We start from the raw sequence: 57,671 nt of genomic DNA, 5'->3' as shown, positions 1-57,671 counted from the left end.
AGGATATTGGAACCCAGATCGCCCATCCCATAGGCGAGTTTTTCTTTAAACGGCAGTCGTAGGGTTGCCGGATCGGATGATTGCTGACTCATTATTATTCTCCGTCTGCCCGCGAGTGACCTCGCGGGCGAGCCTAATCAGATATGACGCAAGCTGCCGAACAGCGCAGCCCATTCGCTTTGCTGGCGATAAAATACCGGCGGTTTACCGAGAGGAGCCGCGACCGTTATCTCACCGCCGCTGTGCTGCTCGCCGGTCCACGCGTTGACCCAGTTGTCCTGCGGCAAATAGAGCGTCCAGTCGCTGCGTCCCTCTTCATGCACGGGCGCGACCAGCAGATCGCGGCCAAACAGGTACTGGTATTTCAGCGAATAGGTCTGCGCATCGTCCTCGTAATGCAGGAACAGCGGGCGCATCACCGGCAAACCTCTTTTGGCATTCTGCGCCACGGCGTCTTTGATGTACGGCTTTAGGGTGGTGAAGACGGTGGTCATACGGGCAAAGTGGGCGATAGTTTCCGCGTCTGCGTCAAACTGCCAGTTATCGCCGGGGCGATTGCCTTCATGGGTGCGCATCATCGGGGTGAAGGCGCTGAAATCGCACCAGCGCAACAGCAACTCTTTACTGCGTTTCATATCGAACAGCGTGGTATATCCGCCGATATCGCTGTGATGCAGGCCGTGTCCGGTCATGGCCAGTGATAGCGCAGCCGGAACCACCGACGCCAGGCCATCATCCAGACTCCAGTCAACGTTCTGATCGCCTGCCCACATCATTACCGAGTGCTTCTGACTGCCGGTGTAACCTGCGCGCATGAAAAACAGGATCTCGCCCAGTTTGCCGGTCTCTTCCAGTGCTTCGTAATTACATTTTGCCCACAGCGCAGGCCAGGCGTTATGCATGATCTCCGCGCTTACGCCGTTATGCAGGAAGGTATCGGTAGGAAGATACTCACCAAAGTCGGCCATCCAGCCGCCACAGCCCAGCTCAATCAGGTTTTGCTTGATGACCTCTTTGTACCAGTCGTAGGCTTCCGGATTGGTCAGGTCGATAACGCCCGCATAAAATTCGCCAAACTCAACGTGATAATCTTTGCCCTCGGCATCCCTGGTCAGATAGCCGCGTTTTGAGGCCTCTTCGCACAAATCTTTATCGCTGGCGACGTACGGGTTGATATAGGAGAGGAATTGCACGCCTTCGCTTTTCCATTTCTGGATGCGCTCATCAAGCTGCGGATAAAGCTCACTGTTCCATTTCCAGTTCCACATGACGCGCTTGCCGAATGAGGTCATACGGATACCGGACCAGTCCTGCGCCCAGATCCCATTCACCTTCACGCCGCCCTCGCGCAGGGTATCCAGCTTTTGCTGGCACACGTCGGTTCCGCCCTGAATGCCGAGCGTAACGCCGTCGTAAACCCAGTCCGGGAGTTCCGGCTGGCGGCCAAGTAACGCGCTGAGTTTTTCCAGCAGATCGACATACGTTTCTGCATATTCGAAGCGCAGTGTCGCGTTATCCTCCCAAAATGCCAGCTCGTGAAAATCGGGATCGCTGAAGTCGAAATTCATGTAACAGCTGTTATCAACGTGGCAGTAATATTTTTGTGTGCTGACGAACGTCGGCTGCGGGAAGAAGGTCCAGTAATAATCGCCTCCGGCATTCTCTTTGCAGTCGGCAAGCCAGGTGACATAGGTTTGTTTATTGCGTCCCACGCCCTGCTCGCTGGTCCACAGGGGGAAGGGTTTACCGCGCAGATCGAAATACGAAAACTGCTCGCCGCAACCGTAGATATGATCGTCGGGCTGCGCCGCCAGTCTCAACCAGATGCGGTTATAGCGGGTGGCATCGTTTTTAAGCTTTAGCTCCAGGCGGCCCTGCTGATCCACGCCGACCCATAGCGTGGCGCTCACCGCATCACCACGGGTAAACCGAATCGCCCAGCCAGTGCCTTGCTGCGTCACCGTCGCGTCCGTCAGGGCAATCTTCTCGTCGAGTTTGTCTTTAATGCTGAAGTTGCCGCGAAACATTTCGATATCGGCAATACCCGCGCCAATCCACAGGCAGGGCGTTTCAGCGGTATGCGATACAATCAGGCGGTTTTGCCAGCGCAGGGTGAAGCCTTTATCGTTATTTTTCAGGTCAATATTGTGTAGGGTACTCATAAGATCTCCATCTGTCGGGGAGTAGTATTATTTGGCCTGGCTATCCAGTAATCCGGCGGCGACAGCAGGGGCTAACCCTGGCGCGAGCGGTAAACGGGGGATAACCAGGCAGTGCAGCAGGTGATAGATATCCTGCTTGCCGTCCCAGACTTTGGTGGTCACTTTGTTATCCGTATCCAGTTCTTGCCACCATGAGCCGTTTTCGTAATCCATCAGGTATTTGATGCAGTAATCCCACCATTTCTGATACCAGGCTTCGTATTGGGTATCGCCTGTGACGGTATAAAGCGCATACGCGGTTCCCATGGCTTCGACGATAGGCCAGCGCACGCGCTCGCGGACGATAGGTTTTCCGTCCCAGTCCACCGAATAGACGAAACCGTCGGCGCCGTCCGGTGCCCAGGCATCACGAAGGGTGGCGTGGAACAATCCTTTCGCATCTTCCAGCAGCCACTCGGGCGGTGTTTCAAAGCGAGCCTCAAGCGCCGCACGCAGATGCAGCATCAGGCGGCCCCACTCAATCCAGTGGCCTGGCGTGCCGCCGTAGGCGCGGAAACGGTGGGCGGGATTGTCTTTGTTGTAATCGCGCAGGGGGTTCCAGTTCGCATCAAAATGTTCGTTAACGCGGTAATCACCTTTGCGGGCAACGTCATGAATAATCACCGAGGCGATACGCAGCGCGCGGTCGAGCCACTTACGGTCGTGGGTGACGTCGTACACAATCAGGAACGCTTCCACGGCATGCATATTGGCGTTACCGCCACGGTAATCTTCGGTGGCACTGAAGGCTTCATCCCAGGATTCCAGACACATCTGTTCCTGCTCGCTCCAGAAATACTTCTCGATCACGTCGATTGCATCATCCAGCAGTTTGCGTGCGTCGGGATGGCCCGTGGTGACCGCGCTGGCTGCGCCGAGCAACACGAAGAAGTGCTGATAACCCTGCTTGGACGCATCCACAACGCCCTCGTCATTCACGCAGGCGTACCAGCCGCCGTATTGCGTGTCGCGCAGCGCCGTATTCAGAGTGGCGATCCCGTGCTCCACCAGCGCATAGGCTCCCGGACGGCCCATTGCGGCGGCAACAGAGTAGACGTGCAGCATGCGGGCCGTGATCCACAGATGGGTGCCCATATCACTGCGCACCTGACCGTTATTGCCCAGCCAGCCGAAGCCGGTCGGCACGGCCGCATTTTTACCAAAATCCAGAATGCGGTCGGTTTCTTGTTCGAGCCAACGGTTATGGCTCAGCGTATTAAACCATTTCATTTTTTTGTCCTTTCTTAACGGCGAGCCATCATTTCGTCGACGATCTCACCCAAACGCTGCAATTTCGGCACGGATACATCGCGCAGCATCAGTTCAGTATCTGGCAGGCCCACCACGGATGACCAGACGGCGCGGCCCGCTAAAAATCCGGAGGCTCCCGCCTGCATGGCAACTCGCACGGCGCGTGGGAACAGTTTGTCATCGACGCCCGAGGAGAGGATCACCCACGGCATAGCAATCTGATCGTTCAGTTTCTGCGAAGCGGTGAGTAACTCTTGCTGGGTGCCTTTCCCGAACAGCGGCATTTCAACTTTATAGAGGTCGGCTCCGCTATCACCCAGCTCTTTTGCTGCGTCAATAATCGCCTGTTCCCGATCAAATACGGCACTGTGGCGCGGCGGGCGCACAACCGGCTCAATAATGCTGAGCAGTCCGTGGCTGTGACACAGATGATTAAAATCGTTCACCATCTGCAGGCGCTGCTGCGGATCTTCATCGCTGCGCCACAGCACCAGCAGTTTGAGCGCTTTGCCGCCATCGCGTTTTACCGCCTGCGGATCGATACTTTTATCAATGATGACGCTGTCTACCGGAAGACCATTGCCCGGGATAAATTCATCGGCGGCGACAATCATGGCGCAGCTTTTGGCGACGGCGTTTTGCTCGACGACCTGACGGTAGCAAAATTGCTGGTCGACCAGGATTGCCGAGGCGTACGGCGAGAGGATTTTTGCGGCGTTGACTTTGAAATCGGTTAAATGCCGATCGGTGACCGGCAAGGGTTTGCCCGCAGCGGCAAACATTAAGCGCATGGCTTCACGCTGATCGACAGCCAGCATGGCAAAACCGCCGGAAGGTCGGGTGATCTCTTTCAGGGTATAGGTGCTCATTGTTCAGTCCTTTTGTATTAATGTGTGTGATTCAGCCCGGCAGCCGCCCGAACTTGCTCAAGAATGGCGGTCCAGTCCTGGCGACCGCGGCCTGCCGCGCGCGCCTGGTTATACACTTCGCGCGAGGCCGCCCCGAGCGGCATAGGGACGTGCAACTGGTTAGCCACGTCCAGGGCGATCCCGAGATCTTTATGGGCAAGGTCAATCATGAACGCCGGGGTCAGATCGCCTTTCAGCACTTTGTTCGGCCAGGAGGTGGTGAAATGACCTTTCCCGGCAGGCGTGCCGCTCATCACTTTCAGTGCCACGTCGAAAGAGAGTCCCAGCGCTTCGCACAGCACTGCGGCTTCCGCCGAAAGGGCATTGAGAGCAATGCTCATGTAGTTGTTGATGAGCTTGACGCGAATCCCCATGCCGGGGCCGCCCGCGTTGATGATTTCATTTCCCATGGCCATCAGAACCGGCGTGGCGCGCTCCACCTGCAAGGGCGTCCCGCCGGCCAGCAATAGCAACGTTCCGGCTATCGCATGATCGGAGGTGCGGCCCACGGGAACATCCATCATGCTGAATCCGCGGTCGGTCATTTCGGCAATGAGTTTGTCCGTTTGCAGCGGATGGATGGTCGACATATCAATCACCAGCGCTTCGCGAGACAGCCTTTCGCAGACACCGTGCTCGCCAAACAGGACGGCACGAACCAAATCACCGTTCGGCAGCATGGTGATGACAAACTCGGCGTCACTCGCCGCCTCTGCGGGAGTCGCCGCCGCTCGCGCCCCTTTTTCAACCAGTGCCTGAACGGCCTGCGGATTGACATCAAAGACGTGAAGCTGGTGGCCCTGCTTCAGCAGATTGTTCGCCATCGGTGCGCCCATCTGCCCTAAACCTATAAATGCGATTGCTGACATACTTCTCTCCTGCCCAGTCGTTGTTGTCACAAATTGTCAGTTATTGCGCGTTTGTGTTGTCTGTTTTTGATCGTATTTGTAATCTATAGTCAAAAAATTGACGCGGGTCACTTTTTAAACATTTGATGAAATTAAAATGGACTCATCAAAAACGCATAAGGAATGACCATGACTCGAATCGCTTGTGTCGGAATTACCGTGCTGGATCGCATCTGGTATCTCAGTGATTTACCCAGGGAGGGCGGGAAGTATGTTGCGAATAACTATACGGAAGTGGGCGGTGGCCCGGCGGCGACTGCGGCAGTGGCAGCGGCGAAACTGGGCGCAAAAGTGGATTTTATTGGCCGCGTTGGTGACGACGATACGGGCAACAGATTGCTGGCGGAGCTGGAGTCCCTGGGAGTAAACACGCGCTACACGCGCGTTGTTAAAGGGGCGCGTTCGTCGCAATCCGCGGTACTGGTTGATGCCAGCGGTGAACGCATTATTGCCAACTATCCCAGCCCCGATCTCCCGATGGCCGCCGACTGGCTTCACGATATCGACTTTTCTCAGTGGGATGTTGTGCTGGCGGATGTGCGCTGGCATGACGGGGCAAAGCAGGCATTTACGCTGGCGCGTCAGCAGGGAGTGACGACGGTTCTGGATGCGGATATCACGCCGCAGGATATCCGCGAGCTGGTGGCGTTAAGCGATCACGCGGCGTTTTCGGCGCCTGGCCTGCAGCGTTTGACGGATCTCACGTCACCGGAGCAGGCGCTGAAAAACGCACAAACGCTCACAAATGGACATGTCTATGTCACGCAGGGCAAAGAGGGCTGCTATTGGCTCGAAAACGGACAGCTTTGCCATCAACCGGGCTTTAGCGTTGAGGTGGTTGATACGACCGGAGCTGGCGACGTTTTTCATGGTGCTCTGGCGCTAAGTCTGGCGCAACATGCGAGGGTGGCAGACGCTGTTCTGTTTGCCAGCGCGGTCGCTGCACTCAAATGTACTCGCCCTGGTGGACGGGCTGGTATCCCTGACTGTGATCAAACCCGCTCTTTCTTGTCACTTTTTGTATAAAATGCGGGGCGTGATGGTATTTCGAGGACAGCCCATGAGCCTGACCGAACTAACAGGGAATCCGCGACACGATCAATTGCTCACGTTGATCGCCGATCGCGGCTACATGAACATTGATGAACTGGCGCAGCTGCTGGATGTGTCTACCCAGACCGTACGTCGGGATATCCGCAAACTGAGCGAGCAGGGATTAATTACGCGTCATCACGGCGGCGCAGGCCGGGCATCAAGCGTGGTCAACACCGCCTTTGAGCAGCGCGAAGTCTCAATGACGGAAGAGAAGCGGGCGATTGCCGAAGCCATTGCAGACTATATTCCGGACGGCTCGACGATTTTTATCACCATTGGCACCACTGTGGAACACGTTGCGCGGGCGTTGCTCAATCATAACCATTTGCGCATCATCACCAACAGTCTGCGCGTGGCGCATATCCTGTATAAAAATCCCCGCTTTGAAGTGATGGTCCCTGGCGGAACCTTGCGCGCCCACAATGGCGGCATTATTGGTCCGGCCGCCACCGCGTTTGTCTCCGGGTTTCGGGCTGATTATCTGGTCACCAGCATGGGGGCTATTGAGAGCGACGGCGCGATGATGGAGTTTGATGTCAACGAAGCGAGCGTGGTTAAAACGATGATTGCGCATTCGCGCCATGTTTTACTGGCGGCCGATCATACGAAATATCACGCCTCTGCTGCCGTTGAAATTGGCAATGTCGCTCAGGCGACCGCCTTGTTCACTGATGAGCTTCCCGGGCCTGGCCTGCAAACCCTGCTCAAATCCAGTCAGGTTGAGGTCGTTATCAACGTCCGCGAAGAACCGCAGGCTGGCTAAACCTTTCTCTTCCATCCCCGACGGTGATTGCCTCGGGGATTATCCTCTCTTTCTCTAAGCTGAATCTGGCGCATAGCCAAAGCGTATCTTTCCCGCTACAGTTATTTTTTCACGGCGCGAAGGAGATAAACATGCTTTATATCTTTGACTTAGGAAATGTCATCGTCGATATCGATTTTAATCGAGTGCTGGGCGCATGGAGCGATTTTAGCCGTGTGCCGCTGGCGACGCTGAAGCAAAACTTCTCAATGGGGGAAGCGTTTCAACAGCATGAGCGTGGAGAGATCAGTGATGAAGCATTCGCCGAAGCGATGTGTCACGAGATGGATCTGCCCCTGAGTTACGAACAATTTGCTCATGGCTGGCAGGCGGTTTTTGTGGCGATTCGCCCGGACGTTATCGACATCATGAGCAAACTGCGCGAGCAAGGGCATCGCGTGGTGGTGCTGTCCAATACTAACCGCCTCCACACCACATTCTGGCCTGGCGAATATCCGCAAATTCGCGCCGCAGCGGATAATATTTATCTTTCTCAGGATATGGGAATGCGTAAACCCGAGGCGAGAATTTACCAGGCGGTACTGCAGGCGGAAGGTTTCTCCGCCGCCGATACGGTCTTTTTTGACGATAATGCCGATAATATAGAGGGAGCTAACCAGTTGGGTATCACGTCAATTCTGGTGACCGGAAAAGAGACGATACCGGACTATTTCGCGAAGCAGTTATGTTAAAAATCGTTCATCAAAAAGCAACACACCACACCCGCCCACTGCGTGCGTGGTTAAAACTCCTCTGGCATCGCATTGATGAGGACAACATGACTACGCTTGCGGGTAACCTCGCTTACGTGTCGCTGCTCTCGTTAGTGCCGCTGGTGGCGGTTATCTTTGCGCTGTTTGCCGCATTTCCGATGTTTTCCGAAGTGAGCATCCAGCTGCGTCATTTTGTTTTTGCTAATTTCATGCCCGCAACGGGAGATGTGATCCAGCGTTACATCGAGCAGTTTGTGGCGAACTCCAACAAAATGACCGCGGTAGGGGCGTGCGGGTTGATCGTGACCGCTCTGCTGCTGATGTATGCCATTGATAGCGCGCTCAATACCATCTGGCGCAGTAAAAAAGTCCGTCCGAAAGTTTACTCGTTCGCTGTGTACTGGATGATCTTAACCCTTGGTCCGTTGCTGGCCGGGGCAAGCCTGGCCATCAGCTCTTATCTGCTTTCACTGCGCTGGGCCAGCGAGCTGAACACGGTCATTGATAACGTATTACGCATTTTTCCGCTCATCCTTTCATGGCTCTCCTTCTGGCTGCTTTACAGCATCGTGCCAACCATTCGCGTCCCGAACCGGGATGCTATGGTCGGTGCGCTGGTGGCGGCAGTTCTCTTTGAACTGGGCAAGAAAGGGTTTGCCCTCTATATCACGACATTCCCCTCCTATCAGCTGATCTACGGCGTGCTGGCCGTGGTCCCCATTCTGTTTGTCTGGGTTTACTGGACCTGGTGTATCGTCTTGCTTGGGGCGGAAATTACTGTCACTCTCGGGGAATACCGCAAACTCAAACAAGCCGCAGAACAAGAAGAAGCAGACCAACCATGATTGCATTGATTCAGCGCGTAACCCGTGCCAGCGTCACCGTGGAGGATGAGGTGACGGGTGAAATTGGCCCAGGACTTTTGGTGTTGTTAGGTGTCGAAAAGGATGACGACGAACAAAAAGCGAACCGCTTATGCGAGCGAGTGCTCGGCTATCGCATCTTCAGCGATGCGGAAGGAAAGATGAATCTTAACGTCCAGCAGGCCGGTGGCAGCGTGCTGGTGGTGTCGCAATTTACGCTGGCCGCCGATACCGAACGCGGTATGCGCCCGGGATTCTCAAAAGGTGCCGATCCCGATCGCGCAGAAGCGCTATACGACTATTTTGTTGAACGTTGTCGTCAGCAAGAGATGAATACACAAACCGGACGGTTCGCTGCAGATATGCAGGTTTCGCTGGTAAACGATGGCCCTGTCACCTTCTGGCTCCAGGTATGAGCACGCTTACGGCATGGCCGCGGGTCACAAGAGAGAGTACAGCTATGTATCACCTTCGAGTACCGCAAACAGAAGAAGAGTTAGAGGTTTACTACCATTTCCGCTGGGAAATGCTGCGCAAGCCCTTACATCAGCCGAAGGGATCGGAACGGGACGCCTGGGATGCCATGGCGCATCACCAGATGGTGGTTGACGAAGAGGGCAACCTGGTGGCCGTCGGGCGATTGTATATCAATGCCGATTATGAAGCCTCGATTCGCTTTATGGCGGTTCATCCCTCCGTGCAGGACAAAGGGCTGGGCACGCTGATGGCGATGACCCTGGAATCCGTTGCCCGCCAGGAAGGGGTTAAGCGCGTCACCTGTAGCGCCCGCGAAGATGCAGTGGAGTTCTTCTCCAAACTCGGTTTCGTCAATGAGGGCGAAATTACCGCGCCACAAACCACCCCGATTCGTCATTTTTTGATGATCAAACCCATCGCCACGCTCGACGACATTCTCCATCGTGCTGACTGGTGCGGACAGCTGCAGCAAGCCTGGTATCAGCACATTCCGCTGAGCGAAAAAATGGGTGTGCGTATCCAGCAATATACCGGGCAGAAATTTATTACCACCATGCCGGAAACGGGCAATCAAAATCCGCATCACACGCTGTTTGCCGGAAGCCTGTTCTCCCTGGCCACGCTCACCGGCTGGGGGCTTATCTGGCTGATGCTACGCGAACGCCACCTTGGCGGCACCATTATTCTGGCCGATGCGCATATTCGTTATAGCGCGCCGATCAGCGGCAAACCGAGCGCGGTGGCCGATTTGGGGTCGCTTAGCGGCGATCTGGATCGTCTGGCGCGTGGGCGAAAAGCGCGAGTGCAGATGCAGGTCGAGCTCTTCGGTGACGACACGTCGGGCGCTGTGTTTGAAGGCACTTATATCGTACTGCCTGCGAAACCGTATGGCGCCTATGAAGAGGGGGGGAACGAAGAGGAGTAAATCTCTTCTGTCATCTTCCCCGGCCTGGTGAGCTGACTCGCCAGGCCACATCTCGCATCACGTCTCGCGCAGACTGGCTGACTCCGCCTAACTGAAAGAAACCATGTATGACACCCGACCAGCGCTGACACGTACAGGTGACGCCCTGTTCCGTCATTCGCTGAAAGAGTGCTTCGCCTTCATCACAAAGCGGATCAAACTCGGCGGTGATGATATGCGTCTGGGGCAGCCCGTTAAGGTCGTCACGCCATAGCGGACTGGCTTCAGGATGAAGACGGTCGGTTCCCGCAAGATATAGCTCGTAGCCGCTGAGAAGCGTATCGCGGGTAATGACATAGTCCGCACCGTTGCGGATATAGCTTTCAAAATATGCCGTCGAGTCGAGCATGGGATAGATCAGAATTAATTGTGCAGGCTGCCATTCCCTTGCCGCCTTGAGCCGCAGCGCAGTCACCAGCGCCAGATGCCCCCCCGCGCTGTCACCGGCGAGGGTAATTTGATTTTTATCGATGCCAAACCGATCGGCATAGTGCCAGACCAGACGCGCGGCTTTTTCAGCATCGTCATGGGCGGCAGGGAAGGTGTATTCCGGTGCCAGACGATACTGCACGGCAACGATCCGACAGCGGCTGTAGTAAGCCAGCTGACGTAACTGGCCATCATGAGTTTTAAAGCCGCCGCTGATAAAGCATCCGCCGTGATAATAGACAACCGTCGGTAAAATCTCAGGGGCATTGAGCGGCGAATAAACCCTAAACTGCATCCCTTCAAGTTCGACAGACTCGACATGAACGCGCGTTTCCGTTTCGCCTGCCAGCACCGTGCTCGCGACATAACCCGCGCGCCGGTCATCAATATTCTGCTCTCGTGCTGAGGGGCGCCCGGCTGCGATAAATCTCTGAACCAGTTCAGCAATCCCGTTTTCCAGTGTCATAATTTTTCCTGGTTATCTGTATGGATATACAGCGTTATAGCCTGGTTTGTTGCAAAAGAAAACGGGGGATTTTAGTGGGGGTTTGAATCTCGAACGCGGCTCGCAAAATGGAGCATGAAGGCAGTTGCAGGCCGGGCAACCTTGCGTCGCCCGGCACTGTTACAGAAAACTACTCACCTTCACCCGGGAACAGGAACGGGTTGATGGAGCTACGGGCAAAGCCTTCTTGCTCCATGCGCGCGTCGAGTACCAGCGTGGCGAGGTCGTCAGCAACGGCTTCGACTTTCGGGTCTTTTTCCTGATACAGAATCTTCAGGTAAGTGCCGCAGTCGCCGCAGCTTTCGGCCTTAACGGCGGCATTCTCGTTTTCCAGCGACCAGTAATTCAGATCGCGCGTTTGCTCGCAGTTGCTGCACTTGATACGCACCACGTGCCACTCGGTCTCGCACAGGTTGCAGTGGAGATAACGCAGGCCCTGAGTCGTGCCAATTTGCACCATGCTGGTGACAGGCATTGAACCGCACACCGGGCAAAACTGGCGGGCTTCGCCGTATTCTGCCCGTGCTTTTCCTGGAATCAGGCTGGCCATTTGCGCCCAGTAGAGCGACAAGGCGGCCCAGATGAACGGTGCTTTATCACTGCTGACCAACGCAAAATCGGTGGCAAACAGCGCGCTCGCCATCTCTTCCAGCTCTTGCTCGGAGGCTTTTTCCAGATTCTCGATAACGGCCAGCGCCGGACCGCTCATCTCTGGTTTCAGCTCTGCTATCAGTGAATGCAGGAGCTTATGCCAGTGTTTATCGCGCGGCAGGACGTGGATATCCAGCGGCGGCTTACCCTGATCGTTCGCCTCTTTAATGCGTGCGGACAGATCCATTTGCAGCGGATGGTCGTACAGCACCACTTCCTGCGCATGAGCGATCAGCGCCGCAAAACGCAGAAATTCGCCAAGGGGATTGTTCTCTGCAAGCTCACGCAGACGTTCTGCACGGCGGTTGTAGAGGTTCTTGAGTCTGGGGAATAACAACGGCGGAATGTATTCCGCCGTGCGTTTCTCGCTCGAACCCAGCTCATCTTGCGGGATTATGCGAATACTCATTCAGATGACTTTTCCTGTTTCTGGCGGACTTCACGGTACCAGCGCGGGTGATGTTTCTTCGCCCACGTTTTAGTGACCCATCCTTCCACCATCGCGGTAATGGTGCCTTTCACCCAAAGGGCGGCGTAGATATGCACCATGATAACCACAATTAACGCGACTGCGGCAAATGAATGCAGCATCAGCGCAAATCGGATCACCGGGATTGAGAAAGCAGGCGCGAAATACGGACGCCAGATGATCACGCCGCTCACCAGCAACAGGACCAGGAAAATAATCGCCGCCCAGAATACGCACTTCTGACCGAAGTTATAGCGCCCGGTATCACCTACTTCCTCGTTGACGACGATCTTACGAATATTCTTCGCCCAAAAGATATCATCCCGATTGATTAGGTTATGGTGCCAGTAACGGAAAAACATGATGATAAACGAGGCAAACATGATCACGCCGACAAACGGGTGCAGAATTCGCGCCAGCTGTGGGGTGCCCATGATTTGCATCAGCCAGTTAAAGGACGGGAAGAAGAATCCCAGCCCGCTTATCGCCGCCAGCATGAAGCAGAAGGCGGTGACCCAATGGTTGATACGCTCCGGCGCCGTGTAGCGCACGATGGTGTCACGTCTTTTCATTTGCGCACCTCGTCTTTCTCTTCATGCAGATTATCTTCTTCCTCTTCCGCGCGGTTCGGACCGACACCGACGTAGTGGAAGATGCTCGCTGCAAAGGTTGCGGCAAAACCAACGGCTGCCAGTGGTTTCCAGATACCTTTCCAGAACTTCACCGTGGCGCTGATTTCCGGGTTCTCCGGCAGGCCGTGATACAGATTCGGCTTGTCGGCATGGTGCAGCACGTACATCACGTGCGTACCACCAACGCCGGCCGGATCGTACAGGCCCGCATTGTCATAACCACGGGTTTTCAGCTCGGACACGCGCTCGCCCGCCAGCGTTTTCATATCCTCTTTGGAGCCAAAGTGGATAGCGCCGGTTGGACAGGTCTTCACGCAGGCCGGTTCCTGACCCACCGTCACACGGTCCACGCACAGCGTACATTTGTAGACGCGGTTGTCTTCCGGGTTCAGGCGCGGTACGTCGAACGGACAACCGGCGATGCAATAGCCGCAGCCAATGCACTGCTCAGACTGGAAGTCGACGATACCGTTGGCATACTGAATGATAGCCCCTTCTGACGGACATGCCTTCAGGCAGCCCGGATCCGCACAGTGCATACAGCCGTCTTTGCGGATCAGCCATTCAAGTTTGTCGTTCTGCTCCACTTCCGAGAAACGCATCACCGTCCAGGACTTGGCGGTCAGATCGGCCGGGTTGTCATACACCCCGACGTTGTGACCGACCTCGTCACGCAGGTCGTTCCACTCGGAACAGGCCACCTGACAGGCTTTACAGCCGATACAGGTGGTCACGTCGATAAGCTTCGCCACTTCCTGCTGGTGGTCCCGCGCCTGAGGCGCGGGCGTGAAACTGTTAGTCGCGGAACGACGGATGATATCTTGCGATTGATAAGCCATAGGTCGTCTCCGTTACACCTTTTCCACGTTAACCAGGAAGGCTTTGAACTCCGGCGTTTGCGTATTCGCATCACCGACGAACGGCGTCAGGGTGTTGGCAATAAAGCCTTTCTTCGTCACGCCTTCGTAACCCCAGTGAATCGGGATGCCGATGGTATCCACCTCTTGCCCATGTACATTCAGCGTGCGAATACGTTTGGTTACGACTGCCTTGGCCTTAATGTAGCCGCGGTTAGAAGAGACTTTGACGGTATCGCCATGGGCGATGCCGAGTTTATTCGCCAGCTTTTCACCGATCTCCACAAACTGTTCCGGCTGCGCGATCGCGTTAAGGAGCGCGTGTTTGGTCCAGTAGTGGAAGTGCTCGGTCAGACGGTAGGTCGTGCCGACATACGGGAACTTATCTTTTTTACCCAGCGCTTCAAAATCACCCTTGAAGATACGGGCGGCCGGATTCGAGATCACGTTCGGGTGCAGCGGGTTCGTCCCCAGCGGCGTTTCAAACGGCTCGTAGTGTTCCGGGAACGGACCTTCTGCCATTTTATCAATGGCGAACAGGCGACCCATCCCTTCCGGCTGCATGATAAATGGCCCGACATCGCTGCCCGGTGCGGCAGTGCTGTAGTCCGGAATATCCACGCCACCCCACTTCGCGCCGTCCCATTTCAGGAGCTGACGCTTCGGATCCCACGGCTTGCCCTGCGGGTCAGCGGAAGCACGGTTATACAGAATGCGGCGGTTTAACGGCCACGCCCATGCCCAGCCGAGCGTATTGCCCAGGCCCGACGGATCGGCGTTATCGCGGTTCGCCATCTGGTTGCCTTTCGGCGTCCAGCTACCGGCGAAAATCCAGCAGCCGCTGGCAGTTGAGCCATCATCACGCAGGTGCGCAAAGGTACTCAGCTGATCGCCTTTCTTCGCCAGCACGGTGCCGGTGGCCGGATCGATAACATCCGCCAGCGCTTTGCCGTTGCTCTCCATGGCCACTTCTTCCGGAGCCGGATTTTCAGGCGTCGAATAGTTCCAGGTCATGTTCAGCACCTGCTCCGGATTCGCCCCGCCTTCTGCCGCGTACATCTTACGCAGACGCAAGAAGATACCCGCCAGGATTTCGCCGTCGTTCATGGCGATACCCGGGGCGTCCGCGCCTTTCCAGTGCCACTGCAACCAGCGGCCGGAGTTAACGATAGAACCGTTCTCTTCAGCGAAGCAGGTGGAGGGCAAACGGAACACTTCCGTCTGGATTTTCGCTGGATCGACGTCGTTCGATTCTCCGTGGTTCTGCCAGAAGGTCGAGGTTTCGGTATTCAGCGGGTCAATCGTCACCAGGAACTTCAGTTTGGACAGCGAGGCCACAACCTTGTTTTTGTTCGGGAACGACGCAACAGGGTTAAAGCCCTGGCACAGATAGCCGTTCACCTTGCCCTGATGCATCATGTCGAAATACTGCAGAACGTCGTAACCCTTATCCCACTTCGGCAGCCAGTCAAAGCCCCAGCTGTTATCCGCTGTCGCTTTATCGCCGTAGAAGGCTTTCATCATCGAGACGAAGAATTTCGGGTAGTTACTCCAGTAGTTAACCTGGCCTGCCAGCAGCGGTTTTGGCGTGTTGGCGGTCAGATAGGTCTGGAGGTCGGCCTGTTTTTCGCTTGGCAGCGTCATGTAGCCCGGCAGGCTCTGTGACAGCAGGCCCAGGTCGGTCAGACCCTGAATATTGGAGTGGCCGCGCAGGGCATTCACGCCGCCGCCTGCCATCCCCATATTGCCGAGCAGCAGCTGAACCATCGCCATGGTACGGATGTTCTGTGCGCCGACGGAGTGTTGCGTCCAGCCGAGTGCGTACAGGAACGATGCCGTTTTATCGTGGGCGCTGGTTTCGGCGATGTACTCACAGACTTTCAGGAAGTCGGCTTTCGGCGTACCGCAGATGTTCTCGACCATCTCTGGCGTATAGCGGGAAACGTGCGTTTTCAGCAGGTTCCACACACAACGCGGATGGGTCAGCGTGGTATCGCGTTTCGCGAAGCCGTTTTCATCCAGCTCGTAGTTCCAGCTGGTTTTATCGTATTTACGCTTATCGGCGTCGTAACCGCTGAACAGACCGTCTTCAAAGCCATAATCTTCACGCACGATCAGGCTGGCGTTGGTATAGGCCTCGGTGTATTCACGGTTATATTTTTCGTTGGTCATCAGGTACAGCAATACGCCTGACAGGAAAGTAATGTCAGTACCTGAGCGAATAGGGGTGTAGAAATCCGCCACTGACGCGGTACGCGTAAAGCGGGGATCGATCACAATCAGTTTCGCGCCATTGTGAATTTTGGCTTCCATCGCCCAGCGGAATCCCACCGGATGCGCTTCTGCCGCGTTTCCACCCATCACAATGATGAGGTTAGCGTTTTTGATGTCGACCCAGTGGTTGGTCATCGCACCGCGACCAAATGTTGGAGCAAGACTTGCTACCGTTGGTCCGTGTCAGACACGCGCCTGGTTGTCGACCGCGAGCATACCGAGTGCGCGCGTAAATTTCTGGGTGAGATAACCGGTCTCATTACTGGACGCCGATGCACACAGCATACCGGTAGAGAGCCAGCGGTTAACGGTCACGCCATCCGCATTTTGAGGAATATAGTTCGCATCGCGGTCTTCTTTAATCAGTTTAGCGATGCGGTCAAAAGCATCATCCCAGCTGATTTGCTGCCATTTATCGGAGCCTGGAGCGCGATATTCAGGGAATTTCAGACGGCTTTCTGAGTGGATGAAGTCCACCAGACCTGCGCCTTTCGGGCACAGCGCGCCACGGTTGACCGGATGATCCGGGTCGCCTTCAATATGGAAAATAGATGCTTTGGCGTTTTTCGCACCGTCGCCGAGGCTATACATCAACAGCCCACAACCGACAGAGCAGTAGGTGCAGGTATTACGGGTTTCGCGGGTGCGCAGCAGTTTATATTGCCGTGTTTCCGCCAGTGCTACACCGGGTGCAAAACCCAGCGCCGCTGCCGTAGTGCCTGCCATACCGCCAGCGCAGATCTTAAAGAACTGCCTTCTGCTGACCTGCATGGGTCACTCCTTGTTTCTTGCCGACATTGCTACCCTTCATAATTTTGCGCTGCAGTTTCGTTGGCTGCTTTCTCTTACCCCAGCCACTGATTTGAATCAGCTCCTGAAGATTCGCTCAATTGCCGCCGCCCTGCAACACGAATTATTTTGGGTAATTATTGTTTTCGCGCATGATTGAAAAACAACCACAGCGCTCAAAATTTGATTTATGCCCTCATTTCCACGAGGGGTATGTTTTGAGAATACCACAATGTCGGTAAGCCTGTTCCGACGTGGTTAATACAAAGTGAACGTATTATCACCCTGATGATTATAAAGTGTGATATCGCTCACATTTTTGTTCTGGCTTGTTACGGGGGTGTATCAGCGGTTTGGTTGTGCCACTCCTAAATGAGTAGGTAAGCGGACGTTTGCATTATCGCTCATGCATCGATAAATGAAATATGGCTTACGGATTACATAAAAAGAGCCCGGTGTAATCGAACAATATAATCTGCCGTCGGATTGGATCGCTTATCGCCCATTCGCTCCTGAATAGCCTGAACAGCAATATCCCGACGCGCAGGCAGCCGTGTTTTTTCCGTTGCGGCGATCGCTGACTTCATTTCATCATATGTGAGGTCAGTACAGTAGCAAGGTGCACCCGGCTGTTGACGCCATGACTCCTCAATTGTACCTGCATCGAAAGCGTCGAACCCCGTATCACTGACAAGACGCATAACCATTTTCTTGTGCTCTTCGATATTCCCTGCCACCGGAATTGAAATACGTCCCACCGTGCCCTCTGCTGTACCTTTTGTCGCAAGGGAATCTGAACCTATTGCATTCCACGCCTTCACCAGCGGACGGTTCAGGAGATGCGCCACCCACGCGCTTTCGACCTGACCATCTGAGAACGCATCAATGTTGCCGTCGCGATGTGGATAATAGTTAGAGGTATCAGCAACGATAACATGCTGGGGTAATTTCCGGATCAGAGGAGCGATATCCGCAAGCTTTGCCATAGGTATGGAAAGGATGACAACCTGTGCATCCTGCATGGCACTGACTGCATCAGTTGCTTCAGCGCCCGTTTCAAGCACGTCGGGGGCTATCGTTTCAGGTCCGCGAGAATTGGCGACCTTAACGGAGTAACCGGCAGATGCGAGACTGCGAGCAAGCGTTTTACCGATGTGGCCGGTTCCCAGAACAGCAATCCGGTACTTTTCATTACTAATCATAATTTTCCCTTTTTGGCTCAGGCCGTTACTGCACGGTTACGTTTGACGATAGCATCATGAGTGAGTTGTTCGCCTGCAGACATAAACTCCCTGATCAACGAATCTCTGTTCAGTGGCGCGCGAGTTTTATCCGCTGCCTTAATGGCTGCTTCAAGCTCTCCAGTTTTTAGCTCAGTACAGTAGGCTGGCGTGCCGGGCTGTTGCCGCCATGATTCGCTAAGCGTCCCGGCATCTACTGCATCGAAACCGGTCTGACAGACCAGTTCAAGCGCAACAGATTTTGCTACCGGACTGTCGCCGGCAACCGGGATAGCGATACGGGACGGTGAACCGGCAGCCAGCCCTTTCTCTTGAAGCGTCTGGGCCAGAACAGCGTTCCAGGCTTTGACAAGAGGGCGTTTGACTATTTCACTGGCGTACACGCTTTCAGGTTTGCCTTCACGGAGCTCTTCAATGTCCCCGTCGCGGAAGGGGTAGTAATTAGAGGTATCAATGACGATCACGTTTTCCGGAACATCACGCAAGAGTTCAGCCAATTCAGCATGTTTATCAAAGGGTATAGAAAGGATGATGACGTCCACATCTCGTACGGCCTCCTGGCGCTCAACCGCCAGCGCACCCACTCTTCGTGCCAACTCTGCAATCGTTTCCGGTCCTCTTGAGTTCGCCAGTTTGACCTCATGGCCCTGCACAGAGAGCTTATGTGCCAGCGTCGCACCAATGTTTCCGGCGCCAATAATGCCTATTTTCATACCAGTACCTTTTGTCTGAGTGGAGGATGATCAGTTATCAGCGGGATGGGCAAAGCTATTCAGGGTATCTCGTAACTCCTCGAGCTTTGCATCCGATAACTGACAGGCTGATTTGATTCTTTCGGTTACGCGCCACAGCTCGCTTTGCAAAGCGAGCCCGTCATCGGTGAGGGTAATGAGAACCCGCCTTTCATCTGCGCGATCCCGCGTGCGGATTATGCGTCCGGCAGCCTCAAGTCTTTTTAGAATGGGAGTAATGGTGCCGGTATCCATGCCGAGCTTATTCCCGATATCACCCACTGTACGTGGGGTTCCGTTAAACAACTCCAGCATGACCAGATACTGGGGAAAGGTAAGGCCCAGCGGGTCCAGGAACGGCTTATGTAACCGGTTCATGCGGCTTGCCGCACCATAGAGCGCAAAAGAAAGTTGTGTTCCTATTTCCTGTCGTGACTGCATGTTCATATGCCAACCATTATATTGCTGATGATTATCTAGTGCACTAGATAAAAGCATATAGCAAACTCTTCGTCAGTTAAAGAGTGATGAACGAGTAATTCGTGCGGTATGACAATGACAACAAATCAGGCGGAGAAGTCTCCAGACCGACGGGTACTACCGTCTATATGGAAAGAGCGGTCGATGCCCTGAAGCGTAAAGGGGTGAAGATCAACGAGCAACTGCTGTCGCATTTGTCCCCGCTAGGCTGGGAACACATCAATCTGACAGGCGATTATATCTGGAAAAGTAACCGGATACCGGCTTCCGGTAAGTTTCGTCGGCTGAGGCCAGCTAAAGTAGGAAGGTCAAAAAACAACCTTAACGTACAATAATTTTCGATATCCAAACTGACCCCATGCAGCAAAAAATGTGGCAAATCGTTGAAGGTCACCATAGCGACCGCTTGCCCGAAATTCAAAGGGCCTTGCGGACAGCCGGGAACGCTTGTACTCACTGATTAATATGAAGACAATATCCAGATATAAAGAAGGGTTTCCCCTCCGGGCATGACCGGATAATCACATTCAGGATGGCTCTATGCTGACGGACATAACAGCAGTGACAGGTAACGCCTATACGCTCGAGATTAGTGACAGCCCGGTTATCCCTGATGTTCTGCGTTTTCGGGGGACTGAGGCATTAAGCAAACCTTTCTCCTGGTGTATTGAATTCACCACCCCGCAGAGCAATATTCTCCCCGAACAGGTGTTGATGAAATACGCCAGCTTCACCATGCGAAACAGCAAGGTGGTGCATGGCATCATTACCCGCCTGGAGTGGCTTTCTACCAGTGCCGATGAATCCCACTACAGCATTGTCCTCGAATCCCGACTTGCTCTTTTGACCCACTCCCGCCGCTGTGCCCTTTACCAGAACCTTTCTGTACCCGAGGTGGTGGAGCAGGTGCTGCGTCAACATGGTCTGGAAGGTGCTGACTTCGAGTTTCGTCTGTCACGGCAGTATCCTGTCCGTGAGCTGATAACACAGTGGCGTGAAACTGACCTTGAATTTATTCAGCGTATCCTTTCTGAAGTCGGTATCTGGTTTCGTCAGACGATGAACGACGTCACTGAAATGGATGTGACGGTGTTTGGCGACAATCAGTTTCATTATCTGTTTAACGGTGTCCTGCCGTATCACGAGCCCTCTGGCTTGCATGACGGCGCAGAGCTGTGTTGCTGGGGTGTTCGCACCTGGCATAACACTGTCACGGGTACGGTCGGTACCCGTGATTACAACCCCCGGGCTGCGTCCGAACCTATGGATACCGCGGTTTCGGTCCGTTCTCCCGCCGTCACCACGGGCGAACATTACCGTTACGCTGAACCGTATCGTGATGCCGGAGACGACACCACCTCTGAGCCGGAAACCGAAAGTGGCGCGTTCTACGCCCGGCTTCACCATGAACGCGAACTGAATAAATCTGCCCGCGTGCAGCTGTTCAGCAATGCGTACTGGTTAAGCCCAGGGATGGTGATTGAGCCGGAAGGGATTAACCTCCGCGACCTGAGTGACGGTGTGATGATCACCGACACCTCATTGACGGGCTCCCGCGATTCGAGCCTGCATGTCACGGTGCAGGGCATGCCGTACCGGGAAGAATACGGCTTCCGGCCGTCTGAAGTCGCTCGACCGGAAATTCACGGCACCCTGCCTGCGCGTGTGGAAAGCCGCGAAAAGAACGACACTTACGCGCATCTCGATGAGCACGGTCGATACCGGGTGCGGCTGGATTTCAATCTGGATGACTGCGAACCGGGTTACGCACACCCCTGGCTTCGGATGGCAAAACCCTATACCGGCGATAGCTACGGCTGGCACACGCCTCTTATCGACGGGACGGAAGTGGCGATTGCTTACAGCAACGGTGATATCGACCTGCCGTATATCTCACACGCCTTCCACGACTCAGAACACCGCGATGTGGTTAATCGCGATAACCGTAGCCAGAACATCCTGCGCACCGCTGCCCGTAATGAACTTCGCATGGAAGACAAGCGCGGCGAGGAGCATATCGCTCTCTCCACTGAGTTCGGTAAAAGCCAGCAAAACCTGGGGAATATCACCGACGCGCAGGGCAAACCGCGTGGTCAGGGCTTTGAGCTCAGGACCGATGAACGGGGCGTTATTCGTGTCGCAAAGGGGTTGTTTATCAGCGCCGACGGGCAACAAAAAGCAGCCGGAGACGTGCTGGATATGGGCACGGCGCTGCGGGAAATCGACCTCTGCCTGCAACAGCGCCAGCAACTGGAAATGGCGGCAGAACAGGCGCAGGCCCTGAAAGCGGACGTAGACAGCCAGATCCGCATGTTCAATGAACGCCTGAAGCCCCTCAATGAAACGCTGCTCTTCTCCGCCCCGGAAGGTGTGGCGCTTACCTCCGGTGAGCATATGCAGCTCGCGGCGGCCGGGAATGTTGCCATCAATGCCGGAGGCGATATCAGCGTGGGCGTGATGGGCAATATGACGGTGCTGGCGGGTGACAAAATCGGTATGTTCGCCCGCACCGGGCAACTGAACCTGAAAGCCAGTGAAGGCCCGATTGAGATGCAGGCCCGGAACGGCAACATGCGGCTGTTTGCTGAGAACAAACTCACCCTGACCTCTGAAGCTGACATCTCGTTTACCGGCAAGAAACGCATCACGCTGATTGGCGGCGGCAGCTACCTGAAACTGGAAGCGGGAAAAGTGGAATACGGCACGACGGCGACCTATCTGCGGCGGGTGAAGCGATCGATGACGGCGGCTGCACAGAGTATGCCGATGAAAATGCCGCGTATGGGGACTTCGCATATCTACTCGGCTATCTATCAGTTGCAGGACAAAAACGGCAACATTCTGGTCAATACACCCTATCGCCTCACCACTCCATCAGGCCAGACAGCAACGGGGTACAGCGATAACGAAGGCCGCTCCGTGCCGGTTTATACCCGTCAGCAGGAGGAGGTGGAACTGCATGTCCTGACGAAAACACCACAACCGGAAGAACCGATGTGGTTTGTGGGGGAAGCCGATACGCAGCAACTGGAAACCGAACTCAGGGAGAACCCGTCATAATGGAAATGCCCGATTTACCCGATACACCAACAGGGACACCCGATATACCCTCCGGGGCGACCAACCAGCCTTGGGACTGCACCACGACGGGCGTCGAAATGGTCGAGAAACAGTCACGTCTGCCGACCACGGAAAACCGTCAGTACCTGCATATCAAAGTCGAATACGCCATGCGTTTTCCGCAACTGTCGGCACAAATCCGCCGGGAAGGTAAAACTTACCGGATGAGCCTTAAGCAGACCATGATGAGTGGGCTTATTCGCGTGGATGAAATCGCCCGAAACTACTGCTGGTACTACAAGGCGGAGGTGGCGTTTGATATGCGCACCACGCCGCCCCGTCCTTTTCTGAGCAGTACGCTGCTGAAAAAAGACGGCGCAGGCAGACGCCACACCACCAATCCCTTCCCGGTGCCCGGCAGGGGCATTTACCGCCGTCCTGACATCATTATTGTGAAAGACAAACAGGATCGCTGGCCGGGACTGGCAGGGCCGGACACCGAAGGCAATATGCACGGTGACAATCTGGCACGCCTGGTTGAGGTGAAGTTTCCGGGGGATGTTCTTTATCGGGATCAGTACGACGAATATATGAAGATTGTGGGCAGGAACCGAACCCGCATGACCATTCTGGAGATCCACGACTGTCGCCCGGAAGAGCGGCAGTGGGTTGACCAGGTGGTCAACGTGACGATGAAAGCCTGGCAGACCAGCAAAGCGAAATACTGGCCGCTGGCTCTCTACCCTCCTATTTTCATGCCCCGTCCGCCATCAACCCCCGTTGCTGCCAGAATAGAGCCCTGGACTTACGCCGGTAAAGCCGTCGCTGACCTCAGTGAGGGGGCGGTGCGTGGTGTGGCTGAAGGCTGGAACGCCCTGTCAAAAGAGACGCAGCAGGTTATGAATTCTGCGGCCAGCTGGCTGAACGACAGCGGTGAGTGGGTTTACCGGCAGGGTAACGAGGCCTGGGTCTGGGCCAGCAAAACCGGGAAGTCGGTAAAATCCTGGACCAACGCCCAGATTAAAGCCGCATGGGCAGAAATACAGTACGCCACGGATATGACGCTCGATATGCTGAAACAGGTGGACTGGGTACAGGTTTTAACCAACGTCGCGAAAACGGTCGGCGTTATTCTGGTTGCCGTGGGTATCGGCGTTCTGGTGGTGACGCTGGGTATCCCGGAAGCCATTATTGGCGCATTTTTACTGATTGTTCGTCTGGCAATAAGTGCCTGGGAAGCCCTCGCGGCTATTCTCGGCACAGGCACAGCGACACTGGCAGCCGGTTAAACAGGAGCAGGTATGGAATTGCAGGATTTTGAGCTGAACTACATCGAGAAATGGCTACCGGAAGCTTCCGTGAAATACAAAGACGGCAGCCCGGCGGTCAATCTCGGTCTGATTATCACCGTCTTTTTTAAAGACGGCCATACGCCGGAAGTGCGTCGCAGGATGGTGGAGTGCGTGGATCGCTTCTATGGCGAGTTTAAACCCTGGCTGAAAAAAACAATCACCAAAAACTGGGTTGGCATTACTGAGAAAAATTACGCCAAAAAGCGGCAGGAGATCCTCGACTCAACCCCCGAAGAGATTTTTTCCTGGTATCTGGGTAGCGCAGAGAAAGATTTTTTTGCCCCTGATTACAGTATTTTAATTATGGGCAAGCGAATTTTTCATAATGACAATGATCGCTCAGTCATTAAGCTAACATTCCCATTTTCACTGCTGAAAGAACCTGATGGAAAGCAGCGTTATGAAGCCTGGCTGATGTGGCTCTGTGACACCTTTTCGGTGGAAAGTGGTTATGCAGGGTTGTCGTTTGCACTCCCTTATGCCCGTGAACGGATGTTCCCGTATGAATATGCGCTGGCCCAGCGTTTTTCCGGCGTGATGGTGGACTCACTGGGAACACTGGAAGGCGGTGGAGCTATCATAGGCCTGAAAGGTGCCAGCTGGTATACCATTCTCGGTACGCCGTGGCTGGAAAAACTGGGGGGTGCGGAAAAATTAACGCATCGTTTAGCCAAAACCCCCGAAATCAGCCTGCTGCCCTATAACAATGGTGTCGTTCTTAAAGCCGGTGAACTCCCCCCTCCATTGGGTGATGTGAAAACAGAAGGTTTATCGCCGTTGCTGGTCAAAGTTAACCAGCTCATTAGACCCGTGCGGTTTAATGAATCAAGATCCCTTCATTTCTATTCTGAATATGAAGGGCTTCAATTCGACAAAGAATCCACCATGAAGTGGTACAGGCGTTTCGACGAAGCCAGCGCTCTGCTGGATAAAGACGATATCGGTAAATCCTACGAACCGGTGCGTATTAGCCGCTGGACCGACGAAACAGCGCCCTATGCCGGGCAGTGGGCATCGATTGTTAACGGCACCACTGAATATATCCAGACCCGCGAAGGGCAGAAAATGCCGCCCTTTGAAGATAAGTACGGTAAGCAACACCGCGCTTGCTGGAAGCTGCTGAAACGTGATGACAAAGGTAGCGTCTATACACTTCCAGAGTAACGTCATGTGCTAAATCATTCTCATATTCTCGGTACGGGGACGGCGGCACTGGCGGCCGGTTAAACAGGAGCAGGTATGGAATTGCAGGATTTTGAGCTGAACTACATCGAGAAATGGCTGCCGGAAGCCTCCGTGAAGTACAAAGACGGTAGCCCGGCGGTCAATCTCGGTCTGATTATCACCATCTTTTTTAAGGACGGCCATACGCCGGAAACCCGCCGCAGGATGGTGGAGTGCGTGGATCGCTTCTATGGCGAGTTTAAACCCTGGCTGAAAAAAACAATCACCAAAAACTGGGTTGGCATTACTGAGAAAAATTACGCCAAAAAGCGGCAGGAGATCCTCGACTCAACGCCCGAAGAGATTTTTTCTTGGTATCTGGGTAGCGCAGAGAAAGATTTTTTGGCCCCCGATTACGACATTCTTATCATGGGCAAAAGGGTGTTTCATAATGACAATGACCGTTCAGTTATCAAACTGACATTCCCATTGTCCTTGCTAAAAGAGCCTGATGGAAAGCAGCGTTATGAAGCCTGGCTGATGTGGCTCTGTGACACCTTTTCGGTGGAAAGTGGTTATGCCGGGTTGTCGTTTGTTCTTCCTTACGCATTTGAGCGGATGTTCCCCTATGAATTTGACTTAGCACAACGTTTTTCCGGCGTGATGGTAGATTCTCTTGGGACGCTTGAAGGCGGGGAAGCCGTTGAGGGGCTGAAAGGTGCCTGCTGGTATACCATTCTGGGCATGCCTTGGCTCGAAAAATTGGGGGGCGCGGAAAAATTAACGCATCGTTTGGCCAAAACGCCTGAAATCAGCCTGCTGCCCTATAACAATGGTGTCGTACTCAAAGCCGGTGAACTTCCCCCGCCACTGGGAGAGATGAAAACAGAAGGTTTATCGCCGCTGCTGGTGAAGGTAAACCAGATTATTCGTCCCATTCGCTATGATGGACACAATGGTCTGCATTTTTACTCAGAATATGAAGGACTTCAGTTTGAAGAAGCGTCTTCAATGGCATGGTTTGCCCGTTTCGACGAAGCCAGCGCCCTGCTGGATAAAGACGATATCGGTAAATCCTACGAACCGGTGCGTATTAGCCGCTGGACCGACGAAACAGCGCCCTATGCCGGGCAGTGGGCATCGATTGTTAACGGCACCACTGAATATATCCAGACCCGCGAAGGGCAGAAAATGCCGCCCTTTGAAGATAAGTACGGTAAGCAACACCGCGCTTGCTGGAAGCTGCTGAAACGTGATGACAAAGGTAGCGTCTATACACTTCCTGAGTAACGTCATGTGCTAAATCATTCTCATAGAGGGCGAGTGCCTGCTTGCCCCCTACAAAGACCCGAGGATAGAAATGATCGAGTTAAGCGCAGAACAACACCAACTGGCGAAGATAGTTCATGAGTATGCCTGTCGATTTCCTTCGACAGAAAATGGTGATGCCCATCTACTACAGGGCTGCTATGACTATATGGAGACGTTCAAACAAGTACTCGACAGTTCATCAAAAATCCAAATTGACTACATTTGTCAGCAATACAACGGATTTTTTCGCTTCGCAAAACTGATGGAGTTACTGGCACAGGGTATTGCAGATGGCGTTATTGAGGTTCCGAAGGATCATTAACGAACAAGCGTAACAGGTGGGGAATTTCGGTAATACCAGCGCGGCCCCAATAAAGACGTGTTTCATATAATAGGATCAGCGCAAGATCCTTTTTTGTTCTTAAAAATATACCAGCATACTAAATGGTTAAAAAATGTACTTAGCGTACGTTTTCGTACGGTTGGGCTTCAGACCCCTTTAACGGCAAATTCCTTATAGATGCCGTCTTGTGTCGAAGAGATGTTATAGCGACTTAGTACGTCTTTTTTATCCATTGAAAAGCAGACATGTTCTTTATCAACAAAGATTGCGCACCAGGGTGCAGCACGATCGCGTACTCCACACCCTGCAACAGCTAACAGTAACAAAGCGAGAGCTCGATGAACCCAGACCAGGTTGTAGTGAATGCTGGAACCATAAAGCGAGCTGGCGAGCTGACTCTCACCGAGCGTTAACCGACGCAAACCGCCAATATCAATATCGTTCATTTCCCTGATCATTTATCAACCATCCTCAATGGTAAAAACCCTTTATTACTCCTTACCTCACATTTGTACTTGCGAGAAAGTGCGGGAATTAAGTGCTATAACGCACGTTGGAACGCGCGCTGTCCCTTGTGTTTCCGCTATTGTCTGGGTTTACAAATGCCCTATTCATCTCAGTATGGCTGCCGAAAAGTTGATCCATACTATGCGCAAGACCTGCGGATTGTGATGCAATAGCAGGCTCACCTTTGTGGTTGTTCAGGAATACCGTAGTGTCAAAACAGAATCGTGATACCCATTCGTCTCCGCTGCCTGCTGGCGTCGTTGAACAGCCGGTACACAGACCCCCACAGATTAACGTCGCCATCCCCGATTTTCTGGCGCAAGAAGTGCCTGTGGCACTGGTCTATAACGGAATTTCCCATGTTGTGATGATGGCCTCGCCCAAAGATCTGACGCTTTTCGCGATGGGCTTTTCGCTCTCGGAGGGCATTATCGAGCGGCCGCAGGAAATCTACGGCATGGAAGTGGTTCAGGCATGCAACGGCCTTGAAGTACAAATTGAGCTTTCAAGCCGCCGCTTTATGGGGCTAAAAGAGCGTCGACGCGCGCTTGCCGGGCGCACGGGCTGTGGCGTGTGCGGTGTGGAGCAACTTAACGATATCGGCAAGCCGATTGTCCCGCTGCCCTTTACCCAGACGTTTAATCTTGGGCATCTCGATCATGCGCTCGCCCATCTCAACGACGTTCAGCCCATCGGGCAACTCAGCGGCTGCACGCATGCTGCGGCCTGGGTGCTGCCATCAGGTGAAATTGCGGGTGGGCATGAAGATGTCGGGCGGCACGTCGCGCTGGATAAACTGCTTGGACGCCGCGCGGGTGAAAGCGACGCCTGGCATCAGGGCGCGGCGCTGGTATCCAGCCGAGCGAGCTATGAGATGGTGCAAAAAGCGGCGATGTGCGGCGTCGAAATCCTGTTTGCCGTTTCGGCGGCGACGACCCTTGCCGTTGAGGTGGCGCAGCGCTGCAACCTGACGTTAGTCGGCTTCTGCAAGCCGGGAAGGGTGACGGTCTATACTCATCCGCAGCGCCTTATTGTTAATCAGTAAATTTGAATAACGTGAGCAAATCCTTCCGCTTTTAGTTGTTGATGATGAGGCCTATTATTATCACATCAAGGCACAACGCCTTATCTAAACAACTTACTGAAGGATTTATATCATGAAAAGCATCAAAACTTTTGTCGCAGTTATCGCTCTTGCCGCTTCTTTCGGTTCATTCGCTGCTCAGACCGTAACCGCCACCTCGTCTACCATTGATGGCGCAGAAGCAAAAATTGCTACTCAGGCTCAACAGGCTGGCGCGTCTTCTTACACCATTACTCAGGCTTTCTCGGGTAACCGTGTACACATGACCGCTGAACTGAACAAATAAGCACGAAGCCACTGTCCCCTGCTCATCCGGGCAGGGACAGGTTTTTCCCTCAACGCAGTAACGCTATAAACCCCTCGTAGTCCGTTATATTCTCGATTGTCTCGGCCGAATGACCGTTCAAAACGCTTGCCAGAAAGCTAAAAACTTTCAGCTCCTGTCGATTCGCGGCGCTGGCGCAGGCCATCACCAGATGCTTTACCTCTTCGCCGTTCACGCTGAGCGCACGTTCAAGGGTCACGAAAAATCCGCGAAAGGATTTCGACTGCTCGCTCCAGCAATGGGGAATCGCAATACGATTCACGATCAGGTTTTCCCCCTCCAGCTCTCGCTGGCAGATCCGCAGGGCTTCCACTGGCGTCAACAACTCTCTGGCACTTAACTGTTTGGCGATCGCCGCGATAATCTTCGCCCAGCTTTCATTCGCTGCGTTGTGATAGTGAAAATACCCTTCGGCGGGGAAAAATCGTTCCGGCTGCTGGCGAATAAACGCGGAGGCGAGAAAATCCTTAATCTGATCGATACCGGCGGCGGTGATGATATTGCGGATCGTCAGAACGTGGCGCGGCCCGCAGTCCAGCACGTCGTGGCCGTTATTGACGATAAGCGTTGGCGTCAGCTCTTCGCATACGGCGGCAAGTTCATCCCGTGTGCGTACCACAATCACCCGGCAGTTCAACACCTCGCGCTCAATCGCCATTTGATTGATGGCGGCAATCGCATTCTGATCGGCAACCAGCACAACCGGCGTCGATTCATGTTGGTGTCGCTCCAGCGCGCAGGCGAAGTAAAGTCCCGGCAGATCGCTGTCAATCACGGGAACATCCATTAACGTTCGCAGATGATTGATGAATTTGACGCTCATATCAAACGCAGCAGGCCAGGCGGCCTTGAGATTATTCATTGACCCCTGACGAATTTCTGCCAGCCATTGCGGCATCGCCACGCAGCGCTTGAGATGGCCGGTCAGATCGTCAATCAGCTGCGCATCCACCACATGCGGTGAGCCTGCGCTGGCGCTGGCGGTAAGTAATTCCGTCACCCGGGCGGGCGTGATGTCGTTGGCGTGCTGCTGTAAATCATCGAGCAGCGCCGCCAGACGTCCGAGTATCGCGGTATTTATCCAGATCCCGGCGCGATCCGTACAGCTGCGCAGTGAGTGAGAATGTGCGCCTGAAGAGGGCGCAGGCAGTTGCTCGCGCAGGGCGTACACTGCCAGAATCAGGCTGATCAGATAGTCTGCGGAGATGTCGGGCCAGTCCGCCAGACGACGGCAATGCTCCTGAAGCACGGCGAACGAGGCGGGCGTGACGCCGACAAGAGGAGAAACAAAGGGATCTTTGCGAAACAGATTTGCCAGCAGCATGATGCGTTTGCTTTCGCCAACGTCGATAAAATGCCCGGCTCCCGGACGACTCGCCAGGGTGAAGGTTTTGGCGTGGCGCGTTTTCAGCCGTGGCAGACGCTCCGCGACCCAGGCGTCAGGCAAATCCAGCGCATCGGCAAGCTGAGCGCGGGAAATGACCGGGTGGATCAGCAGCAGGGCCAGCATCCGGTCATCATTATCATGGCGTTGTAAAAGCTGGAAATAGCTTTTTCTGTCAACGATTTCCAGCTGATACCGGGCATTGCCCGCCGTGCGAATGTGCGCCTTTCCGCTCAGGGTAAAGTTAAGATAATCAATATCCCGCAGGATGGTGCGGGCCGAAACGCCAGTCTGCCGCGCCAGCACGCTGAGCGTCACGGGCTGTGATTCAAGGGCATCAAGCAGGGAAAACTGGCGTTCATTCAACATGCTGCATCCTTAGCGAAATTGCGTAAACGCGGCGATGTGCTCCTCGTCGAGGGACATCAACAGCTCATGCACGATGGTGAAAGCCGCGTCGTAATCCGTTGCTGAAATCATACCGCTATTGGCATGCAGATAACGTGTCGGCAGGCAAAGCGCCACCACCGGGCGACCCCCGCCCATAACGTTATACCGCCCGCCGTCGGTCGCCCCGGTTTTCATGGTGCTAAATTGCAGCGCCGCTTCCCGTTTTTCGGCGCTCGCTTTCAGTGCCGCCAGCAGTTTCTGATTTGGAAAATAGCGTTTGTCGAACAGCATCACCCCAGGACCCAGGCCGAGTTTCAGCGGATATTTCACCGCGTCGATACCCGGCACATCGCCCGCCACGGCGGTATCCAGCACGATCACGACATCTGGTTTAATGGTCTCGGCGGAGGTTTGCGCCCCGCGCAGGCCCACCTCTTCTTCCACGCTCCCGACGCCGTAAAGAGTGATATTCGGGTTAGTGACGCTCTGGAAAAGCTCGGCCATTAGCGCGCAACCGACGCGGTTATCCAGCGCTTTGGCGACAATTTTGTCTTCACCCCAGCGAGCAAAATTGGCTTCCGGGCTGATGAAATCGCCCATCGCAATGCCGTATTTTTCCACCTCTTCGCGACTGTTCGCGCCAATATCGACAAACATCTCGTCAAAGGTCATAGGCTGCTGTTTTTGTTTTTCGCTCAACGCATGGGGGGCGACAGAGCCGATTACGCCGGGGATTTTACTCCCGCTGCGGGTGCGGAGGGTCACGCGATGGTTCAGCATCGACTGGCTCCACCAGCCGCCGATGGTGTCGAAGCGAATAAAGCCCTCGTCGGTGATATGGGTGACCATAAAACCGACTTCATCCATGTGTCCGACGATGGCGACTTTCGGGCCGCGCGTGCCTTTGCGGGCGATAAAGCTGCCCAGCCCGTCAAAGCGGATTTCATCAGCGTGATTTTCCAGGGTGCCGATAAGAACATCGCGTACCTCCTGCTCATCGCCGCTGACTGCACTGCAATCGCACAGGGTTTTCAGTAAATCAATGTTCATGGGAGATCTCCAGCCGGGCCGCCTGACGTTTCAGCCACCAGCTTTTCAGTAGAATAATCAGCGAAATATTCAGCGCCAGGCCGATGGCCAGCACCAGATAGAAAGAGCCTGCCGGAGACATCAGGCCGATCAGCGGATCGAACACGCCCAGCCCCGGCGCCAGCCGCTGAATGCCAAAGGAGATGGTCAGCATGCCCGCGATACCGCCGCTCAGGGTATTGGCGGTCAGCATCGGCAGTGGCGCGGCGAGCGCGTAAGGAATCGCAGGCTCGGTGGCGACAGTTGCTCCCACCACAATCGCGCTGCTGGCTGCCGCTTTCTCCTGCGCGGTAAAGAGTTTCGGGGCGAGATAAGTCGCAATGCCTGCCGCGACGGGCGGCATCAGCGCGACGACGCCGACGATGGCATACCAGTCGTAGATATGTTTTTCCAGCAGCGAAAAGCAGAAGAACCACGCGGTTTTGTTGACCGGGCCGCCCATGTCGAAGGCCAGCATTGCGCCGACGAGGAACGCCGCACCGAGTTTCATCGACGGCGGGATCGTGTTGAGAAAATGCAGCAGACCGCCCATCAGATCGGACATCAGCGGCCCAATCACGTAATAGGTCAGCACGCCAAACAGCAGCAGGGTGATAAACGGGATCAGCATCGACCCAAGCAGCGGCTGTAGCGCCTTGCCCAGTTTGAGCTTACGGAACCACAGCACGAAATAGCCAATCGCCAGGCCAAGCACCACCGCGCCGAGAAAACCCGCGCCGGACTGAGTACCCAGCAGCCCTTTGTCATTCGCCAGATAGCAGACCAGAAACGCAGGCGCAAACGCCGGTTTATCGCCAATCGACAGGGCGATGTAGGCGCCCATAATCGGGATCATAAAGGTGAATCCCAGATAACCAATCGACTCGATCACCCAGGTAAACGACGGCGCGCCTTTCGCCATATCCGTGTAAGGCAGCCCAAACTGCACCAGCATATTGGCGAGGGCGACAAGAATACCGCCGCCAATCACAAACGGCAGCGCCGCCGACACGCCCGCCATGAGATGACTCATCACGCTGCCCTGTTGCACCTCCTGTTTACCCAGCTTGACGCTGTTATCGGCGGAGAAAAGCTGCGATTGTGTAGGTAAATGTTCAAAAATGGCGTCGATGTTTTTTAACGCCTGCGAGACAGGGATTTGATAAACCTGTTTGCCGGCAAATCTTGCCCGGTCCTCAGCGCTCAGGCCGCGACCGGTCGCCAGAATCACATAATCAGCGGCGTGAATGGCGGCATCGCTCAGGTGATTTTCTACTCCGCTCGAACCCTGGGTCTCCACCTGAATGGTGTGGCCCAGGGCGCGTGCCTTGCGCTCCAGCGCCTCGGCCACCATATAGGTGTGCGCAATGCCCGCCGGACAGTTGGTGATCGCCACCAGGCGGAATGATTTTTCCATGATTTGCCCCTTATTGGCTTAGCGTCTGGTTTAACAGCGCCAGAATCTGGTCGGCATCGCCCACTTTGAGCTGCGCGATAAAATCGGCGTGAATAATTTTGCGGCACAGGCTGCCGATCACTTTCACCTGGTCGTCCTCGCCCTCCCGGGGCACGCCGAGGCAGATCCAGCAGGTGACGAGCTCGTCATCGCTGGCTTTCCAGTCCACGCCCGCCGTCTGGCGCGCGAAGAGGATGAAGGGATGTTTGACCGTCGCGCTCTTGCCGTGCGGCACCGCGATGCCTGAACCAAATCCGGTGGAATGCTGTTTTTCGCGCAGTAACAGCGTCTGCAAAAAGGCGCTGCGATCGGTGATAAAGCCATTCTGAAAGGCCATATCGGACAGAGCTTTCAGCACGGAATAGGCGCTATTGCCATGGATATCGAGGTTAATGCAGTGAGGGGTTAGAAGGGCCATCGTGCCGCTCCGTCAGAGAATGTCTGAACCCATTCTACGGCGGGGCGACGGGGCCTATGAGAGGGAATATGTCAGCGCACGCTGACAAGAGAGCAGGGAAGCGCAGGGGATAATTGTGGGCGAAGCCACATTCTCAGAGGAGAGGTATTCCCTGATGAATACTTCATCATCAGGGAATATCTTTGATCAATGTAAACCGGCCACGCGCAGCAGCGCCGTCACCACCGCCGCCGCAATAATCACCACGATCAAAGGCACTTTGCGCCAGGCCAAAAACACCGCAAACGCCACGCCCAATACCCGCGCCATTCCGGCGAAATGCTCACCTTCATAGAATGTTGTCGCCAGCGCCACGGAGAACAGCAAAACCGTCGCGGCATCCGAAAGCAGCGCCTGAGCGCGTTCAGACAGCGCCAGTCGATTGCCGATTTTTGCCCCGGCCAGACGCATCAGATAGGTTCCGGCTGACAAAATCGCCATCCCGAGAATAAAAATCGTCATGTTTTCCACTATTTTTTCCTCGTCGCCAGACCCAGTAAAGAGAGCAGCACCGGTAAACCTACCGGCGCAAACGGCACCGCTGCGAGCGACAGCGCCGCGCCGCTACAGGCGCGGATCAGCGTGGTGCGGTTTTTAAACGCCGGTACGACGAGCGCCAGCAAGATGGCGGGAAACACCGCATCAAGGCCAATGGTTTCAGGGGCGGGTAACAGTTTACCGACCACGGTTCCGAGCAGTGTACCCAGCGGCCAGACGATCGCCACGCCCAGACCGCACAGCCAGTAGGCGGCTTTGCGTTGTTCAGGTGTTTTTTGCGACAGGCCAAACACCACGCTTTCATCATTCATAATGTGGCAACCCAACAGGCTTGCACCGCGTTTGCCGACGAGATCGCGCACCGTAACGCCGAACGGCACGTGTCGGGCATTGACCAGCAAACCCGCCGCCGCCGCTGCCAGGGGATTACCACCGCTGGCGACGATGCCGATAAACATAAATTCAGACGCGCCGGCGAGTACCGTCAGGGAAAGCACAAACGGCACCCAAATCGGGAAGCCATAGGCCATCGCCAGCGATCCATACGACATGCCTACAACGCCAACGGCCAGGCATACCAGAACGATCGCTTTGACGGTGTCGCCTTTCAGGCAAGAGAGGGAATTTTTCATACAGTTTTAGCCATATCGAACGAGTATCCATTATAATGAACGCTTCAATGTCGTTTTTCAAGATGAACGATTCGTTCGATTTATAGAACAAGAGGCCGTTTTATGACGCAGCCAATCAGCGTTATCGCCAAAAGTCTGGTGCGAGAACGTCTGCGAACCGGGCTTTCACTGGCAGAAATTGCACGCCGTGCCGGAATCGCCAAATCCACACTCTCCCAGCTGGAATCAGGGAACGGGAATCCGAGTCTGGAAACGCTCTGGTCACTTTGCGTGGCGTTGGGCATTCCGTTTGCCCGTTTACTGGAGCCGCAGCTGCCGACCACGCAGGTGATCCGCCGTGGCGAAGGGACGAAGGTGATTGCCGAGCAGGCCAATTATCAGGCCATTTTACTGGCGGCCTGCCCGCCGGGCGCACGCCGCGATGTGTATATGCTCATGACTCAACCTGGCGCGGACCGAATTTCTCAGCCGCATCCGCCGGGGTCAGTAGAGCATATCATCGTCACGCAGGGCCGGGCGTTAATCGGATTAACGGATGCGCCGGAAGAGCTGGGCGAAGGGGATTACATCTGTTATCCCGCCGACCAGCCGCATATTTTCAAGGCGCTGGAGCCGGACACCCATGCGATTCTGGTCGCAGAACAGAACTAATCCACACTGGACGCTTGCCGTCCGGTGCGTGACACTATTGGCGTTCAAACCTTCAGACACGGAATAACATGTCGCTTAAAGCCATTGCCAAAGAACTGGGGCTGTCTGTCACCACGGTCAGCCGCGCCCTCAACGGATATGATGACGTTTCCCGCGAGACGCGTGCGCGCGTGGAAGCTGAAGCGCAGCGCCGCGGCTATCGGCCCAATACGTTTGCGCGTCGGCTGAAGATGGGCAAAATCGACGCGGTTGGGCTGGTCTTTCCGGTGCATCCTGTTCCGCTCAATAACAGCGTGTTTATGGACATGGTCGGCGAAATTAGCCACGAACTGGCGCGACATGAGATCGATTTGCTGCTCATTGCCGATGACGATCTGGCCGACAAGCACAGCTATATGCGCATGGTGCAAAGCCGTCGCGTGGATGCGCTGATCGTCGCCCACACCCTCGACAGCGATCCGCGTCTGCAGCAGCTGCAAAATGCCGGTTTTCCCTTTCTGGCGCTGGGCCGCAGCCAGTTGTCAAAACCCTACGCCTGGTTTGACTTCGACAACTATGCCGGCACGTACAATGCCACGCGCTGGTTGATGGCGAAGGGCCATCAGCGTATTGCGCTGCTGGGCGAAAGCAACAATCAGGCGTTTATCACCCAGCGCCGCCTGGGTTATCTCGATGCGCTTCGCGAGGCGGGGCTTTCCAGCGAATGGCTGCGTACGATGCCGCCCTCTCGCCGCGCGGGATACACCACCACGCTGGAGCTGCTGGCGCTACCCGAACCACCTACCGCCATCGTCACCGACTGCAACACCCACGGCGACGGGGCTGCGATGGCGCTTGCCCAATGCGGGCGACTGACCGGCGACAATCCGGTTTCGCTGGTGGTTTACGACGGCCTGCCGCAGGACAGCATCGTGGATGCCGACGTGGCGGCGGTGATCCAGTCCACCCGCCAGGGCGTGGGTAAGCAGATTGCCGACATGGTTCGCCAGCTGATCAACGGCGATGACATCACCCGTCTTCAGGTGCTTTGGCAGCCTGAATTTTCACCGGGCCAGACGGCCTAAATCACCGCAAAACTCTAAAGTCGATCACAGATCCGAAACGTTTGGGTTGGTATCCGAAACGTTTCGGATCAACACTCAGGACATCCGATGACAGGAGATGTCCGATGCAAGATTCGATTTTACGACTCGAAAGCAAGACGGTAGATGTGGTGATAAAAACGCACCCGTTCGCCGAAATTCTTTACTGGGGGCCGCATCTTAGCCACTTTTCGCCGCAGGATGCCCACACACTCTCAAGACCCGTCGCCAACGGCAGGCTGGATGTGGACACCCCGGTCACGCTGATGGCCGAGCTGGGGCACGGGCTGTTTGGTGCGCCGGGAATAGAAGGGCATCGCCAGGGGCTGGATGGTTCTCCGGTGTTCAGAACCGTTGCTGTCGAACAGCAGCGCCAAAGCCTGACCATTACCGCAGAAGATGCGCACGCCGGTCTGCGTCTGACCAGCGAAATCGCGCTCGATGACAGCGGGGTGCTGGTGGTTCGTCACGGTCTGACTAACCTGCGCGCGCAGCCGTGGCAGGTCGATCGGCTGGCGGTTACGCTGCCGGTGGCGGAGCGGGCGCAGGAAGTGATGGCCTTTCATGGCCGTTGGATCCGCGAGTTCCAGCCGCATCGTCTGCTGCTTGAGCACGACAGCTTTGTGATTGAAAACCGTCGCGGTCGCACCTCTCACGAACACTTCCCGGCACTGATCACCGGCACACGGGCATTCAGTGAAATGCACGGTGATGTCTGGGGTGTCCATCTTGGCTGGAGTGGCAACCATCGCCTGCGGGCGGAAGTTAAAACCGATGGCCGCCGTTATCTGCAGGCCGAAGCGCTCTATCTGCCTGGCGAAATGGCGATTGAAGAGGGCGAAACCCTCTGGACGCCTTCTTTATACGCCAGTTATTCCGCCAGCGGGCTGAATGGCATGAGCCAGCAGTTCCACCGCTATCTGCGGGAGAACATCATTCGCTTCCCGGAAAACAAGCCGCGTCCGGTCCATCTGAATACCTGGGAGGGGATCTATTTCAGCCACGACCCGGAGTACATCATGCGGATGGCCGACGAAGCCGCGTCGCTTGGCGTGGAGCGCTTTATCATCGACGACGGCTGGTTCAAAGGGCGCAATGACGACCATGCGGCGCTGGGCGACTGGACTCTCGACGAGAAAAAATACCCCAACGGCCTGATGCCGGTGGTCAATCACGTCAAAAATCTCGGTATGGAATTTGGTATCTGGGTTGAGCCGGAGATGATCAATCCGGACTCCGATCTGTATCGCGCGCATCCCGACTGGGTGCTGGCGCTGCCCGGATATGTGCAGGCGACCGGACGCCATCAGCTGGTGCTGAATCTGAATATTCCGCAAGCGTTTGATTACCTACTGGAACGTATGAGTTGGCTGCTGGGTGAACATCCGGTGGATTACGTGAAATGGGATATGAACCGCGAGCTGGTGCAGCCAGGGCACAACGGTAAAGCCGCTGCCGACGCGCAAACCCGTCAGTTCTACCGCCTGCTGGATACCCTGGGAGAACGGTTCCCGCACGTGGAATTTGAATCCTGCTCTTCCGGCGGCGGGCGCATTGACTACGAAGTGCTTAACCGCTGTCACCGCTTCTGGGCATCTGATAATAACGATGCCCTGGAGCGCAACACTATCCAGCGTGGGATGAGCTACTTCTTCCCGCCGGAGGTGATGGGGGCGCACATCGGTCATCATAAATGTCACGCCACCTTCCGCCAGCACAGTATTGAATTTCGCGGGCTGACGGCGCTGTTTGGCCATATGGGGCTGGAACTGGATCCGCTGACCGTGGATGAGCACGAGCGTGAGGGTTATCGCCGCTACGCCGCGCTGCATAAGCAGTGGCGCGAGGTGATTCATCATGGCACGCAGTGGCGCGTTGATATGCCGGACACCACCACGCTGGCGCACGGTATAGTGAGCGACGACAAAGCGCAGGGGCTGTTTATTGTCAGCCAGCTGGCGATGCCGGATTACACCCTGATGATGCCGCTGCGCATGCCGGGGCTTGCGGCAAACGCGCAGTACCGCATCACTTTGCTCGACGACCCGAATATCCGCCTGACCGGCGAGGGGGGGCACACCATGCGCAAACTCCCGGCGTGGATGGAAACGCCGCAAACGGTGAGCGGTGAGTGGCTGATGCAAGCGGGGATCGCTCTGCCGATTCTGGATCCGGAAACCGCCATTCTGATTGGCGTTGAACGCGTGTAAGGGTGATGGGCCGGGCGACCGGCCCTGAGTTGAGGATAAAAATAATGAACACGACTGCCTGTACCCACAAAGACAACCCTAATTTCTGGATTTTTGGGGCGTTCTTCTTTCTCTACTTCTTCATTATGGCCACCTGCTTTCCGTTCCTGCCTATCTGGCTGTCGGATATCATCGGCCTGAATAAAACCCATACCGGGATTGTTTTCTCCTGTATCTCGCTGTCTGCCATCGCGTTCCAGCCGGTGCTGGGCGTGATTTCCGATAAGCTAGGGCTGAAAAAGCACCTGCTGTGGATCATCGCTATTTTGCTCTTCTTATTTGCGCCGTTTTTCCTGTACGTCTTCGCTCCGCTGCTGAAAATGAATATCTGGCTTGGGGCGCTAAGCGGCGGGCTGTATATCGGTTTTGTCTTCTCGGCAGGATCGGGCGCGATTGAGGCCTACATTGAACGCGTCAGCCGCAACAGTTTCTTTGAATATGGTAAAGCCCGCATGTTCGGTTGCCTGGGTTGGGGGCTTTGCGCCTCCACCGGGGGCGTGTTGTTTAGCATCGATCCGTCGTTAGTTTTCTGGATGGGCTCCGGGGCGGCGCTGCTGTTGATGCTGCTGTTGGTCGTCGCCAAACCGAAACCCAACCAGACCGCTGAGGTGATGAACGCGCTGGGCGCAAACCAGCCGCAGATCACCGCGAAAACCGTGTTTAGCCTGTTCCGTCAGCGCAGAATGTGGATGTTCATTTTGTATGTGGTCGGCGTGGCGTGCGTCTATGACGTCTTCGATCAGCAATTTGCCACTTTCTTTAAAAGCTTCTTTGCGACGCCGGAAGAGGGGACGCGTGCCTTTGGTTTTGCCACCACGGCAGGAGAAATCTGCAACGCGATCATTATGTTCTGCTCACCGTGGATCATTAATCGTATCGGCGCGAAAAACACGCTGCTGATTGCTGGCCTGATTATGGCGACGCGCATTATCGGTTCGTCGTTTGCGACCACGGCGGTGGAAGTGATTGCCCTGAAAATGCTGCATGCGCTGGAAGTTCCGTTCCTGCTGGTGGGCGCGTTCAAGTACATCACCGGCGTGTTTGATACTCGCCTGTCAGCGACGATCTACCTGATTGGTTTTAACTTTGCCAAACAGTCGGCCGCCATTTTCCTCTCGGCCTTCGCCGGGAATATGTATGACCGGATCGGTTTCCAGGATACCTATCTGATACTGGGATGTTTCGTTCTGGCGGTGACGCTGGTGTCAGCGTTTACGCTGAGCAGCAGGCAAGAGATTGCGGCACGCAGTAACACGGTTGAGGCGAATTAAGAAAAGCGCTGCCGCGAGTGCGGCAGCGTGAACAGCTATTCGAGATAAAACACCGCTTTCAGCTCTGCGCTGACCGGGCTGTTGTCGGGGTTAGACGGCATCACGTCGCGCATGTGTTTCCACCAGCGCTGGCACACGTCGGTATTCGCCACCGCGTTCCAGCGCTCTTCCGACTCAATTTCCACGGTAGCGAACAGCAGGTTACGCGCTTTATCAAGATAAATGGCGTAATGATGCGCACCGTGATCTTTCAGCACCGATTCCAGCTCGGGCCAAATCGGGCTGTGGCGACGCTCGTACTCTTTGTGAGCATCCGGGTTCACCTGCATCACAAACGCTTTGCGGATCATAGGGCCTCCAGATACAGCTCGCGAACGTCATCGCGGCTGGCGGTGCGTGGGTTGCATGGCGCACACGGATCGGCGAGCGCTTTATCCAGCCAGCCTTCGATATCCGTTTTGGTGACGCCGAGCTGGCTGAAGCCGGATGGAATACCGACGCGAGCGCTCAGGTCGCGAATCGCCTGAATGGCCGACATGCTGGCCGCTTCGTCGCTCATCCCGCGCGTATCGACGCCCATCGCCTGCGCCACGCGGGCGAAGCGCGTGACGGCGTTCGGACGGTTAAAGTTTTCGATGATCGGCAGCAGAATGGCGTTGCACACGCCGTGCGGCAGATTGTGGGTCGCGCCCGGCTGATGCGCCAGCGCGTGAACCAGTCCCAGTCCGGCGCTGTTAAAGGCCATGCCCGCCAGATATTGTCCAAACGCCATTTGCTCACGCGCTTCGAGGTTGTGCCCATCGTCGACGGCTTTCGGTAGCCAGAGGCTGATCAGGCGAATCGCTTCCAGCGCGTTAGCATCGGTGAGCGGGTGCGCGCCGACGGAGACATAGGCTTCGATGGCGTGAGTCAGGGCATCCATCCCCGTTGCGGCGGTGACGGAGGCGGGAATGTCGAGCATCACGCTGGCGTCATCCACGGCGATATCCGGGATGATATTCGGGTCGATGATCACCTCTTTCACCTGGCGTTCGCTGTCGATGATCACCGCGTTGCTGGTCATCTCCGCCGCCGTACCGGCAGTGGTATTAATCGCCACCAGCGGTACGCCTGCGTTTTTCACTTTGCCGACGCCGGAATAAGCGGTTGACGGGCCAGGGTTTGCGGTGAGGATTTTAATCGCTTTCGCCGTATCAATCGGGCTACCGCCGCCGAAGGCAATCACGTAATCACATTCTGCGTTGCGATAAGCGGCATAGCCTTGCTGCACGAGGGCTTCGGTCGGATTGGGAAACACCTCATCAAACAGATGCCAGGGCATCTGATGGGCGTCCAGGGCGGTAAACAGGCTATCGAGCAGCCCCATTTTTACCAGCTGTCCGTCGGTGACAATCAGCGCTTTGCCCCACTGTTTGCTCGCCACCAGATTGACCATATCGCCGATTGCGCCTGCGCCGTGCAGGCTGATTTTGGGAAGCGCCAACATAAAGCTCATGATAATTCTCCTTAACGTCTATTTTGTGAAAATCCTTTTCCCCTCACCCTGGCCCTCTCCCCAAAGGGGAGAGGGGATGACCCGGTTTTCTCCCTTTCCCCAATGAGTTGAGGGGATTATCCGGTTTTCTCCCTTTCCCCGATGAGGTGAGAGGATGACTCGGTTTTCTCCCTTTCCCGATGAGGAGAGGGGATGACCCGGTTTTCTCCCTTTCCCCAATGAGTTGAGGGGATTATCCGGTTTTCTCCCTTTCCCCGATGAGTTGAGGGGGTGACCCGGTTTTCTCCCTTTCCCCGATGAGTTGAGGGGATTATTCGGTTTTCTCCCTTTCCCCGATGAGTTGAGGGGATGACCCGGTTTTCGCCCTCTCCCCTTTGGGGAGAGGGGCGGGGTGAGGGGGGTTAAAGTCGTCTTCGCTGCATAATCCGGCGGGTGATAATCGGCAGCGAGATCACCACAATCAGCATTGCGCCAATGATGACTGACATCACGATACCCGGCACGTTGAGCAGGCTCAGGCCAAAGGTCACCAGCCCCATCAGGAAGGCGGCGATAATCACGCCTACCATGCTGCCGGAGCCGCCAAGGATATTGACGCCGCCGAGCACCGCCATGGTCACTACCGCCAGCTCCCAGCCCATCGCAATCGTCGGGCGCGTACTACCGAGACGCGAGGTGAGCAGTACCGAGGCCAGCCCCGACATCAGCCCGACCAGCGCAAACAACATCAGGTTGTGGCGTTTGACGTTAATACCGGAATACCACGCGCCGGTCGGGTTATTACCGATGGCGTAAGTCCGGCGGCCAAAATTGGTGCGATGCAGCATAAAGGCAAACACCACCGCCAGCACAATGAACAGCGCAAACTCAAAAGAGAGTGCTCCCCAGACGTAACCCTGCCCCAGCCACGCGAAGCTTTCTGGCCAGGTATTCAGCGCCTGATCGCCGAGCAAAATGTAGGTAATGCCGCGATAGAGACTCATGGTGCCGATGGTGATGACGATGGACGACAGATTAAAACGCGTCACCAGCAGGCCGTTGAACAGCCCGCACAGCAACCCGACGCCTAAACCCACGCACACCAGCAGCGGAGTATCCACGCCCGCCGCCGCGCAAAAGCCCATTACCGTTGAGCTGAGTGCGATAGTGGAGGCCACCGACAGATCAATTTCCCGGGCGATAATCAGCATCGCCATCGGCAGCACAATGATCGCTTTTTCGGTGAAGTTGAACGTGGCGTCAGACAGATTCCAGATATTCAGGAAATAGGGTGAGGCCAACGCATTGGCGACAAACACCGCCAGCGTGACGGCCAGCAGAAAGCCTTCCCAGCACAACAGACGCTGGAAAATGCCCGTGGAGCTCGGTCTGTTTTTGATCTCTTCTGAGGTCATGATTTTGCTCATCAGTTCACCGCCTGTTTCTGACGCGCCAGCGCCGCATCGCGCAGGATTAACCGCCCTTTGCGCTTGTTGCCGCGCTCGTTGAGCAGCACCGCAATCACAATGACCGTGCCGGAAATCGCCATTTGCCAGAAAGGAGAGACGCCGATCACCGGCAGCGCGTTGTTGATGACGCCCAGGAACAGGGCGCCAAACAGACAGCCCAGCACGCGGCCCGTGCCGCCCATGGTACTGATCCCGCCAATGACACAGGCCGCGACGACCTGTAACTCAAAGCCGTTGGCGACATCGACATAGGCAACGGCGAAGCGCGAAATCCACAGATAGCCGCAGAAGCCGGCCAGCGCGCCGGAAAGGCAGAAGCTGACGCACTGCATTTTGCCCGCGTTGATCCCGGTGTAATACGCCGCCGTGGCGTTGCCGCCTGCGGTGTAGAGCGCGCGTCCGGTGCGGCTGTAGCGCAGGAAATAGCCCACCAGCAGCAGCGCAAAAATGGCGCACCAGCTCAGAACCGGCAGGCCGAGAAGTGACGCGCGCGGCAGGGCGAGGAAATCCGCACCCATTTGGTTGGAGTTGACCCAGCCGCCGCCGGAGAGCAAAAAGATAATCCCGCGATAAATACTCATTGTGCCCAGCGTCACCACAATCGCCGGAATGCCCAGTTTCCACACCAGCAGGCCGTTGATGATGCCCATCAGCAGGCCGAGCGCCGTGGCCAGTACCAGCAGCGCCCAGACGGGCACGTTGGGATAATGGAAGTTAATCAGGGCGACAATCATGCCGGTCAGCGCCAGATTGGCGGCCATCGACAGGTCGATACCTTTGGTCAGTAGCACCATCATCTGGCCGAGGGCGAGAATGATAAGAATGGAAGTATCGTTAAATATTTCCACCAGATTACCCGGGGCGATAAATGACGGCACCCGGCTGCCGATGGCGATAATCATCAGAATAATGACCGCCCCGAGCAGCGCTTCGCGGTGTTTAAGCAGTTGCTTTAACATTATGCGGCCTCCTGTTTTGCACCGCTGGCCGCGCTGACGATCGTTTCCGCCGTTGCGCCGCCCGCCTCATATTCCGCCACCATCAGTCCTTCATGCATCACGATGATCCGGTCGGCCATGCCCATGACTTCCGGCAGTTCTGATGACACCATAATCACCGCCAGCCCCTGGCCGACCAGCTCGGACATAAACTGATGAACCGCCGCTTTTGAGCCAATATCAATGCCTTTTGTCGGCTCATCGAGGATGATGACGTCAGGATGAGTCGCCAGCCATTTACCGATCACTACTTTTTGCTGGTTGCCGCCAGAGAGCGTTTCGACCGGCTGTTTCCAGCTAAACGCTTTCACCTGCAGCCGCGTCGCGTACTCATCTGCCAGCTGCCATTCGCGATCGTCATGTAATATGCCGCGCGGATTGAGCTTACTGAGCTGCGGTAGGCTGATGTTCTGCGCGATCGGTAGTTCGATAATGGCGCCCTGTTTTTGCCGCTCCTCCGGTACGCAGACGATCCCCGCGTTGATAGCGTCGGCGGGCTGGCGGAAGCGTTGCGTTTTGCCATTCAGCACGATCTCGCCAGACGAGGGCCGCGTAACGCCGGAAAGCGCCTGCATCAGTTCGGTACGACCCGCCCCCACCAGCCCGTAAAAGCCGAGGATCTCGCCTTTGCGTAGTGAGAAGGTGATGTGCGCAAATTCGGTCGGATGACAGAGATCGTTGACCTCCAGCACCGTATCGCCTTTCTCGCACGCCACTTTAGGGAACGTTTGGGTGATCGCCCGGCCCACCATCATCGCCACCATCCGCTCTTCGGTGATGTCGTTGATGGCGCCCGCACCGACGAAGACACCGTCGCGCAAAATGGTGTAGTGATCCGCCAGCTCAAAAATTTCGTCGAACTTGTGTGAGATAAACAGGATCGCTTTGCCTTCCTGTTTCAGGCGCTCCACGATCTGATAAAACTCGAGGATTTCGTGCTGTGACAGGGCGGCGGTGGGTTCGTCGAGGATCACTACCTGCGCCTCAAACGACAACGCGCGAGCGATGGCGACCATATGGCGCTGGGCGATGCTCAGGGTTTTGAGCGTAGCGCGCGGATCAATTTGCACTTCAAGGCGGGTGAGCAGCTCCTGCGCCCGACGGTGCATTTCCGGCCAGTCGAGCTTTTTGAACAAGCCTTTATACAGGTACTGACCGACAAAAATATTTTCGGTCACGGACAGCTCATCAAACAGAACGGTTTCCTGATGAATCGCTGTTATCCCGACTTTGTGCGCCGATTCCGGCGTCGGGAGCTGAATGGGGATCGCTTTGTAGAGGATTTCGCCCTCTTCAGGCTGATAAATGCCGGTCATCACTTTGACCAGCGTCGATTTGCCCGCGCCATTTTCACCGATAAGCGCGGTGACTTTGCCGGGCCAAAGCTCAAGCTGCACGTTCTCAAGGGCGCGCACACCAGGGAAAATCTTGGTGATGCCCTTAAGTTCCAGCAGCGGTGTGGATGCGTTCATGATAGTTCTCCGCAAGTTTTCCCTCACCCTAACCCTCTCCCAAAGGGAGAGGGGACTGTCCGGTGCCGCGATTGCTTCTCCCCTCTCCCGGAGGGTGAGGAGACTGTCCGGTGCCGCAATTACTTTCCCACTCTCCCGGAGGGAGAGGGACCGTCCGGTGCCGCAATTACTTCTCCCCTCTCCCGGAGGGTGAGGAGACTGTCCGGTGCCGCAATTACTTTCCCCCTCTCCCGGAGGGAGAAGGGGGCTGTCCGATGCCGCGATTGCTTTCCCACTCTCCCGGAGGGAGAAGGGGGCTGTCCGGTGCCGCGATTGCTTTCCCACTCTTCCAAAGGGAGAAGGGGACTGACCGGTGCCGCGATTGCTTTCCTACTCTCCCGGAGGGAGAAGGGGAATGACCGGTGCCGCGATTGCTTTCCTACTCTCCCAGAGGGAGAAGGGGAATGACCGGTGCCGCGATTGCTTTCCTACTCTCCCGGAGGGAGAGGGGGAATGACCGGTGCCGCGATTGCTTTTCCCACTCTCCCAGAGGGAGAAGGGGACTGCCCGGTGCCGCGATTGCTTTCCTACTCTCCCAAAGGGAGAGGGGACTGTCCGATGCCACGATTACTTTTCCCCCTCTCCCTTAGGGAGAGGGCCGGGGTGAGGGTATTAAGATCAGAAAATTTTGGAGAATTTATCAATGTTGCTGGCATCGTAAACGAACGGCTCTGCCATCGCGCCGCTGCCATCGGCGTCCAGTTTCACTTTGCCCAGTTTGCCCATGCTGGCTTCCTCTTTGGTGGCGCTGCCTTTGACCAGATCGTCCGCTAAATAAGTGGCGGCATAGCCGAGATCAATGGGGTTCCAGATAGCGAAGCTTTTGCTTGCTCCGGATTTGATCGCGCCCGCCATTTCAGACGGCAGACCCAGGCCGGTGACGTACACTTTGCCAATCTTGCCCTGATCTTTAACGGCCTGTGCAGCGGCCACAATGCCCACAGAGGATGGAGAGACGATCACTTTCAGGTCCGGGTAGGTTTTCAGCAGTCCGACCGCCTCGCGATAGCTTTTATCCGACAGATCGTCGCCATAGGCCACGGTCACCAGATTGACGGACGGGTACTTTGGCAACACTTTTTTCATCTCGGCAATCCAGGTATTCTGGTTGGTCGAGGTTGGCGTCGCACTCAGTATCGCGACATCGCCTTTTTCGACGTTGAGCGCTTTCAGCGCGTCGGCGGCCAGCTTGACGTTGGTTTCGCCAATCAGCGCGTTATTGGAGGGGTTCAGGTGGATCTGACGTCCGGCTTTCGCCACGCCAGAATCCCATGACACCACTTTGATCCCGCGCTGCATGGCCTTTTTCAGTACGGGCACGACGGCGTCCGGATCGTTAGCGGAAATCGCGATCGCGTCTACGCCCTGGGCGATCAACCCGTTCAGCACTTCGATCTGCGCTTCGGCCGTTGTGGTGGTCGGTCCGGTATAAATCACTTTTACATCACCCAACTCTTTGGCCGCCTCCTGAGCGCCAACGTTCGCTGCCTCGAAGAATCCATTTCCAAGTGATTTCGCCACCAGGGCGATTTTAACTTCTGCTAAAGCGGAACCGGACAACGCCAGAGCGGCAACGGTGAGGATCAAGCTTGTCTTTATTTTCATTGCTTTTACTCCACTGATTTAGGTGTGTTGTGTAGGGATTGCAGGTGACAGAGTTCGCCCCGTCTCGATGAGCGGGGCGCGATGTTGTTATTTATAAAGTTCTAACGCTGATTTCAGCGGAGTCACGCCAAAGCGTTTACCCAGCGCAATCAACTCTTCCTGAGTGATGGTCTGTTTCATTCCGCCCATGGAATAGACCTTCACCAGCACTTCGGCGGATTTCTCGGCGGTGTCGATCAGACCAAACGCTTCATCAAGCGTTGGGCCGCTGCCGAACACGCCGTGGAACGGCCACAGTACCAGCGAATGTTTTTGCATCTCCTGCGCGGTGGCTTCGCCGATCTCATCGGTTCCCGGCACCATCCACGGCAGAATGCCCACGCCGTCCGGGAACACCACCAGACATTCGGTGCTACCTTCCCACAGTTTGCGGGTGATAAAATCGGTGTTGTTTTCCAGCACGTAAGTCAGGGCGATCAGATTGGTCGCGTGGCAATGCATAATCACGCGGTCTTTCCCGTGGGTCGCTTTAATGCGCTCGCAGTGAGAGAGGAAGTGCGCCGGCAGTTCTGAGGTTGGCACCGCTTCGTTCGTCAGCCCCCAAAGAATGTGGTAGCCCGCGCCGTCGCTGTCCACTTTTACCACGCCTAAATTTGCGGTTGGATCGAGCTGCACGTTGCGGAAGAACTTGCCAGAACCCGTGACGATAAACGGCGTGTTGGCGAGCAGCGGCATCGGCTGGCTCAGGGCGATATAGCGCGGTTTCTGGTGGAAATCGGCTGCGAAGGGCGCAAGGTCTGCCTCGTCAAGACGCAGCGTCAGGTTGCCGCCGTTGCGCTCGTCCCAGCCTTTTAGCCAGGCATCAGTGGTGGCTTTGATCATGCCCTGGACGAACCAGGAATTTGTGATGGTCTGCATAGTGTTCATGTTCCTGTGATTTCGGCGAGGCCTGATGCCCTCACCCTAGCCCTCTCCCACAGGGAGAGGGGACTGTTCGGTGTACTTTTCACGCTCTCCCTCAGGGAGAGGGCTGTTCGGTGTACTTTTCACGCTCTCCCTCAGGGAGAGGGCTGTTCGGTGTACTTTTCACGCTCTCCCACAGGGAGAGGACTGTTCTGTGCGCTTTTCACCCTCTCCCACAGGGAGGGGACTGTTCGGTGCGCTTTTCACCCTCTCCCTCAGGGAGAGGGCTGTTCGGTGTACTTTTCACGCTCTCCCACAGGGAGAGGACTGTTCTGTGCGCTTTTCACCCTCTCCCACAGGGAGGGGACTGTTCGGTGCGCTTTTCACCCTCTCCCTCAGGGAGAGGGCAGGGGTGAGGGTTGTGTTACCCGCGTTTGCTCAACACGTCTTTCTCATACGCGCGCACGTTGTCCAGCCACTGGCTGCCCGCCGGTGCGTCGTTGCGCTGGCAGTACATTTCCCACACCCCTTGCCATGGCAGAGATTTTTGCTCTTCAAGCAGCGCCAGACGCGCGGTGTAGTCGCCCTGTTCCTCCAGCGCACGCAGTGCCGCCGTTGGCTCCAGCAGCGCGCGCAGCAGGGCTTTCTTCATGTTGCGCGTACCGATAACCCACGCGGCGATGCGGTTGATGGAGGCATCAAAGAAATCGAGGCCAATGTGAACGCGATCGAACAGGTTGTGACGGATGATTTCGCTGGCAATCGCCTGGGTTTCGTCATCCAGCAGCACTACGTGATCGCTGTCCCAGCGCACCGGACGGCTCACGTGCAGCAGCAGACGGGGGACGAACAGCATGGCGGCAGAAATTTTGTCGGAGATCACTTCCGTCGGATGGAAATGGCCCGCATCCAGGCACAGTGCGGTCTGGCGGCTGGTGGCGTAACCCATATAAAACTCATTGGAACCCACGGTGTAGCTCTCTGCGCCAATACCGAACAGCTTGCTCTCGACCGCATCAATATGATGGGCCGGATCGAGTTTTTCGCTGATCACGTCATCCAGCGCATCCATCAGGCGCTGGCGCGGAGCCAGACGGTCAACGGTAATATCTTTCATCCCGTCCGGGATCCAGATGTTCATTACCGATGGCGTACCCAGCTGTTCGCCGAAATACGCTGACACGCGACGGCTGGCCTTTACGTGATCGATCCAGAACTGGCGAATCTCATCGTCAGCGTGCGAAAGGGTAAAACCGTCGGCACTCAGCGGGTGCGAGAAACAGGAGGGATTAAAATCCAGACCCAGCTTGTTGGCTTTTGCCCACTCCACCCAGTTTTTAAAATGCTCTGGTTTGATTTCGTTACGCGCCACAGGCGTAGGGGCTTCGTGATAAATCGCGTGCAGATTCAGGCGTTTTGGACCAGGAATTAAACTGAGCGCCAGCTCCAGATCGGCGCGCAGTTCGGTCGCGTTGCGCGCTTTGCCAGGATAGTTACCCGTTGCCTGAATGCCGCCTGAGAGCGCTGCGCCAGTATTCTCAAAGCCTGCAACGTCATCGCCCTGCCAGCAGTGCATGGAGACCGGCAGACGGTCGAGCTGATGCAGCGCCTCCTCGACATCCACGCCCACGGCGGCGAAACGCTGTTTAGCCAGTTCCCAGGCTTGTTCAAGTTGAGTGGTCATGCGCAAAGCTCCTTTGTCTGTCGTTTTTGCTGAAACTGCGCCCGACAGGCGGCAATCTCATGGCAGGGATTGGGGGTGTAGGTGGTGAGGGCGTAATTGCCGGTCACCACCGAACGGAAATCATCAACGTTGGTGAGTTCGTCCAGCGTCATAAGCTGAATGCCGATGTTGCCGAGCGTGGAGGCCTCGACGGGCCCCGCCACCACTTCGATACCGCAGGCGTCGGCGCACAGCTGATTCAACAGCTGGTTCTGGCAACCGCCGCCGACAATATGTAGCTGGGTGAAGGGTTTACCGCGCAGCGCGACAAGCTCATTCAACACGTCGGCATACAGCAGAGCGAGGCTATCGAAAATGCAGCGCGCCAGCTCGGCCGGGGTGTGGGGCACCGGCTGGGATGCCTCCCGACAGGCGGCCTGGATTTCGGCGCTCATATTCGTCGGATTGATAAATCGGTCGTCGTTCGGGTTAATCAGAAAACGACAGGCGGTAAGTTTTTCCGTGCTGGCAATCAGCGCCGAAAGGTCGCTGATGTTTTGCTCTTTCAGGACGCGCTGGAGCAGCCACAGCCCCATGATATTTTTCAGCACGCGATAGCGGCCTTCCGCTCCGCCTTCATTGGTGATATTCGCCGCCAGTGCTTTTTCGCAGGTGTACGGCGTTTTGCTCTCAAAGCCCATCAGCGACCAGGTGCCGGAGGAGAGATACGCCGCGTCTTTGCTTGCCAGCGGCGAAGCAATGACCGCGCTGGCGGTGTCATGGCTGGCCACGGCGACGACAGGAATTTCATTCTTCTGCGGGCAAATCCAGTGACCGATCACGTTACCGGGATGCGTCGGCGTGCCGAACCAGGCGGCAGAAGCACCGGTCCAGTTGAGCAGGTTTTCATCCCAGTTATCGGAGTTGATATTGACCAGCTGGGTGGTGGTCGCGTTGGTATATTCCCAGTTCATTTTGCCGGTCAGGCGATAGCTGAAGTAATCGGGGATCAGCAGGGCGTGGGCGACATTCGCCACTAATTCTGGCTGCTGCTCAACCAGCGCGCGCAGTTGATACAGCGTATTGAACGGTAAAAACTGAATACCGCTACGCCCGTAGATATCGGCTTTTCCCAGGTGCTCAATCGCACGGGCCATCACGCCATCGGTACGGCTGTCGCGATAGGAAACGGGCAGGCCAATGCGATGGCCTTCGCGGTCCAGCAGCACAAAATCCACTCCCCACGTATCAATCCCGATACTGTCGATGCGAATACCTTCCTCGCAGACTTTGTTCAGACCGGTGCGAATTTCGGACTCCAGGCTATCAATATCCCACGTCTCAACGCCGTCCTGTTTTTGCAGGGCGTTAACGAAGCGATGAATTTCGCGAAGCGAAAGTGCGCGCTGCTCAGGCGCGTAGCGGGCAAGCATGACACGGCCGCTGGATGCGCCTAAATCGACAGCCACACAATGGCGAAAGGTCATAATCGGGTCCTTCTTAGAGTCATTGCGAGACAGTCTAAGAAAGGGAAGAAAAACGGACCTTCTTGCCACTGACAGGCACACTCCGGCGCTGGCAAGAAAGCAAAGATGAACGTGAGGGAGTTCACAGTTTCCAGATTTGATGCAGATTGAGGGCCATGTGACGGTGACCGCATTTCCCGATCTTTCCCGTCGTTTCTTGAAAATCCGACAGCCTTTGCACGCATTGCTGTCAAAAATTGAAGGTGAGCATCGCGGCCAACACATACTATTTTGAGAACATTTCTCATCGGTGGTGGCTGTTATGACCGTACTGCACAGCGTGGATTTTTTTCCTTCCGGAAGCTCGCCTGTGGCGATTGAGCCACGGCTCCCTCAGGCGGCATTTCCTGAACATCATCATGATTTTCATGAAATTGTGATTGTTGAGCATGGCACGGGGATTCACGTGTTTAATGGCCAGCCCTATACCATCAGCGGCGGAACTGTGTGCTTCGTGCGGGACCATGACCGGCACTTGTATGAACACACCGATAACCTGTGCCTGACTAACGTGCTTTACCGTTCGCCGGATGCGTTTCAGTTTTTGTCAGGAGTCAACCAGCTGCTACCGCAGGAAAAGGACGGCCAGTACCCTTCGCACTGGCGGGTGAACCAGACCACGCTGCAGCAGGTGCGTCAGCTGGTGGGCCAGATGGAGAACACGGAAGACGACGACGAAACCCACGCGCGTGCCAGCCGCGAAATGCAGTTCATGCAATTATTGGTTCTTCTGCGGCGCAGCAGTCTGGTGGAAGGGGCGGAAAACAATGATGCGCGGCTGAATTTACTGATGGCCTGGCTGGAAGATCACTTCGCGGAAGATGTGTGCTGGGAGACGGTGGCGGATACCTTTTCGCTTTCGCTCAGGACGTTGCACCGTCAGCTTAAACAGCATACCGGCTTAACGCCGCAGCGTTATTTGAACCGCCTGCGTCTTATCAAGGCGCGACATCTTCTGCGCCATACCGATGAAAGCGTGACGAACATCGCTTATCGCTGCGGTTTTGGTGACAGTAATCACTTTTCGACGCTTTTTCGCCGCGAATTTAGTTGGTCGCCGCGCGATATTCGCCAGGGCAGAGATGCCTCCCTTCAGTAACGCGAGCAGAATCACCGTTTTTTTGCCGTAAAGCGGCTAATAATGTCAGGTTATTAGCCGCTGAGGTGAGTTGTGGGCGCTCCGTTAATTCTTCGCAAATCCGATTTCTTTGCCAGTGCCGGGCAGGCGGTGGCGGTCGCCGATCGCTATCCGCAAAATGTCTTTGCGGAGCACACCCACGAGTTTTACGAGCTGGTGCTGGTGTGGCGGGGTAACGGGCTGCACGTCCTCAATGACCGTCCCTGGCGCATCACCCGTGGCGATCTGTTTTATATTCGCGCTGAAGATAAACACTCCTACGCATCGGTGAACGATCTGGTGCTGCAAAATGTCATTTATTGCCCTGAAAGACTCAAACTGAACGTTGACTGGTCAGGACTGATTCCCGGCTTTCATGAGGCGCACACCGCACCGCACTGGCGGTTGAGCAGCACGGGCATGACTCAGGTGCGACACGTCATCACTCAGCTTGAGCAGGAGAGCCAGAAAGCTGAACCGGGCGCGAATGAGATGGCCGAACTGCTTTTTGCCCAGCTGGTGATGACCCTCAAACGCTATCGTTACGCGACGGATAATCCCTCTGCCAATGAGCAAGAAGCGTTGCTCGATAAACTCATTACCACCCTGGCGGGCAGCCTGAACCGGAGCTTTGTGCTGGAGAAATTCTGCGAGCGGGAGCAATGCAGCGAACGAGCGCTGCGCCAGCAGTTCCGCACTCAGACTGGGATGACGGTGAATCACTATCTGCGCCAGCTGCGGATCTGTCATGCCCAGTATTTGCTGCAACATACCGAGCTGATGGTGAGTGAAGTGTCTACGCGCTGTGGCTTTGAGGACAGCAACTACTTTTCTGTGGTCTTCAACCGTGAAGTAGGAATGACGCCGGTTCAGTGGCGTCATCGTAGTCGAAAAGCCGCGTAGAAGCAGGGCGCTGATAGTCCACGGCAGAATGAGCCAGCAAACCGTACCGCGGCTCCCCTCCGATCCCGATGAGTGTAAAAATTAAGCGGTGAGCGAACCTTCAGAAGGTTGCCGCCCTTTTGTTGTCCCTGACAGTCAGCGCGCTAACCGCGTGAGCGGACTCGCAAAGTTAGCATCGTACAAAAGTGAATAACCTTATAAAAACTACGGCATTGATAATCATTTTCAATATCATTTAATTAACTATAATGAACCAACTGCTTACGCGGCATTAACAGCTGTGCCGCCCGACAATAATGGAGAGGATTATGAGTTATACACTGCCATCCCTGCCGTATGCCTATGACGCACTGGAACCGCATTTCGACAAGCAGACGATGGAAATCCATCACACTAAACACCACCAGACCTATGTCAACAACGCGAATGCTGCGCTGGAAAGCCTGCCGGAATTCGCCAGCCTGTCTGCTGAAGAGCTGATCACCAAACTGGATCAACTGCCCGCTGACAAGAAAACCGTTCTGCGTAACAACGCGGGCGGTCACGCTAACCACAGCCTGTTCTGGAAAGGCCTGAAAACCGGCACGACCCTGCAGGGCGATCTGAAAGCGGCTATCGAGCGCGATTTCGGTTCCGTGGATAACTTCAAAGCCGAGTTTGAAAAAGCGGCTGCGACCCGTTTCGGTTCTGGCTGGGCATGGCTGGTACTGAAAGGTGACAAACTGGCGGTGGTTTCTACCGCTAACCAGGACTCCCCGCTGATGGGTGAAGCGATTTCTGGCGCATCTGGCTTCCCGATTGTGGGCCTGGATGTGTGGGAACATGCTTACTACCTGAAATTCCAGAACCGTCGCCCTGATTACATCAAAGCATTCTGGGACGTGGTGAACTGGGACGAAGCAGCAGCGCGTTTCGCCGCTAAAAAATAAGGTTGCACGATAGCCTGTGAGAAGCGAGTCTGATGACTCGCTTTTTTTGTATCTGCATAAAGGAGCAACGATACATGCACTATCCGGTTAATGTGTTTACAGGCAAGGTAAAGGACTACGACGGCAGCCGCCCGAGCGCGATTGCTAAAGTGCAGCTCGACGGCGAACTGACGCTGACCGAGCTTGGGTTGGCGGGTGATGAGCAGGCCGAAAAAAAAATCCACGGCGGGCCTGAGCGCGCGCTGTGCCACTATCCTCGCGAGCACTATCTCCACTGGGCGCGAGAGTTTCCCGATCAGGCTGATTTATTTGTTGCCCCTGCCTTTGGCGAGAATCTGTCGACGGACGGGCTGACCGAACAGAACGTCTTTATCGGCGATATTTTCCGTTGGGGAGATGCGCTGATTCAGGTCACGCAGCCGCGCTCCCCATGCTTTAAGCTCAACTTCCATTTTGGGATCAGCGATATGTCCGCTCAGATGCAAAGCGCAGGCAAAACCGGCTGGCTGTATCGCATCATTTTAGCCGGACAGGTGTCGGCAGATGCACCGCTGGAGTTGCTCTCGCGTCTCAGTGATGTGTCGGTGTATGACGCCTGCGCGATCGCGTGGCACATGCCGTTTGACGATGAGCAATATCGTCGTCTGTTGTCGGCCGCAGGGCTTTCGACAAGCTGGACCAGAACGATGCAGAAGCGGCGCGTTAACGCCGAGATCGAAGACAACTCGCGAAGATTATGGGGTAAATAGGGGCGTTCCTTTACTCCTCGCACGGCCTTCTCCCCTCACCCCAGCCCTCTCCCCAAAGGGGCGAGGGGGAAAAGACGCGTCCGGGAGCGTTGAGGGTGGCGGGGAAAAGAGCGTCCGGAGGCGTCTCTTCTCCTGAAAGTGGCGGGGGAAAGACCGTTTGGAGGTGTCTTCTCTTCTGAAAGTGGCGGGGAAAAGAGCGTTCGGAGGCGTCTCTTCTCCTGAAGGTGACGGGAGAAAAGGGCTGGCGGAGCAGTCCTGTCTGCAGAAAGAACCGAGGGGAAAGATCGTCTGAATCAGTCCCCTCTCCCCTGGGGGGAGAGGGTTAGGGTGAGGGGAATTTAACGCTACGAACGCTTATACAGCGGCAGCCAGAGCGTCAAGCGCAAACCACCCAGCGGGCTGTCGTCGGCTTTAACCCAGCCACGGTGCTGCTGAATAGCAGTCTCAACGATGGCCAGCCCCAGCCCCGTGCCGCCAGACTCACGATCGCGGGCTTCATCTGTACGATAGAACGGACGGAAAATCTGCTCGCGATCTTCCGCGCTAACGCCAGGACCGTCATCATCCACGTTAATGGTAATGCCGTCTTTATCGACCGAGAACGCCACCTCAATCTTCGTATGCGAATAGCGCAGGGCGTTACGCACGATATTCTCCAGCGCGCTCTCCAGCGTGTTGGGGTTCCCGTACAGCGGCCATGGCCCAGGCGGGAAATTAACGGTAAACGATTTACCCATCTGTTCGGCTTCGAACGCGGCGTTATCGAGCACTTCATGCCACAGGTGGTTGGCTTTCACCGTCTCACTCACCAGCGCATTTTTCTGCTGATTGCGCGACATCACCAGCAGATCGTTGATCATGCTGTCCAGACGATGCGCTTCCATCTCGATACGTTCCAGCTCCTTGCTTTCACCACTGCGGCGACGCAACAGTGCCGTCCCCAGCTGCAGGCGTGTCAGCGGAGTGCGCAGCTCGTGGGAGATGTCCGACAGCAGGCGTTGCTGCGTGGTCATCATCCGTTCAAGCGCGGTCACCATCTGGTTAAAACTGGCACCCGCGGCGAGGAATTCTTGCGGCCCGGCTTCCAGTTCCGGGTGCTGTCGCAGGTTGCCCTGCGCCACTTCATCGGCGGCATTTTTCAACTTACGCGCCGGTTTTGCCAGGCTCCACGCCAGCCAGAGCAGCAGCGGAGAACTGAGCAGCATGGTGACAATCAGCAGCAGCAGCGGTCGGTCAAACAGCAGGTTGATAAAGTCGGTCTGCGAGCTGCTCGCCGGTCGAATCAGATAGAGTTGGTAATTATCTTCCCCATCCCTGATGGAAAATGGCCCTACCATCTCTACCCGACCATACTTTTTCTTCTGTGGATGATCGGCGTTATCCGCCTGGCCAATGAAGTTGCGGATGATCTGCATTTCATTGCGTTCCGCACCAATGACGCGGCCTTCGCTGGTCACCAGCAGCAAGCGTTGTCCGGGCGGCGCCCACTTGTCGATAGCGCGAAAGAGCCTGCGCCACCACATCAAATCGTTGGGCGGGTCGTTTGCCAGTTCGGCTTCCACGTGCTGTTCGATCATCACGCCCTGACGTTGCTCGCTGTCGAGAAGCTCCGTCATCTGGCGTGAGTCGAGTTTTGGCAACATCAAAACCAGCATTAAAACCAGTGCCAGCGTCAGCCAGAATATGGCGAAGATGCGGGCGGTTAAGCTGCCTATCATGAAGCGGAAACCATCAGATAACCGCGACCCCGCAGGGTTTTAAACCACGGGTGACCATCTTTGCGCTCCGGCAGCTTACGGCGCAGGTTAGAGATGTGCATGTCGATGGCGCGGTCAAACGGCGTGAGGCGTTTGCCCAGCACTTCCTGACTCAGGTGCTCACGCGATACCACCTGGCCGAGGTGCTGCGCCAGCAGATAAAGCAGGGTGAACTCGGTGCCGGTCAGTTCCAGCGTTTGTCCATCGAAGCTCGCTTCCTGACGACCCGGATTCAGGCTCAGGGAGTCAACTTCAAGCGTCGGTGAACTGTTATCGCTGTTCTGCTGTTGCTCGCTCCAGTGGGAACGGCGCAGGATGGCACGAATTCGTGCAACCAGTTCGCGGTCGTTGAACGGCTTGGGTAAATAGTCATCCGCGCCCAGCTCAAGGCCAAGTACGCGATCCAGTTCGCTGCCGCGCGCGGTCAGCATGATTACAGGTGTCTGGTGTGTCTGGCGTAGTTCTTTAAGCGTATCAATACCGTTTTTCTTCGGCATCATCACGTCAAGCAAAAGCAAGTCGATGCTGTCATCAAGCAGGCTCAGCGCCTGTTCCCCGTCATGGGCAACCAGAACATTAAAGCCTTCCATGTCGAGCAGCTCTTTTAAAAGAGATGTGAGCTCTCGGTCATCATCAACTAACAGGATTTTATTCATTGTTTAAATACCTCCGAGGCAGAAATTACGACATCAAGGCTATCTAATCCATGACTTTACGTTGTTTTACACCCCCTGACGCATGTTTGCAGCCTGAATCGTATGCTGTCTCTCGTTGAATCGCGACACGAAAGATTTTGGGAGCAAGTGATGCGCAAAGTTACCGCTGCCGTCATGGCCTCAACACTGGCGTTTAGTGCTCTTAGCCAGGCTGCGGGAGTCATTACTGGCGATAACGGGTCCTCAGCAGAGGGCATTACGCAGCACAGTGGCCAAAGCCATATGTTTGACGGCATAAGTTTAACCGAACATCAGCGTCAACAGATGCGAGATCTGATGCACAGGGCAAGACACGATCAGCCCCCTGTTAATGTTAGCGAAATGGAGACAATGCATCGCCTTGTCACCGCAGAAAATTTTGACGAAAGCGCTGTGCGCGCTCAGGCAGAAAAGATGGCGCAGGAACACGTTGCCCGCCAGGTCGAAATGGCCCGGGTTCGCAACCAGATGTTTCACCTGCTGTCGCCCGAGCAGCAAGCGGTTTTGAATGACAAACATCAGCAACGAATGGACCAGTTGCGTGAGGTTGCCCGGATGCAACAAAGCTCAGCGATGACGCTTTTTAGTAGCAATACCCGTAGTAACCAGTAGACCCTGTTTTCCTTGCCATAGACACCATCCCTGTCTTCCCCCTCATGATGAGGGGGTTTTTTTTGCCCTTCATTCAAGTTTGTTAACGGTTTATTCATCCTTTGACTCCTTGCTCATCCGTTATACTAGCGGCATAGCCTGGCAGGAGTGTTTATGAATCAATCCTATGGACGGCTGGTTAGCCGTGCTGCAATCGCTGCGACGGTGACAGCGTCGTGCTTACTGATAATCAAAAT

54 protein-coding genes and 1 pseudogene (2 of these 55 only partly in view) are annotated in these 57,671 nt (G+C 55.5%); 24 read left to right on the top strand and 31 right to left on the bottom strand.

All coding sequences use genetic code 11. The features are described 5' to 3' along the window. The 5 genes in view from SOM82_RS20760 to yihU are tightly spaced (at most 45 nt apart) and all read right to left on the bottom strand, a layout consistent with a single transcriptional unit that may run on beyond the window. Positions 1-92, bottom strand: partial view of an MFS transporter gene (locus tag SOM82_RS20760; protein WP_154128650.1) — the 5' end (the start) only. It extends 1,291 nt beyond the left edge of the window; 92 of the gene's 1,383 nt are visible here — the first part of the coding sequence; its start codon is at positions 90-92; its stop codon lies beyond the left edge, outside the window. Between the two features lie 45 nt (positions 93-137). Further along, positions 138-2,162: an alpha-glucosidase gene (locus SOM82_RS20755; RefSeq protein WP_320461648.1), complete on the bottom strand. Its 2,025-nt coding sequence runs from the start codon at positions 2,160-2,162 to the stop codon at positions 138-140. Between the two features lie 27 nt (positions 2,163-2,189). Next, positions 2,190-3,431: a sulfoquinovose isomerase gene (gene yihS, locus SOM82_RS20750; RefSeq protein ID WP_320461649.1), complete on the bottom strand. Its 1,242-nt coding sequence runs from the start codon at positions 3,429-3,431 to the stop codon at positions 2,190-2,192. Between the two features lie 14 nt (positions 3,432-3,445). Further along, positions 3,446-4,321 (bottom strand): sulfofructosephosphate aldolase, encoded by an 876-nt coding sequence (yihT, locus tag SOM82_RS20745; RefSeq protein ID WP_320461650.1) that lies wholly within the window; start codon positions 4,319-4,321, stop codon positions 3,446-3,448. Positions 4,322-4,338: 17 nt separating this feature from the next. After that, on the bottom strand, positions 4,339-5,229 hold the full coding sequence (yihU, locus tag SOM82_RS20740; RefSeq protein WP_320461651.1) for a sulfolactaldehyde 3-reductase: 891 nt from the start codon (positions 5,227-5,229) through the stop codon (positions 4,339-4,341). Between the two features lie 168 nt (positions 5,230-5,397). On the opposite strand from yihU, the gene SOM82_RS20735 reads away from it, so the two are divergent. The 6 genes from SOM82_RS20735 (at position 5,398) to fabY (ending at position 10,143) form a co-directional block, all read left to right on the top strand. Further along, on the top strand, positions 5,398-6,294 hold the full coding sequence (locus tag SOM82_RS20735; RefSeq protein ID WP_154128655.1) for a sugar kinase: 897 nt from the start codon (positions 5,398-5,400) through the stop codon (positions 6,292-6,294). 34 nt (positions 6,295-6,328) lie between these two features. Beyond that, positions 6,329-7,126, top strand: a complete 798-nt coding sequence (locus SOM82_RS20730) for a DeoR/GlpR family DNA-binding transcription regulator (RefSeq protein WP_154128656.1) — start codon at positions 6,329-6,331, stop codon at positions 7,124-7,126. Positions 7,127-7,257: 131 nt separating this feature from the next. Beyond that, positions 7,258-7,857: a glucose-1-phosphatase gene (gene yihX, locus SOM82_RS20725; protein ID WP_154128657.1), complete on the top strand. Its 600-nt coding sequence runs from the start codon at positions 7,258-7,260 to the stop codon at positions 7,855-7,857. Continuing rightward, positions 7,851-8,723 (top strand): virulence factor BrkB family protein, encoded by an 873-nt coding sequence (locus SOM82_RS20720; RefSeq protein ID WP_154128658.1) that lies wholly within the window; start codon positions 7,851-7,853, stop codon positions 8,721-8,723. The genes yihX and SOM82_RS20720 overlap by 7 nt, the downstream gene beginning before the upstream one ends. Further along, positions 8,720-9,157 (top strand): D-aminoacyl-tRNA deacylase, encoded by a 438-nt coding sequence (gene dtd / locus SOM82_RS20715; protein WP_154128659.1) that lies wholly within the window; start codon positions 8,720-8,722, stop codon positions 9,155-9,157. The genes SOM82_RS20720 and dtd overlap by 4 nt, the downstream gene beginning before the upstream one ends. Positions 9,158-9,201: 44 nt before the next feature. Further along, a complete protein-coding gene (gene fabY / locus SOM82_RS20710; protein WP_154128660.1) occupies positions 9,202-10,143 on the top strand; it encodes a fatty acid biosynthesis protein FabY in 942 nt (313 codons plus the stop codon). A 10-nt stretch (positions 10,144-10,153) separates the two neighbouring features. On the opposite strand, the gene SOM82_RS20705 is transcribed toward fabY, so the two are convergent. The 8 genes from SOM82_RS20705 to SOM82_RS20670 form a co-directional block, all read right to left on the bottom strand. Further along, positions 10,154-11,077, bottom strand: a complete 924-nt coding sequence (locus tag SOM82_RS20705) for an alpha/beta hydrolase (RefSeq protein WP_320461652.1) — start codon at positions 11,075-11,077, stop codon at positions 10,154-10,156. 169 nt (positions 11,078-11,246) lie between these two features. Continuing rightward, on the bottom strand, positions 11,247-12,176 hold the full coding sequence (gene fdhE / locus SOM82_RS20700) for a formate dehydrogenase accessory protein FdhE (RefSeq protein WP_154128663.1): 930 nt from the start codon (positions 12,174-12,176) through the stop codon (positions 11,247-11,249). Then, a complete protein-coding gene (gene fdoI, locus SOM82_RS20695; RefSeq protein ID WP_006179126.1) occupies positions 12,173-12,808 on the bottom strand; it encodes a formate dehydrogenase cytochrome b556 subunit in 636 nt (211 codons plus the stop codon). The genes fdhE and fdoI overlap by 4 nt, the downstream gene beginning before the upstream one ends. Further along, positions 12,805-13,707 (bottom strand): formate dehydrogenase subunit beta, encoded by a 903-nt coding sequence (fdxH, locus tag SOM82_RS20690; RefSeq protein WP_154128664.1) that lies wholly within the window; start codon positions 13,705-13,707, stop codon positions 12,805-12,807. The genes fdoI and fdxH overlap by 4 nt, the downstream gene beginning before the upstream one ends. A 12-nt stretch (positions 13,708-13,719) precedes the next feature. Further along, positions 13,720-16,770 carry a formate dehydrogenase-N subunit alpha gene (fdnG, locus tag SOM82_RS20685; protein WP_320461653.1) on the bottom strand — a complete coding sequence of 1,017 codons (3,051 nt, stop codon included), beginning with the start codon at positions 16,768-16,770 and terminating at the stop codon, positions 13,720-13,722. A 455-nt stretch (positions 16,771-17,225) separates the two neighbouring features. Continuing rightward, entirely contained in the window at positions 17,226-17,990 is a 765-nt protein-coding gene (locus tag SOM82_RS20680; protein WP_320461654.1) for an NADPH-dependent F420 reductase, read from the bottom strand. Between the two features lie 17 nt (positions 17,991-18,007). Then, positions 18,008-18,742 (bottom strand): NAD(P)-binding domain-containing protein, encoded by a 735-nt coding sequence (locus SOM82_RS20675; protein WP_501083540.1) that lies wholly within the window; start codon positions 18,740-18,742, stop codon positions 18,008-18,010. A 30-nt stretch (positions 18,743-18,772) separates the two neighbouring features. Then, positions 18,773-19,207, bottom strand: a complete 435-nt coding sequence (locus SOM82_RS20670) for a MarR family winged helix-turn-helix transcriptional regulator (protein ID WP_284554422.1) — start codon at positions 19,205-19,207, stop codon at positions 18,773-18,775. 152 nt (positions 19,208-19,359) lie between these two features. Between SOM82_RS20670 and SOM82_RS20665 the strand changes: the two are divergent. From SOM82_RS20665 to SOM82_RS20640, 6 genes and pseudogenes are all read left to right on the top strand, one after another. Further along, positions 19,360-19,565, top strand: a pseudogene (locus SOM82_RS20665) (Tn3 family transposase); the annotation flags it as partial. 215 nt (positions 19,566-19,780) lie between these two features. After that, positions 19,781-22,300 (top strand): type VI secretion system Vgr family protein, encoded by a 2,520-nt coding sequence (locus tag SOM82_RS20660; protein ID WP_320461655.1) that lies wholly within the window; start codon positions 19,781-19,783, stop codon positions 22,298-22,300. After that, positions 22,300-23,589 carry a VRR-NUC domain-containing protein gene (locus SOM82_RS20655; protein ID WP_320461656.1) on the top strand — a complete coding sequence of 430 codons (1,290 nt, stop codon included), beginning with the start codon at positions 22,300-22,302 and terminating at the stop codon, positions 23,587-23,589. The genes SOM82_RS20660 and SOM82_RS20655 overlap by 1 nt, the downstream gene beginning before the upstream one ends. Positions 23,590-23,601: 12 nt before the next feature. Continuing rightward, a complete protein-coding gene (locus tag SOM82_RS20650; RefSeq protein ID WP_501083539.1) occupies positions 23,602-24,816 on the top strand; it encodes a type VI immunity family protein in 1,215 nt (404 codons plus the stop codon). Positions 24,817-24,891: 75 nt separating this feature from the next. Continuing rightward, complete coding sequence (locus tag SOM82_RS20645) at positions 24,892-26,106, top strand: type VI immunity family protein (RefSeq protein ID WP_501083538.1); 1,215 nt, start codon at positions 24,892-24,894, stop codon at positions 26,104-26,106. A gap of 70 nt (positions 26,107-26,176) precedes the next feature. Next, entirely contained in the window at positions 26,177-26,449 is a 273-nt protein-coding gene (locus tag SOM82_RS20640; protein ID WP_320461571.1) for an arylsulfatase regulator, read from the top strand. A 167-nt stretch (positions 26,450-26,616) separates the two neighbouring features. Here the strand turns inward: SOM82_RS20640 and SOM82_RS20635 are convergent, their stop codons facing one another. Next, the gene (locus tag SOM82_RS20635) at positions 26,617-26,916 is read right to left on the bottom strand and encodes a hypothetical protein (protein WP_320461572.1); all 300 of its coding nucleotides are present in this window, start codon (positions 26,914-26,916) and stop codon (positions 26,617-26,619) included. A gap of 269 nt (positions 26,917-27,185) precedes the next feature. Here SOM82_RS20635 and fdhD point away from each other — a divergent pair, with 269 nt between their 5' ends. Together fdhD and SOM82_RS20625 are read left to right on the top strand one after the other, a co-directional pair. Further along, positions 27,186-28,022: a formate dehydrogenase accessory sulfurtransferase FdhD gene (gene fdhD / locus SOM82_RS20630; protein ID WP_320461573.1), complete on the top strand. Its 837-nt coding sequence runs from the start codon at positions 27,186-27,188 to the stop codon at positions 28,020-28,022. Between the two features lie 112 nt (positions 28,023-28,134). Continuing rightward, positions 28,135-28,347 carry a YdgH/BhsA/McbA family protein gene (locus SOM82_RS20625; protein ID WP_154128666.1) on the top strand — a complete coding sequence of 71 codons (213 nt, stop codon included), beginning with the start codon at positions 28,135-28,137 and terminating at the stop codon, positions 28,345-28,347. Between the two features lie 49 nt (positions 28,348-28,396). Here the strand turns inward: SOM82_RS20625 and SOM82_RS20620 are convergent, their stop codons facing one another. The 6 genes from SOM82_RS20620 to SOM82_RS20595 all read right to left on the bottom strand — a co-directional run bounded on the left by SOM82_RS20620 (position 28,397) and on the right by SOM82_RS20595 (position 34,271). Further along, entirely contained in the window at positions 28,397-30,139 is a 1,743-nt protein-coding gene (locus SOM82_RS20620) for a putative frv operon regulatory protein (protein ID WP_320461574.1), read from the bottom strand. A 9-nt stretch (positions 30,140-30,148) separates the two neighbouring features. After that, entirely contained in the window at positions 30,149-31,210 is a 1,062-nt protein-coding gene (locus tag SOM82_RS20615) for an aminopeptidase (protein ID WP_320461575.1), read from the bottom strand. Continuing rightward, positions 31,200-32,645, bottom strand: coding sequence for a PTS fructose-like transporter subunit IIBC (locus SOM82_RS20610; RefSeq protein ID WP_320461576.1), 1,446 nt, complete (start codon positions 32,643-32,645; stop codon positions 31,200-31,202). Before SOM82_RS20610 ends, SOM82_RS20615 begins: the two co-directional genes overlap by 11 nt. A gap of 10 nt (positions 32,646-32,655) precedes the next feature. Then, a complete protein-coding gene (locus SOM82_RS20605; protein ID WP_320461577.1) occupies positions 32,656-33,102 on the bottom strand; it encodes a PTS fructose transporter subunit IIA in 447 nt (148 codons plus the stop codon). A gap of 186 nt (positions 33,103-33,288) precedes the next feature. Beyond that, entirely contained in the window at positions 33,289-33,612 is a 324-nt protein-coding gene (locus SOM82_RS20600) for an AzlD domain-containing protein (RefSeq protein WP_320461578.1), read from the bottom strand. Further along, entirely contained in the window at positions 33,612-34,271 is a 660-nt protein-coding gene (locus tag SOM82_RS20595) for an AzlC family ABC transporter permease (RefSeq protein WP_320461579.1), read from the bottom strand. Before SOM82_RS20595 ends, SOM82_RS20600 begins: the two co-directional genes overlap by 1 nt. Positions 34,272-34,373: 102 nt before the next feature. Between SOM82_RS20595 and SOM82_RS20590 the strand changes: the two genes are divergently transcribed. The 4 genes from SOM82_RS20590 to SOM82_RS20575 all read left to right on the top strand — a co-directional run bounded on the left by SOM82_RS20590 (position 34,374) and on the right by SOM82_RS20575 (position 39,524). Continuing rightward, positions 34,374-34,922, top strand: coding sequence for a helix-turn-helix domain-containing protein (locus SOM82_RS20590; protein ID WP_154128672.1), 549 nt, complete (start codon positions 34,374-34,376; stop codon positions 34,920-34,922). Positions 34,923-34,990: 68 nt separating this feature from the next. Further along, positions 34,991-35,986: a LacI family DNA-binding transcriptional regulator gene (locus tag SOM82_RS20585; RefSeq protein WP_320461580.1), complete on the top strand. Its 996-nt coding sequence runs from the start codon at positions 34,991-34,993 to the stop codon at positions 35,984-35,986. Between the two features lie 104 nt (positions 35,987-36,090). After that, positions 36,091-38,214, top strand: a complete 2,124-nt coding sequence (locus SOM82_RS20580) for an alpha-galactosidase (protein WP_320461581.1) — start codon at positions 36,091-36,093, stop codon at positions 38,212-38,214. A 44-nt stretch (positions 38,215-38,258) separates the two neighbouring features. Continuing rightward, positions 38,259-39,524 (top strand): MFS transporter, encoded by a 1,266-nt coding sequence (locus SOM82_RS20575; protein ID WP_320461582.1) that lies wholly within the window; start codon positions 38,259-38,261, stop codon positions 39,522-39,524. 35 nt (positions 39,525-39,559) lie between these two features. Here SOM82_RS20575 and rhaM read toward each other — a convergent pair whose 3' ends face one another. The 9 genes from rhaM to rhaB all read right to left on the bottom strand — a co-directional run bounded on the left by rhaM (position 39,560) and on the right by rhaB (position 50,634). After that, entirely contained in the window at positions 39,560-39,874 is a 315-nt protein-coding gene (gene rhaM, locus SOM82_RS20570; protein WP_320461583.1) for an L-rhamnose mutarotase, read from the bottom strand. After that, positions 39,871-41,019 (bottom strand): lactaldehyde reductase, encoded by a 1,149-nt coding sequence (gene fucO, locus SOM82_RS20565; protein ID WP_154128677.1) that lies wholly within the window; start codon positions 41,017-41,019, stop codon positions 39,871-39,873. Before fucO ends, rhaM begins: the two co-directional genes overlap by 4 nt. 401 nt (positions 41,020-41,420) lie before the next feature. After that, a complete protein-coding gene (locus SOM82_RS20560) occupies positions 41,421-42,425 on the bottom strand; it encodes an ABC transporter permease (RefSeq protein WP_320461584.1) in 1,005 nt (334 codons plus the stop codon). Then, positions 42,425-43,426, bottom strand: coding sequence for an ABC transporter permease (locus SOM82_RS20555; protein WP_320461585.1), 1,002 nt, complete (start codon positions 43,424-43,426; stop codon positions 42,425-42,427). Before SOM82_RS20555 ends, SOM82_RS20560 begins: the two co-directional genes overlap by 1 nt. After that, positions 43,426-44,937, bottom strand: coding sequence for a sugar ABC transporter ATP-binding protein (locus SOM82_RS20550; protein WP_320461586.1), 1,512 nt, complete (start codon positions 44,935-44,937; stop codon positions 43,426-43,428). Before SOM82_RS20550 ends, SOM82_RS20555 begins: the two co-directional genes overlap by 1 nt. Before the next feature lie 657 nt (positions 44,938-45,594). Then, positions 45,595-46,581, bottom strand: a complete 987-nt coding sequence (gene rhaS / locus SOM82_RS20545; RefSeq protein ID WP_154128681.1) for a rhamnose ABC transporter substrate-binding protein — start codon at positions 46,579-46,581, stop codon at positions 45,595-45,597. Positions 46,582-46,668: 87 nt separating this feature from the next. Further along, positions 46,669-47,499, bottom strand: a complete 831-nt coding sequence (gene rhaD, locus SOM82_RS20540; protein ID WP_320461587.1) for a rhamnulose-1-phosphate aldolase — start codon at positions 47,497-47,499, stop codon at positions 46,669-46,671. Between the two features lie 409 nt (positions 47,500-47,908). Continuing rightward, positions 47,909-49,168: an L-rhamnose isomerase gene (locus SOM82_RS20535; protein ID WP_320461588.1), complete on the bottom strand. Its 1,260-nt coding sequence runs from the start codon at positions 49,166-49,168 to the stop codon at positions 47,909-47,911. After that, positions 49,165-50,634 carry a rhamnulokinase gene (gene rhaB / locus SOM82_RS20530; protein WP_154128684.1) on the bottom strand — a complete coding sequence of 490 codons (1,470 nt, stop codon included), beginning with the start codon at positions 50,632-50,634 and terminating at the stop codon, positions 49,165-49,167. The genes SOM82_RS20535 and rhaB overlap by 4 nt, the downstream gene beginning before the upstream one ends. 301 nt (positions 50,635-50,935) lie before the next feature. Between rhaB and rhaS (SOM82_RS20525) the strand changes: the two genes are divergently transcribed. From rhaS (SOM82_RS20525) to yiiM, 4 genes are all read left to right on the top strand, one after another. Further along, the gene (gene rhaS, locus SOM82_RS20525; protein ID WP_320461589.1) at positions 50,936-51,772 is read left to right on the top strand and encodes an HTH-type transcriptional activator RhaS; all 837 of its coding nucleotides are present in this window, start codon (positions 50,936-50,938) and stop codon (positions 51,770-51,772) included. Between the two features lie 72 nt (positions 51,773-51,844). After that, a complete protein-coding gene (rhaR, locus tag SOM82_RS20520) occupies positions 51,845-52,693 on the top strand; it encodes an HTH-type transcriptional activator RhaR (protein WP_320461590.1) in 849 nt (282 codons plus the stop codon). A gap of 308 nt (positions 52,694-53,001) precedes the next feature. Then, entirely contained in the window at positions 53,002-53,622 is a 621-nt protein-coding gene (sodA, locus tag SOM82_RS20515; RefSeq protein ID WP_063144341.1) for a superoxide dismutase [Mn], read from the top strand. 74 nt (positions 53,623-53,696) lie between these two features. Next, positions 53,697-54,371 (top strand): 6-hydroxyaminopurine reductase, encoded by a 675-nt coding sequence (yiiM, locus tag SOM82_RS20510; protein WP_320461591.1) that lies wholly within the window; start codon positions 53,697-53,699, stop codon positions 54,369-54,371. 344 nt (positions 54,372-54,715) lie between these two features. Here the strand turns inward: yiiM and cpxA are convergent, their stop codons facing one another. Further along, entirely contained in the window at positions 54,716-56,089 is a 1,374-nt protein-coding gene (gene cpxA / locus SOM82_RS20505) for an envelope stress sensor histidine kinase CpxA (RefSeq protein WP_154128687.1), read from the bottom strand. After that, positions 56,086-56,784: an envelope stress response regulator transcription factor CpxR gene (cpxR, locus tag SOM82_RS20500; protein WP_112780332.1), complete on the bottom strand. Its 699-nt coding sequence runs from the start codon at positions 56,782-56,784 to the stop codon at positions 56,086-56,088. The genes cpxA and cpxR overlap by 4 nt, the downstream gene beginning before the upstream one ends. A gap of 150 nt (positions 56,785-56,934) precedes the next feature. On the opposite strand from cpxR, the gene cpxP reads away from it, so the two are divergent. Beyond that, positions 56,935-57,435: a cell-envelope stress modulator CpxP gene (cpxP, locus tag SOM82_RS20495; protein WP_320461592.1), complete on the top strand. Its 501-nt coding sequence runs from the start codon at positions 56,935-56,937 to the stop codon at positions 57,433-57,435. Positions 57,436-57,588: 153 nt separating this feature from the next. Beyond that, on the top strand, positions 57,589-57,671 hold the beginning of the coding sequence (gene fieF, locus SOM82_RS20490) for a CDF family cation-efflux transporter FieF (protein WP_154128689.1). Its footprint extends 811 nt past the window's final position; 83 of the gene's 894 nt are visible here — the first part of the coding sequence; its start codon is at positions 57,589-57,591; its stop codon lies off the right edge, out of view.

This window comes from Lelliottia sp. CFBP8978 (genome assembly GCF_034046055.2).
In the GTDB taxonomy this organism is placed as follows: domain Bacteria; phylum Pseudomonadota; class Gammaproteobacteria; order Enterobacterales; family Enterobacteriaceae; genus Enterobacter.
The sequence above is the reverse complement of the archived record's forward strand: the minus strand, read 5'-3'. Positions and strand labels throughout refer to the sequence as shown.

Bases quoted from the DNA above. Each gene is read 5' to 3' on its own strand.
- rhaS (WP_320461589.1), top strand. From the start codon at position 50,936: ATGACCGTACTGCACAGCGTGGATTTTTTTCCTTCCGGAAGCTCGCCT.
- rhaS (WP_154128681.1), bottom strand. From the start codon at position 46,581: ATGAAAATAAAGACAAGCTTGATCCTCACCGTTGCCGCTCTGGCGTTG.
- sodA (WP_063144341.1), top strand. From the start codon at position 53,002: ATGAGTTATACACTGCCATCCCTGCCGTATGCCTATGACGCACTGGAA.
- cpxP (WP_320461592.1), top strand. From the start codon at position 56,935: ATGCGCAAAGTTACCGCTGCCGTCATGGCCTCAACACTGGCGTTTAGT.
- SOM82_RS20640 (WP_320461571.1), top strand. From the start codon at position 26,177: ATGATCGAGTTAAGCGCAGAACAACACCAACTGGCGAAGATAGTTCAT.
- rhaB (WP_154128684.1), bottom strand. From the start codon at position 50,634: ATGACCTTTCGCCATTGTGTGGCTGTCGATTTAGGCGCATCCAGCGGC.
- SOM82_RS20735 (WP_154128655.1), top strand. From the start codon at position 5,398: ATGACTCGAATCGCTTGTGTCGGAATTACCGTGCTGGATCGCATCTGG.
- yihU (WP_320461651.1), bottom strand. From the start codon at position 5,229: ATGTCAGCAATCGCATTTATAGGTTTAGGGCAGATGGGCGCACCGATG.
- SOM82_RS20555 (WP_320461585.1), bottom strand. From the start codon at position 43,426: ATGTTAAAGCAACTGCTTAAACACCGCGAAGCGCTGCTCGGGGCGGTC.
- rhaM (WP_320461583.1), bottom strand. From the start codon at position 39,874: ATGATCCGCAAAGCGTTTGTGATGCAGGTGAACCCGGATGCTCACAAA.
- SOM82_RS20660 (WP_320461655.1), top strand. From the start codon at position 19,781: ATGCTGACGGACATAACAGCAGTGACAGGTAACGCCTATACGCTCGAG.
- SOM82_RS20610 (WP_320461576.1), bottom strand. From the start codon at position 32,645: ATGGAAAAATCATTCCGCCTGGTGGCGATCACCAACTGTCCGGCGGGC.
- SOM82_RS20720 (WP_154128658.1), top strand. From the start codon at position 7,851: ATGTTAAAAATCGTTCATCAAAAAGCAACACACCACACCCGCCCACTG.
- SOM82_RS20550 (WP_320461586.1), bottom strand. From the start codon at position 44,937: ATGAACGCATCCACACCGCTGCTGGAACTTAAGGGCATCACCAAGATT.
- SOM82_RS20585 (WP_320461580.1), top strand. From the start codon at position 34,991: ATGTCGCTTAAAGCCATTGCCAAAGAACTGGGGCTGTCTGTCACCACG.
- SOM82_RS20615 (WP_320461575.1), bottom strand. From the start codon at position 31,210: ATGAACATTGATTTACTGAAAACCCTGTGCGATTGCAGTGCAGTCAGC.
- SOM82_RS20575 (WP_320461582.1), top strand. From the start codon at position 38,259: ATGAACACGACTGCCTGTACCCACAAAGACAACCCTAATTTCTGGATT.
- SOM82_RS20560 (WP_320461584.1), bottom strand. From the start codon at position 42,425: ATGAGCAAAATCATGACCTCAGAAGAGATCAAAAACAGACCGAGCTCC.
- SOM82_RS20580 (WP_320461581.1), top strand. From the start codon at position 36,091: ATGCAAGATTCGATTTTACGACTCGAAAGCAAGACGGTAGATGTGGTG.
- yihT (WP_320461650.1), bottom strand. From the start codon at position 4,321: ATGAGCACCTATACCCTGAAAGAGATCACCCGACCTTCCGGCGGTTTT.
- SOM82_RS20730 (WP_154128656.1), top strand. From the start codon at position 6,329: ATGAGCCTGACCGAACTAACAGGGAATCCGCGACACGATCAATTGCTC.
- SOM82_RS20670 (WP_284554422.1), bottom strand. From the start codon at position 19,207: ATGAACATGCAGTCACGACAGGAAATAGGAACACAACTTTCTTTTGCG.
- fucO (WP_154128677.1), bottom strand. From the start codon at position 41,019: ATGAGCTTTATGTTGGCGCTTCCCAAAATCAGCCTGCACGGCGCAGGC.
- yiiM (WP_320461591.1), top strand. From the start codon at position 53,697: ATGCACTATCCGGTTAATGTGTTTACAGGCAAGGTAAAGGACTACGAC.
- dtd (WP_154128659.1), top strand. From the start codon at position 8,720: ATGATTGCATTGATTCAGCGCGTAACCCGTGCCAGCGTCACCGTGGAG.
- SOM82_RS20595 (WP_320461579.1), bottom strand. From the start codon at position 34,271: ATGAAAAATTCCCTCTCTTGCCTGAAAGGCGACACCGTCAAAGCGATC.
- SOM82_RS20635 (WP_320461572.1), bottom strand. From the start codon at position 26,916: ATGAACGATATTGATATTGGCGGTTTGCGTCGGTTAACGCTCGGTGAG.
- yihS (WP_320461649.1), bottom strand. From the start codon at position 3,431: ATGAAATGGTTTAATACGCTGAGCCATAACCGTTGGCTCGAACAAGAA.
- fabY (WP_154128660.1), top strand. From the start codon at position 9,202: ATGTATCACCTTCGAGTACCGCAAACAGAAGAAGAGTTAGAGGTTTAC.
- rhaD (WP_320461587.1), bottom strand. From the start codon at position 47,499: ATGCAGACCATCACAAATTCCTGGTTCGTCCAGGGCATGATCAAAGCC.
- SOM82_RS20590 (WP_154128672.1), top strand. From the start codon at position 34,374: ATGACGCAGCCAATCAGCGTTATCGCCAAAAGTCTGGTGCGAGAACGT.
- fdhE (WP_154128663.1), bottom strand. From the start codon at position 12,176: ATGAGTATTCGCATAATCCCGCAAGATGAGCTGGGTTCGAGCGAGAAA.
- SOM82_RS20645 (WP_501083538.1), top strand. From the start codon at position 24,892: ATGGAATTGCAGGATTTTGAGCTGAACTACATCGAGAAATGGCTGCCG.
- SOM82_RS20605 (WP_320461577.1), bottom strand. From the start codon at position 33,102: ATGGCCCTTCTAACCCCTCACTGCATTAACCTCGATATCCATGGCAAT.
- SOM82_RS20535 (WP_320461588.1), bottom strand. From the start codon at position 49,168: ATGACCACTCAACTTGAACAAGCCTGGGAACTGGCTAAACAGCGTTTC.
- yihX (WP_154128657.1), top strand. From the start codon at position 7,258: ATGCTTTATATCTTTGACTTAGGAAATGTCATCGTCGATATCGATTTT.
- cpxR (WP_112780332.1), bottom strand. From the start codon at position 56,784: ATGAATAAAATCCTGTTAGTTGATGATGACCGAGAGCTCACATCTCTT.
- SOM82_RS20625 (WP_154128666.1), top strand. From the start codon at position 28,135: ATGAAAAGCATCAAAACTTTTGTCGCAGTTATCGCTCTTGCCGCTTCT.
- SOM82_RS20620 (WP_320461574.1), bottom strand. From the start codon at position 30,139: ATGTTGAATGAACGCCAGTTTTCCCTGCTTGATGCCCTTGAATCACAG.
- SOM82_RS20655 (WP_320461656.1), top strand. From the start codon at position 22,300: ATGGAAATGCCCGATTTACCCGATACACCAACAGGGACACCCGATATA.
- fdoI (WP_006179126.1), bottom strand. From the start codon at position 12,808: ATGAAAAGACGTGACACCATCGTGCGCTACACGGCGCCGGAGCGTATC.
- SOM82_RS20680 (WP_320461654.1), bottom strand. From the start codon at position 17,990: ATGATTAGTAATGAAAAGTACCGGATTGCTGTTCTGGGAACCGGCCAC.
- fdxH (WP_154128664.1), bottom strand. From the start codon at position 13,707: ATGGCTTATCAATCGCAAGATATCATCCGTCGTTCCGCGACTAACAGT.
- SOM82_RS20675 (WP_501083540.1), bottom strand. From the start codon at position 18,742: ATGAAAATAGGCATTATTGGCGCCGGAAACATTGGTGCGACGCTGGCA.
- SOM82_RS20755 (WP_320461648.1), bottom strand. From the start codon at position 2,162: ATGAGTACCCTACACAATATTGACCTGAAAAATAACGATAAAGGCTTC.
- SOM82_RS20650 (WP_501083539.1), top strand. From the start codon at position 23,602: ATGGAATTGCAGGATTTTGAGCTGAACTACATCGAGAAATGGCTACCG.
- cpxA (WP_154128687.1), bottom strand. From the start codon at position 56,089: ATGATAGGCAGCTTAACCGCCCGCATCTTCGCCATATTCTGGCTGACG.
- SOM82_RS20705 (WP_320461652.1), bottom strand. From the start codon at position 11,077: ATGACACTGGAAAACGGGATTGCTGAACTGGTTCAGAGATTTATCGCA.